At 39.1% G+C, this 57671-nt stretch carries 56 protein-coding genes, 3 pseudogenes and 2 riboswitches (1 of these 61 running past the window's edge); of the genes and pseudogenes, 10 read left to right on the top strand and 49 right to left on the bottom strand.

Annotated features, from left to right (window positions below):
• Positions 1-138: the final stretch of a biotin transporter BioY gene (locus EV203_RS02560; RefSeq protein WP_132039067.1), read on the top strand. 411 nt of this gene lie to the left of the window's left edge; the window shows 138 of its 549 coding nt (coding positions 412-549); its start codon lies off the left edge, out of view; it ends in the stop codon at positions 136-138.
• A 10-nt stretch (positions 139-148) separates the two neighbouring features.
• On the opposite strand, the gene EV203_RS02555 is transcribed toward EV203_RS02560, so the two are convergent.
• Positions 149-670 (bottom strand): DUF2680 domain-containing protein, encoded by a 522-nt coding sequence (locus EV203_RS02555; RefSeq protein WP_132039066.1) that lies wholly within the window; start codon positions 668-670, stop codon positions 149-151.
• Positions 671-833: 163 nt separating this feature from the next.
• Positions 834-1715 (bottom strand): YckD family protein, encoded by an 882-nt coding sequence (locus tag EV203_RS02550; protein WP_043884241.1) that lies wholly within the window; start codon positions 1713-1715, stop codon positions 834-836.
• Positions 1716-1875: 160 nt separating this feature from the next.
• Between EV203_RS02550 and EV203_RS02545 the strand changes: the two genes are divergently transcribed.
• Both EV203_RS02545 and EV203_RS02540 read left to right on the top strand, forming a co-directional pair.
• Positions 1876-2547 (top strand): response regulator transcription factor, encoded by a 672-nt coding sequence (locus EV203_RS02545; protein ID WP_009611103.1) that lies wholly within the window; start codon positions 1876-1878, stop codon positions 2545-2547.
• 1 nt (position 2548) lies between these two features.
• Entirely contained in the window at positions 2549-3895 is a 1347-nt protein-coding gene (locus tag EV203_RS02540) for a sensor histidine kinase (RefSeq protein WP_132039065.1), read from the top strand.
• An 8-nt stretch (positions 3896-3903) separates the two neighbouring features.
• Here EV203_RS02540 and larC2 read toward each other — a convergent pair whose 3' ends face one another.
• The 7 genes from larC2 to EV203_RS02505 all read right to left on the bottom strand — a co-directional run bounded on the left by larC2 (position 3904) and on the right by EV203_RS02505 (position 8844).
• Positions 3904-4341 (bottom strand): nickel pincer cofactor biosynthesis protein LarC2, encoded by a 438-nt coding sequence (gene larC2 / locus EV203_RS14020; RefSeq protein ID WP_043884242.1) that lies wholly within the window; start codon positions 4339-4341, stop codon positions 3904-3906.
• 7 nt (positions 4342-4348) lie between these two features.
• Positions 4349-5077, bottom strand: coding sequence for a nickel pincer cofactor biosynthesis protein LarC (gene larC, locus EV203_RS14015; protein ID WP_132039064.1), 729 nt, complete (start codon positions 5075-5077; stop codon positions 4349-4351).
• Positions 5074-5835, bottom strand: coding sequence for a nickel pincer cofactor biosynthesis protein LarB (gene larB / locus EV203_RS02525; protein ID WP_132039063.1), 762 nt, complete (start codon positions 5833-5835; stop codon positions 5074-5076). The genes larC and larB overlap by 4 nt, the downstream gene beginning before the upstream one ends.
• The gene (larE, locus tag EV203_RS02520) at positions 5828-6652 is read right to left on the bottom strand and encodes an ATP-dependent sacrificial sulfur transferase LarE (protein ID WP_132039062.1); all 825 of its coding nucleotides are present in this window, start codon (positions 6650-6652) and stop codon (positions 5828-5830) included. Before larE ends, larB begins: the two co-directional genes overlap by 8 nt.
• A gap of 299 nt (positions 6653-6951) precedes the next feature.
• Complete coding sequence (pgsA, locus tag EV203_RS02515; RefSeq protein ID WP_132039061.1) at positions 6952-7461, bottom strand: CDP-diacylglycerol--glycerol-3-phosphate 3-phosphatidyltransferase; 510 nt, start codon at positions 7459-7461, stop codon at positions 6952-6954.
• 46 nt (positions 7462-7507) lie between these two features.
• Entirely contained in the window at positions 7508-7999 is a 492-nt protein-coding gene (locus tag EV203_RS02510) for a hypothetical protein (protein WP_132039060.1), read from the bottom strand.
• Positions 8000-8151: 152 nt separating this feature from the next.
• On the bottom strand, positions 8152-8844 hold the full coding sequence (locus EV203_RS02505) for a Yip1 family protein (protein WP_011025153.1): 693 nt from the start codon (positions 8842-8844) through the stop codon (positions 8152-8154).
• Between the two features lie 146 nt (positions 8845-8990).
• Here EV203_RS02505 and EV203_RS02500 point away from each other — a divergent pair, with 146 nt between their 5' ends.
• Entirely contained in the window at positions 8991-9857 is an 867-nt protein-coding gene (locus EV203_RS02500; protein ID WP_132039059.1) for a phosphatase PAP2 family protein, read from the top strand.
• Positions 9858-9886: 29 nt separating this feature from the next.
• Here the strand turns inward: EV203_RS02500 and EV203_RS02495 are convergent, their stop codons facing one another.
• Both EV203_RS02495 and EV203_RS02490 read right to left on the bottom strand, forming a co-directional pair.
• A complete protein-coding gene (locus EV203_RS02495; RefSeq protein ID WP_011025151.1) occupies positions 9887-10372 on the bottom strand; it encodes a ribonuclease H-like YkuK family protein in 486 nt (161 codons plus the stop codon).
• 107 nt (positions 10373-10479) lie between these two features.
• Positions 10480-11289, bottom strand: coding sequence for a lipid II flippase Amj family protein (locus EV203_RS02490; RefSeq protein WP_132039058.1), 810 nt, complete (start codon positions 11287-11289; stop codon positions 10480-10482).
• A 120-nt stretch (positions 11290-11409) separates the two neighbouring features.
• Here EV203_RS02490 and EV203_RS02485 point away from each other — a divergent pair, with 120 nt between their 5' ends.
• Positions 11410-12804 (top strand): MFS transporter, encoded by a 1395-nt coding sequence (locus tag EV203_RS02485; protein WP_132039057.1) that lies wholly within the window; start codon positions 11410-11412, stop codon positions 12802-12804.
• A 5-nt stretch (positions 12805-12809) separates the two neighbouring features.
• Complete coding sequence (ndk, locus tag EV203_RS02480; protein WP_041587114.1) at positions 12810-13220, top strand: nucleoside-diphosphate kinase; 411 nt, start codon at positions 12810-12812, stop codon at positions 13218-13220.
• Between the two features lie 46 nt (positions 13221-13266).
• On the opposite strand, the gene EV203_RS02475 is transcribed toward ndk, so the two are convergent.
• The 7 genes from EV203_RS02475 to loaP form a co-directional block, all read right to left on the bottom strand.
• A complete protein-coding gene (locus EV203_RS02475; RefSeq protein ID WP_132039056.1) occupies positions 13267-15939 on the bottom strand; it encodes a calcium-translocating P-type ATPase, SERCA-type in 2673 nt (890 codons plus the stop codon).
• 69 nt (positions 15940-16008) lie between these two features.
• Positions 16009-16671: a DUF2225 domain-containing protein gene (locus EV203_RS02470; protein ID WP_009611115.1), complete on the bottom strand. Its 663-nt coding sequence runs from the start codon at positions 16669-16671 to the stop codon at positions 16009-16011.
• Between the two features lie 169 nt (positions 16672-16840).
• Positions 16841-17092: a hypothetical protein gene (locus EV203_RS02465; RefSeq protein WP_424945271.1), complete on the bottom strand. Its 252-nt coding sequence runs from the start codon at positions 17090-17092 to the stop codon at positions 16841-16843.
• Positions 17093-17138: 46 nt separating this feature from the next.
• Entirely contained in the window at positions 17139-18092 is a 954-nt protein-coding gene (locus tag EV203_RS02460; RefSeq protein WP_132039055.1) for a YveK family protein, read from the bottom strand.
• Positions 18093-18112: 20 nt separating this feature from the next.
• Positions 18113-19018: a UTP--glucose-1-phosphate uridylyltransferase GalU gene (gene galU, locus EV203_RS02455; RefSeq protein WP_132039054.1), complete on the bottom strand. Its 906-nt coding sequence runs from the start codon at positions 19016-19018 to the stop codon at positions 18113-18115.
• A gap of 29 nt (positions 19019-19047) precedes the next feature.
• The gene (locus EV203_RS02450) at positions 19048-20415 is read right to left on the bottom strand and encodes a phosphomannomutase/phosphoglucomutase (protein ID WP_132039053.1); all 1368 of its coding nucleotides are present in this window, start codon (positions 20413-20415) and stop codon (positions 19048-19050) included.
• Between the two features lie 29 nt (positions 20416-20444).
• Positions 20445-20960: an antiterminator LoaP gene (gene loaP / locus EV203_RS02445; RefSeq protein WP_132039052.1), complete on the bottom strand. Its 516-nt coding sequence runs from the start codon at positions 20958-20960 to the stop codon at positions 20445-20447.
• Positions 20961-21110: 150 nt separating this feature from the next.
• Between loaP and EV203_RS02440 the strand changes: the two genes are divergently transcribed.
• Positions 21111-21986, top strand: a complete 876-nt coding sequence (locus EV203_RS02440) for a PhzF family phenazine biosynthesis protein (protein WP_132039051.1) — start codon at positions 21111-21113, stop codon at positions 21984-21986.
• A gap of 408 nt (positions 21987-22394) precedes the next feature.
• Positions 22395-22589 carry an amino acid permease C-terminal domain-containing protein gene (locus EV203_RS13685; protein WP_243700561.1) on the top strand — a complete coding sequence of 65 codons (195 nt, stop codon included), beginning with the start codon at positions 22395-22397 and terminating at the stop codon, positions 22587-22589.
• A gap of 20 nt (positions 22590-22609) precedes the next feature.
• Here the strand turns inward: EV203_RS13685 and kamE are convergent, their stop codons facing one another.
• The 26 genes and pseudogenes from kamE to EV203_RS02310 form a co-directional block, all read right to left on the bottom strand.
• Positions 22610-23419, bottom strand: coding sequence for a lysine 5,6-aminomutase subunit beta (gene kamE / locus EV203_RS02430; protein ID WP_132039050.1), 810 nt, complete (start codon positions 23417-23419; stop codon positions 22610-22612).
• Complete coding sequence (gene kamD / locus EV203_RS02425) at positions 23416-24978, bottom strand: lysine 5,6-aminomutase subunit alpha (protein WP_132039049.1); 1563 nt, start codon at positions 24976-24978, stop codon at positions 23416-23418. The genes kamE and kamD overlap by 4 nt, the downstream gene beginning before the upstream one ends.
• Complete coding sequence (gene kamC / locus EV203_RS02420; protein WP_243700560.1) at positions 24959-26458, bottom strand: lysine 5,6-aminomutase reactivase ATPase KamC; 1500 nt, start codon at positions 26456-26458, stop codon at positions 24959-24961. Before kamC ends, kamD begins: the two co-directional genes overlap by 20 nt.
• Positions 26451-27476 carry a lysine 5,6-aminomutase reactivase subunit KamB gene (gene kamB / locus EV203_RS02415; RefSeq protein WP_132039047.1) on the bottom strand — a complete coding sequence of 342 codons (1026 nt, stop codon included), beginning with the start codon at positions 27474-27476 and terminating at the stop codon, positions 26451-26453. The genes kamC and kamB overlap by 8 nt, the downstream gene beginning before the upstream one ends.
• Positions 27466-28719 (bottom strand): lysine 2,3-aminomutase, encoded by a 1254-nt coding sequence (kamA, locus tag EV203_RS02410; protein WP_132039046.1) that lies wholly within the window; start codon positions 28717-28719, stop codon positions 27466-27468. The genes kamB and kamA overlap by 11 nt, the downstream gene beginning before the upstream one ends.
• Positions 28720-28757: 38 nt before the next feature.
• Positions 28758-29798, bottom strand: coding sequence for an L-erythro-3,5-diaminohexanoate dehydrogenase (gene kdd, locus EV203_RS02405; RefSeq protein WP_132039045.1), 1041 nt, complete (start codon positions 29796-29798; stop codon positions 28758-28760).
• 27 nt (positions 29799-29825) lie between these two features.
• The gene (locus EV203_RS02400) at positions 29826-30491 is read right to left on the bottom strand and encodes a CoA transferase subunit B (RefSeq protein WP_132039044.1); all 666 of its coding nucleotides are present in this window, start codon (positions 30489-30491) and stop codon (positions 29826-29828) included.
• The gene (locus EV203_RS02395; protein WP_009610465.1) at positions 30481-31146 is read right to left on the bottom strand and encodes a CoA transferase subunit A; all 666 of its coding nucleotides are present in this window, start codon (positions 31144-31146) and stop codon (positions 30481-30483) included. The genes EV203_RS02400 and EV203_RS02395 overlap by 11 nt, the downstream gene beginning before the upstream one ends.
• Positions 31143-31970: a 3-keto-5-aminohexanoate cleavage enzyme gene (gene kce, locus EV203_RS02390; RefSeq protein ID WP_009610473.1), complete on the bottom strand. Its 828-nt coding sequence runs from the start codon at positions 31968-31970 to the stop codon at positions 31143-31145. The genes EV203_RS02395 and kce overlap by 4 nt, the downstream gene beginning before the upstream one ends.
• Before the next feature lie 11 nt (positions 31971-31981).
• Complete coding sequence (gene kal / locus EV203_RS02385) at positions 31982-32374, bottom strand: 3-aminobutyryl-CoA ammonia lyase (protein ID WP_031314244.1); 393 nt, start codon at positions 32372-32374, stop codon at positions 31982-31984.
• A gap of 180 nt (positions 32375-32554) precedes the next feature.
• Positions 32555-33991 carry a sigma-54 interaction domain-containing protein gene (locus EV203_RS02380; RefSeq protein ID WP_132039043.1) on the bottom strand — a complete coding sequence of 479 codons (1437 nt, stop codon included), beginning with the start codon at positions 33989-33991 and terminating at the stop codon, positions 32555-32557.
• A 117-nt stretch (positions 33992-34108) separates the two neighbouring features.
• Positions 34109-34287: riboswitch (Lysine riboswitch) on the bottom strand.
• Between the two features lie 116 nt (positions 34288-34403).
• The gene (locus EV203_RS02375; RefSeq protein WP_132039042.1) at positions 34404-36029 is read right to left on the bottom strand and encodes an MBL fold metallo-hydrolase RNA specificity domain-containing protein; all 1626 of its coding nucleotides are present in this window, start codon (positions 36027-36029) and stop codon (positions 34404-34406) included.
• Between the two features lie 18 nt (positions 36030-36047).
• Complete coding sequence (gene hepT / locus EV203_RS02370; protein ID WP_279432246.1) at positions 36048-36473, bottom strand: type VII toxin-antitoxin system HepT family RNase toxin; 426 nt, start codon at positions 36471-36473, stop codon at positions 36048-36050.
• Positions 36454-36921 carry a type VII toxin-antitoxin system MntA family adenylyltransferase antitoxin gene (gene mntA / locus EV203_RS02365; protein ID WP_132039041.1) on the bottom strand — a complete coding sequence of 156 codons (468 nt, stop codon included), beginning with the start codon at positions 36919-36921 and terminating at the stop codon, positions 36454-36456. Before mntA ends, hepT begins: the two co-directional genes overlap by 20 nt.
• 156 nt (positions 36922-37077) lie before the next feature.
• The gene (locus tag EV203_RS02360; RefSeq protein ID WP_132039111.1) at positions 37078-37452 is read right to left on the bottom strand and encodes a nucleotidyltransferase family protein; all 375 of its coding nucleotides are present in this window, start codon (positions 37450-37452) and stop codon (positions 37078-37080) included.
• A gap of 25 nt (positions 37453-37477) precedes the next feature.
• Positions 37478-38920 carry an RtcB family protein gene (locus EV203_RS02355; RefSeq protein ID WP_243700557.1) on the bottom strand — a complete coding sequence of 481 codons (1443 nt, stop codon included), beginning with the start codon at positions 38918-38920 and terminating at the stop codon, positions 37478-37480.
• Between the two features lie 92 nt (positions 38921-39012).
• The gene (locus tag EV203_RS13515) at positions 39013-39318 is read right to left on the bottom strand and encodes a hypothetical protein (RefSeq protein ID WP_207910859.1); all 306 of its coding nucleotides are present in this window, start codon (positions 39316-39318) and stop codon (positions 39013-39015) included.
• Positions 39303-39638, bottom strand: a pseudogene (locus EV203_RS02350) (hypothetical protein); the annotation flags it as partial. The pseudogene EV203_RS02350 and the gene EV203_RS13515, both read right to left, overlap by 16 nt.
• Before the next feature lie 225 nt (positions 39639-39863).
• Entirely contained in the window at positions 39864-40457 is a 594-nt protein-coding gene (locus tag EV203_RS02345; RefSeq protein WP_022588543.1) for an IS607 family transposase, read from the bottom strand.
• A 329-nt stretch (positions 40458-40786) separates the two neighbouring features.
• Positions 40787-40969, bottom strand: coding sequence for a hypothetical protein (locus tag EV203_RS02340; RefSeq protein ID WP_022588542.1), 183 nt, complete (start codon positions 40967-40969; stop codon positions 40787-40789).
• Between the two features lie 212 nt (positions 40970-41181).
• Complete coding sequence (locus EV203_RS02335) at positions 41182-43176, bottom strand: methyl-accepting chemotaxis protein (protein WP_132039040.1); 1995 nt, start codon at positions 43174-43176, stop codon at positions 41182-41184.
• Between the two features lie 117 nt (positions 43177-43293).
• Positions 43294-44397, bottom strand: a complete 1104-nt coding sequence (locus EV203_RS02330; protein ID WP_022588540.1) for an HD domain-containing protein — start codon at positions 44395-44397, stop codon at positions 43294-43296.
• A 90-nt stretch (positions 44398-44487) separates the two neighbouring features.
• The gene (locus EV203_RS02325) at positions 44488-44958 is read right to left on the bottom strand and encodes a chemotaxis protein CheW (RefSeq protein WP_022588539.1); all 471 of its coding nucleotides are present in this window, start codon (positions 44956-44958) and stop codon (positions 44488-44490) included.
• 101 nt (positions 44959-45059) lie between these two features.
• Positions 45060-45147, bottom strand: a riboswitch (cyclic di-GMP riboswitch).
• Between the two features lie 284 nt (positions 45148-45431).
• A complete protein-coding gene (locus EV203_RS02320; RefSeq protein WP_132039039.1) occupies positions 45432-46610 on the bottom strand; it encodes a PP2C family protein-serine/threonine phosphatase in 1179 nt (392 codons plus the stop codon).
• The gene (locus tag EV203_RS02315) at positions 46607-48334 is read right to left on the bottom strand and encodes a [Fe-Fe] hydrogenase large subunit C-terminal domain-containing protein (RefSeq protein ID WP_132039038.1); all 1728 of its coding nucleotides are present in this window, start codon (positions 48332-48334) and stop codon (positions 46607-46609) included. The genes EV203_RS02320 and EV203_RS02315 overlap by 4 nt, the downstream gene beginning before the upstream one ends.
• Positions 48335-48605: 271 nt before the next feature.
• Positions 48606-49760, bottom strand: coding sequence for an iron-containing alcohol dehydrogenase (locus tag EV203_RS02310; protein ID WP_341765400.1), 1155 nt, complete (start codon positions 49758-49760; stop codon positions 48606-48608).
• Between EV203_RS02310 and gltA the strand changes: the two genes are divergently transcribed.
• Complete coding sequence (gene gltA / locus EV203_RS02305) at positions 49720-51141, top strand: NADPH-dependent glutamate synthase (RefSeq protein WP_132039037.1); 1422 nt, start codon at positions 49720-49722, stop codon at positions 51139-51141. The genes EV203_RS02310 and gltA overlap by 41 nt on opposite strands.
• A 371-nt stretch (positions 51142-51512) precedes the next feature.
• Here gltA and EV203_RS02300 read toward each other — a convergent pair whose 3' ends face one another.
• The 5 genes and pseudogenes from EV203_RS02300 to EV203_RS02285 all read right to left on the bottom strand — a co-directional run bounded on the left by EV203_RS02300 (position 51513) and on the right by EV203_RS02285 (position 57051).
• On the bottom strand, positions 51513-52367 hold the full coding sequence (locus EV203_RS02300) for a dihydrolipoamide acetyltransferase family protein (RefSeq protein ID WP_243700565.1): 855 nt from the start codon (positions 52365-52367) through the stop codon (positions 51513-51515).
• Positions 52368-52496: 129 nt separating this feature from the next.
• Positions 52497-52694: pseudogene (locus EV203_RS13680) on the bottom strand (lipoyl domain-containing protein); the annotation flags it as partial.
• Positions 52695-52746: 52 nt separating this feature from the next.
• On the bottom strand, positions 52747-53766 hold the full coding sequence (locus EV203_RS02295; RefSeq protein ID WP_009610940.1) for an alpha-ketoacid dehydrogenase subunit beta: 1020 nt from the start codon (positions 53764-53766) through the stop codon (positions 52747-52749).
• A gap of 44 nt (positions 53767-53810) precedes the next feature.
• On the bottom strand, positions 53811-54800 hold the full coding sequence (locus EV203_RS02290) for a thiamine pyrophosphate-dependent dehydrogenase E1 component subunit alpha (protein WP_132039035.1): 990 nt from the start codon (positions 54798-54800) through the stop codon (positions 53811-53813).
• A 226-nt stretch (positions 54801-55026) separates the two neighbouring features.
• Positions 55027-57051: a sigma-54-dependent Fis family transcriptional regulator gene (locus EV203_RS02285; protein ID WP_132039034.1), complete on the bottom strand. Its 2025-nt coding sequence runs from the start codon at positions 57049-57051 to the stop codon at positions 55027-55029.
• A gap of 182 nt (positions 57052-57233) precedes the next feature.
• Between EV203_RS02285 and EV203_RS02280 the strand changes: the two are divergent.
• Positions 57234-57671, top strand: a pseudogene (locus EV203_RS02280) (DDE-type integrase/transposase/recombinase); the annotation flags it as partial.

Here is a 57671-nt window from a genome sequence, read left to right as displayed (position 1 = left end):
GGCATATCTTTGAAAAAAGCCATTATGGTAGGAGCTCTTCCTTTCATACCCGGGGATATAATAAAAGCCATTGTGGCATCTTACTTGACTTTAAAACTAAAGCCAGTAATGGAAATATATAATAAAAGGCAGGGGTAATCCCTGCCTTTTATCTACCTCCTCTGTACTGTCCTTTTGCTCCAAAGCCCTGACCAAAACCGCTCATTTTTCCAGCATTATTTTTGCCATAGCCCATTCCAAGCCCTAATCCAGAACCTTTGCCGTATTGACATGTTCCATCCCAAGAGCTTATTCTCTGCTCAATATTTTGCTTCATGGCATCAGCTCTATCCTGTGTTATTTTGCCTTCTTTTACTAGCTGGTCTATATAAGCTTCTTTTTGCTCAATTAACGCTTTCTTCAGGCTGTCAAGTGTTATCCCATTTTCTTCTGCAATTTGGACCATTGTCTTTCCTGCCTTTAACTCATTTAAGATTTCGTCTGCGCTTTTTCCAGTCAATTTAGCTAGAAAATCTGCATTCCTGCTCATGCCATACCTTGGAGCTTCACTTGAATACTGCTTTGTTTGTGGAATATTCACCGTGCTGCCATTTGTTGCAGCATAAGCTGCCACTCCACTTAAAAGCATTCCTCCTGTAAGTACTACTGCTAGAGTCTTTTTAAAATTCATCTTAACACCACTCCTTTTTTTATTTTTTGCTGTTACATTTATATAATACCCCTTTAGTTTGAGCAACCAATAATGAAATTGTGAAAAGGCTGTGAGCATTTTCACATAATAATGTGAAGTTTAAAAGAAATAAATAAAAAGGTGGCAGAAGCCACCCTAAAATTCATATTGAATTTCCATTTCCTTGAGGTATAACTGGAGAACCAGCATTTTCCTTAAACCATTCCTTTTTAAATTCCTTTTTCCATTCAAAATGCCTGAAAAATTTTTGAGGCAATCCATTTTGCTCTATATTCTTTACCATCTCATCAATTCTATTTTTGATTGTATTTCCTTGATCTTGTGTGATTGTTCCAAAGCTTACAAGTTTGTCAACTAGCTGCTTTTGAAGCTGTGCCATTTGTTTGAAATAATTGATAAGCTCATTTTTCTGCTGTTCTGTTAACTTCGATGGGTCAATTCCCCTTAAAATAAACCCAAGCCCGTCTTTTCCACCAAACATAGCGTATAAATTTTTGTCAGCGTTAGCTACTGCATTATCTATAGCATTTATAATTTTATTTGCCTGGTCCTGAGTAAGAACCCCTTCAGATACTAGCTTATTTACCAAATTTTTCTGAAGTTCAGCCATTTGTTTGTATATATCTTCTAAAGCCTTTTTCTGTTCATCTGTGAACTTAGAGGTGTCTATTCTGCCTATTCCAAAAAATCCTCTGTCAAATCCCTTTCCGCCCATGAAAAAAGGAACGTTGTTTTCATCAGCCTTAGAAACTCTTTCATCAATGTTTTTAATTATATTGTCTGCCTGCTGCCTTGTTATAAGCCCTGCATCCACAAGCTTGTTTACAAACTCCTTTTCAAGGTCTGCAATTTTCTTGTTGTAATCAGAAATCATCTGTTTTTGCTGAGGTGTCAATTTAGATGTGTCAATTCCAAAAAAGCTCTTAATTTTTGTTCCAGCCTCAGGATTTGCAGCAAAAACTGTAAGAGGAATTGCCAAAGCAAGTATTACCGCTAATGCGATTAACCACTTGTTTTTCTTCAAGTTAAAGTACCTCCTTTCAATAATTTTATTTTCATTATTTATGATATCCCTAAAGTGTGACACATTTTTTTAAAATCTGTGAGGAAAGTGTGAAAGTTTAATTTAAAATATTGTAAACTTGCCGAAAAAAAAGTAAACTAAATTCAGGAGGTGTTTTTTGATGCACAAAGTTTTGGTAATTGAAGATGAAGAAGGAATGAGAGATATATTAAAAACTTATTTAGAAAATAATGGATATCAAGTATTGACTGCAAAAAATGGAAAAGAAGGCCTTGACCTCTTCAACGAAAACAAAGATATAAAGATAATCCTCTTGGATATAATGCTCCCTGATATAAGCGGATGGAGCCTTTTAAAAACAATAAGGGAAACATCCAAAGTTCCTGTGATGATGATAACGGCAAGAGGAGAAGAATACGACAAACTCTTAGGCTTTGAATTGGGAGCAGATGATTATGTAGTAAAGCCCTTTAGTCCCAGAGAAGTAGTGGCCCGTGTAAAAGCAATTTTATCAAGGACATATGGCTCTCAAGAGGATGGAAAAACAGAATATCAAGGGATTGTCATGGATGTTCATTCGAGGGAAGTCACTGTTGATGGCAAAAAAATTGAGCTCACTCCAAAGGAATTTGACCTTTTAAAGCTTTTACTGGATAACAAGGGAAAAGTTGTATCCCGCGAAAAATGTCTCAATGAAGTCTGGGGCTACGATTTTTACGGAGATTTGAGGACAGTCGACACTCACATAAAACAGCTGAGAGAAAAATTGGGCGAAAAGAGAAACCTCATAAAAACTGTGTGGGGAATAGGTTATAAACTGGAAGGTGACTGATTTGAAGGGAATAAGGAAAAAACTTTTTATATCATACCTTTCCATAGGAATGGTAGTACTTTTGCTTTTCTGGCTGACACAGGTAGTTTTCATAAACAGAATATACGAGTATTACAAGGTAAATCAATTAAAAAGTTACAGCGAGCAGATAGTGCAGGCCATAAACAATAACAATGAAATGCTAATAAGCGAACTCATAGACAAGTCAAATGCAAGAGTAATAGCAATCACAGAAAACGACATAGTAATAGCTGGAAACAATAGAGGGCATGGAATGAGAGGACTTGGAATCCCTGAAATACTCTTAAGGCCTACTAACACTACGAGAGTCGTAAAATACGAACACCCTTTTCTCCACATAGAATACCTCTCAATTGTGAGGCCTTTTTTGTACAACGGCAAACCCGCTATCTTAATTATGAGTTTACCTGAGGCTTCTATAAACGACTCTGTCAATCTCTTTAAAGAGGTCTTCTGGTGGATCTTTGCACTCACCATAGTTTCTACTCTCGTTGTGTCCAGCTATATGTCCAAAAAATTCACTCGCCCAATACAGATCCTAAAAAATGCAGCCCATGAAATCGCCTCAGGAAATTTGAACGTAAAAATAAATTACAAAGAGGAAGATGAACTGGGAGAGCTTGCAAAGTCCATGAACACAATGGTAAAGCAGCTTTCTATAACAGACAAGTTTAGAAAAGATTTAATTGCAAATATAAGCCATGACTTAAAAACACCTTTAGGCCTCATAAGAGGATATTCAGAAATGCTTTTAGATTATTACGGGGAGGACAAAGAAAAAAGAGAAAAATATTTAAACACAGTAATCAAAGAAACAGAGAGGATGTCAAAACTGGTAGACGATGTTCTGCAGCTTTCTAAACTTCAATCAGGAATGGTGGAGGTGAAGGAAGAGACAATTGACCTGGAAAAATTAATATTTGAAATTCTTGATATATTTGAAATTCAAATTTTAGAAAAGAACATTGAAGTAAGACTTGAAAACTTGAAAGTTAAGGTCGTAGCAGATAGAGAGATGATAAAAAGAGCAATAATAAACATAATAAGCAATGCTATAGCAAGCATGGAAAATGGAGGAACGCTTTCTATCACCGCAGAACTTCAGGATAAAGACGTCCTCATTAAAATATCAGATACCGGATGTGGAATACCGGAAAAAGACCTTGAACATATATTTGATAGATTCTACAAAGGAAATAAATCTGGAACAGGACTTGGCCTTGCAATAGTGAAAGAAATACTTACCCTACATCAAAGCGATTTCGGAATAAGGAGCAAAGAAGGAGAAGGGACAACTTTTTACTTTACTTTAAAAGCGGGGAAATAGCCCCGCTTTTAAGATTTAAAAAACTTATCTTCTATTTCCTTCATGATAGCCCTGTAAACGTCATTTATCCCTTCACCTGTCTTCTTTGAAACAGCTTTTACATCCTCATACTCGGGATAGGCTTTAATGAGCTTTCCATTAAAATACCCTTTTTTGACTCTTATATTCCCATAAGGCGTAGTAATCTCTTCAATTTCTCTGTCCAGCTTGTGCCTTAACACTTCATAATACCTTATTCCAAAAGTAGTAGTCTCTTTGAAAATTACCTCTTTTAGCCTTCCAACCTTCTCTTCTTCACATATAACTGTAATAAGCGCACCTGGCCTCTGTTTTTTCATGATTACAGGTGTTAAAAAAACATCCAGAGCTCCATTCTCAAAAAGCTTATCAAACAAATATTGATAAAATTCAGGATTCATATCGTCTATATTTGTCTCCAAAACCATCAATGTTTCAGGTTTTTTTTACTTCCTCTTCTCCTACGTAAGTCCTCAATAAATTGGGTATCTCAAGGTCCCTCATACCTGCACCGTATCCGACAGAATGTATCACCATATCTGGAATACCACCAAACTCGCCCGCCAGAGTCTTTATAATCACAGCTCCTGTCGGAGTTACAAGCTCTCCCTCTATATCTATGCTTTTCACCGGGATTCCTTTTAAAAGCTCAGCCGTGGCAGGGGCAGGAACAGGCATAAGTCCGTGCTGCGTGTGTACAAACCCCGACGTTACAGGAAGAGGAGATGATACAATTTTATCCGGCTTTATCATGTCAATTAATATAGCAGTCCCTATTATGTCTACAATAGAATCCACAGCTCCTACCTCGTGAAAATGAACTTCTTCCACACTTCTGCCGTGAATTTTCGCTTCCGCTTCAGCCAGCCTCTCAAACATTTCAACGCTCAATTTTTTTACTTTCTCAGAAAGCTCACTTCTTTCTACAATCTCTTTTACATCCTTTAAATGCCTGTGATGATGCTTCTCCTCCTGATAGATTACCTTGAAAGTTCTCGCGCTTATAGTATTTTTGCGCGTTGTATTGATCTCAATATCAAAATCTTTCAATGCAATCTTCTTTATTTCTTTTTTAAACTCCTCTTCATCCACATGATTGAGCAAAGAGGCTATGGTCATATCTCCGGAAATCCCTGCAAAGCAGTCAAAATAAAGTACTTTCATTTTCCTTCCTCCCCTATCCTATTTATCAGAGTGGCTGCGTAAGCTGCACCAAAGCCGTTGTCAATGTTAACAACTGTGACTCCGCTAGCACAGGAATTTAACATGGCCAAAAGTGCTGAAAGCCCTCTGAAATTCGCACCGTATCCGACACTTGTCGGCACGGCAATTACAGGAGCACTCACCAACCCACCCAGCACTGTGGGAAGAGCCCCTTCCATCCCTGCCACTGCAATTAATACCCTGCACTTTCTTATTTCATCTAGCTTGTGAAGCAGTCTATGTAGTCCTGCAACTCCCACATCGTAAAATCTCTTTACAGTATTCCCCATAAGTTCAGCTGTGACAGCTGCTTCTTCTGCAACAGGTAAATCAGAAGTGCCAGCTGCAACTACCCCTATAACTCCCTTTGTCTTTTTTAAAGGGGTATTCTTCACAGAAATTATTCTGGCCTCTTCATAATAGATAGCCTTATCTATAACCTCTTTTACTGCTTCAAAATGCTCTCTTGATGCCCTTGTACCAAGGACATCCACCTCTTTTCTATGCATAGCCAAGGCTATTTCTCTAACCTGATAGGGAGTCTTTCCCTCACAAAAAATGACCTCAGGAAAGCCTTTCCTCAGCTCTCTGTGATAATCAATCTTGGCAAATCCAAGGTCTTCGTATGGCAGATTCTGAAGTATATTTAAAGCTTCCTCCTGTGATATTCTGCCTTGTTTGAACTTCTCCAAAACTTCAAGTATCTTTTCCTTATACATCCTCTACTCCTCTCCTCTTAGGGTTAAGACTGCCAGTCCTGTAGCCTTCAAGGTCCAAAGTCACATATTTAAACCCTGCTTCCTTAACACTTTCCACTATTTTCTTCCTAATATCCTCTTCAAAAACTCTTTCCATATCTTCTTTTCTTAACTCTATCCTAGCCACATCCCCGTGATATCTCACTCTAAATCCATCAAAACCTAAACTCTTTAGACTTTCCTCTGCCTTTTCAACCATAGAGAGCTTCTCATAAGTTATTTCTTCTCCATAAGGAATCCTAGAAGCAAGACAGGCATAAGAAGGTTTATTCCATGTCGGAAGGTCCATCTCTTTTGAAAAAAGCCTTATTTCTTCTTTGGTTATCCCGCAGTCCAAAAGAGGGCTCAGTATGCCCAATTCTTTTAATGCTTTTCTCCCAGGCCTAAAATCATTGATATCATCCGCATTAGTCCCTTCGACAATGTAATAAAATCCTCTTTCCTCTGCAATATCCTTAAGCTTTGAAAACAGGTTTTTCTTACAAACATAGCACCTATTCAAAGGATTAGACTTAAATTCCTCTATCTCAAGTACCTCCTCATATCTAACCACCAAATGTGGAAAACCCAAAACCTTCGCTAATTTTTTACTTTCTTCTATCTCCCTTTTAGGATGCAGGGGTGTTGAAATAGTAACGGCCAGCATATCCTCTCCAAGCTCTTCATATGCCACTTTTGCCAAAAAAGTGCTGTCTACTCCTCCAGAAAAAGCTACTAACACCCTCTTTAAATTCTTTACATAGTCTCTTAACTTCTCCAGCTTCTTTATATACTCTATACTAACACCCCCCTATGGTATACCCATATGCTGCGTATAATTATTTTAACACAAGAATGAAAAGAAACAAAATGAAAAATTGCTTGAAGGTAAAAACCTCCAAGCAACTCTCTTGTCCTTTTCTCAAATCCTAAAAACCTTCACAGCTTCTTCTGGTTCTAATGCCACCTCTTCTTAAGTTTTTCGCAGCGCTCTTTAAGTCTTCTACTGCTGAGAGCTGTTCTTCAGTGGAGGCGCTCATCTCCTGCAATTTTAATCTACGTCTTTTATATCGTCCTTTTTTGCGAAAAAGTTTAATTTTAGATAGCTTTTTTAAAAAATTCAAAGGCATAAACGAAAAAAGCTATGACAGCTAAACCAAGAGCTAAAATCATTAAAAAAAGGTTGTAGGGCCATCTAAAAAGAGAAAAAATTATGGCAACGTAAAACAAAAAGGTTGCTGCCTTTCCATAAGCATTAGCCGGTATGGCAATTTTTTGCTTGCGGTAGAGAAAAGCTGCTCCTACTATCATGGCAAGTTCCTTTACTGCTAGAACTCCTATTATGAAAAAAGGAATAAAACCTTTAAGCCATAGACTCGTCAAAACAGTGAGCACCATAAGCTTGTCCGCAAGGGGATCTAACAAAGTCCCAAGCTTAGTCACCTGATTAAAATGCCTGGCAATGTATCCATCCAAAACATCTGTAATGCCGGAGAGTATAAAAATAATTGCTGCATACACATTCCCTTCTGGCATGCAAAAAAAAGCATATACAAAGCCGGGTATTAACAAAAATCTTACTAAAGTTAAAATATTTGGTATATTCATCAAGACACCCCTTGCAAATTAAAACTTTTACAAAAGTAAAAGACCCTTATCGGGCCGCATTGAGACTTAACGTATTATTATCAAGAGCCACCTTAAAGCTATATCCATCTTCGTCTTTCTTAAAATCCTCAACCTTGTTAAAGCATTTTGCAAAGATGATATTCTTTGTGTGAACTTCAATATCTTTTAAATTGTACTTCAAAGCCGTCCTTTTAAGAAGTAGGTCTACTATTTCTTGAGCAGTATCCATTTCTATATTTTCCTTCTTTTCAATGTAAATATACATGCTGCTTCTTTTCTGCTGCCAGTCGATATCGTAAAGAACGCAGAAGCCTAATTTTTCACCTTCTTCTGTCTCCAAAACAAACATCTTGCGGTTTTTTCCAAAAGGTATATTCAAGACATTGTCTTTCTTTCTCGATATTTTAAACAAATCAATTAAAAATTTAACAACATTGACATCCTGCAACCAAAGTGAAAAAGCTTTTTTATCTTTCTTTTCTAAATCTTTTATCAGCACTTTTCCAATTTCTCTCATATCCACACCACCTATCTATATTTTTATATATTCTTTATAAACTTCAAAAATCCTGCTAAAGGATAGAAAATAATTTTCGACAAATAATAAAAACAAAAAAGAGGGCTAGAACCCTCTTATCTGTCAAAAACTAAATAAATTTTTTCCTAGAATTACTGTATTGGCGGCATACTTCTCATCATTTCAGAAAAAACTCCTGCAAATACGCTTCCCAAGAATATGGCCATAAGTATTGCAATCACTATCCCGACTATCACAGGCATAAAAAAGACCAAGGCAGCATTTCCAGTGCTCAACTTATAGTTCTCCTTCATTGCTAAAATGTTCAAAAAGGCAATCCATATGAAAATTCCCAAAGATACAGTTATTCCAAGAAGTACTCCTCCAATTCCCCCCATAAACTTCATCAAAAACGGGGAAATCAGTGCAGAAAAGATGCTCGGAAGCACTGCAAAACATACTGCCGAATAAAGTCCCTTAGCAGTACCTAAAACCACTGCTTCTCCTTCTTCCTTCTCCTCCCTCCAGTACATTTCTCCACCTAAGACCTCAGCCAAAAAATGATATATTGCTGCGTAGATAAAATACAGTATCGGGTTTAGAAAAATGCTACCAAACACTATAAAGCCAAAAAACAAATTATTAAGCCTTGGAGCATGAGAGAATCCAGGCCCTGGTTGAATCGGCTGACCGGATATACCCACCTTAAAAGCCAGCACTGAGGACAAGAGGCTTACAATTATTAAGACTATTATCCCCTCCCACACAGGCTTCTTTCTCACTATATCCGCCATTGTCTCCCTTGGTTGAAAAAATACGCCATAAATTCTTTCAAAAAAATTCACTCTACGTAACCCCCTATCCTAAATTTGTTAAATTTAAACTCCATTATCTACATTTTACCACAAGTTTTATTAAATTTGTGTTAAAATTTTTTTAAACTGAAGGAAATTAGGTTTTTCTGGTGAATTATATATATTGAGGTGATAAGATGCAAGCAGAAATATTAAAAGCCATACAGACTATATCAAATCCCTTTTTAGACTATTTTTTTATAATACTTACAATGCTTGGAAGCTCCGGCTTTTACTTTATCTTTATTCCCATTTTCTACTGGTGCATTGACAAAAGGTTGGGATTAAAACTTGGACTTATTTTAATAGCCTCTATCTACATAAACACTGTCATAAAAGAAGTGACAAAAATTTCCCGCCCCATAGGATATCCCGGGATACGATCAATATTCACTCAATCTGCCGGAGGTTATTCTTTCCCGAGCGGCCACGCACAGGGTTCTGCTACTTTCTGGGGGACTTTAATGGTTCACTATAACAAAAAATGGCTATGGTATTTGGGAAGTCTTGTGGTAATCCTAGTATCTTTTTCGAGAATGTATTTAGGAGTGCACTGGCCTATAGACATAGCTGGAGGTATTTTGATAGCCTTCTTGATAGTAGTATTGGGTGAATTAATTGATAGCATTCTAAGAGAGAACCCTTTGAAATTTCCACTTTATTTGAAAATACTGCTTTCAATTATAGTCCCTGTTATATTTGTATGTATTTTCCCGCATAAGGATATATATGAGCACATGGGACTTATAGCTGGAGTTTTGACAGGTTACTTTGTAGACAAAGAAAAATTTGATTTTACTACTCATGGAACTTTTTCTAAACAGGTAACAAAATTTTTAATAGGAGTTGCCGTATTTTTTGCTTTAAAAGAGGGGTTAAAACTCATAATGCCTTATGAAAATGCGTTTAACTTTTTAAGGTATAGCCTTTGTGGAGTTTGGCTTTCTCTAGGAGCGCCTTATACATTTTTCCTCCTTAAGCTAAACGACAAAAAAATCGCATAAAATTAAAAGCCTCCACCAAAAGTGGAGGCTTAACCAATTTTAGCCATACTCTTTGTGTGTTTGTCTGCAACCTTAGAGGCGCCACAGGAAGCAGGTTTTACCTGTGCCTCAAATCCGCATCCCAACACCATATTTACAACCTCTTTTATTATGTCCCTAGTCTTCCCATTTTCACCTACGTCCAAGTGAATCTGTATATTTATGTTCTTGTCAGCTTCGACAAGCTTCTCAAAGAGGTAATTAGCCACTTCAATGCTGTAGGTTGCTTCCATGAAAATCCTCTGTTTTAAAGTCAAGGATTTTTTATTATAAAATTTCCTGTAATAGTACCGCGCACCTTTACCCACTCTGTATATGATGACAGCCGTCACAAAGCAGATGGAATTGCCCGGCTGTGAATCAGTTCCTACCATCAACCGGTAATCCGCTTGCCGGTCTCCTTCGACAAAATCCATGATGTCTTCAAACATTTGATCTATATGCATTTTTCCTTTGGTTGGGCTAATGAAATACAACTGCCCCATCTCCTTTAATTGCAGATTTGCTATCAAAATTTGCAATATTTAATTTTAATTATACACTATTTTTTTTAAAAGTGTATTAAAATTTTTTTATTTTCACGTTAAACAATCAACTTTGTCACAAAGAGCACTAGTTTCGCTGCTGGCAGGAAAATAAGCTGCGCAATCAATGTACCCAAAATTTTCCCAAAAACAAGCAATACTACCATGCTGTCCACATCTTTCAAAGTCTTTTTACCGTTCATAGCTAAGTCAGTAATCAAAGCTGCTACCGGGTCTACAACTACAGTAAACAAAATTGTTGCAAAACCGTTTATAATGCCAGAGAGCTGACTTGCCGTAATCCTGTACTCTGGAATTATAGCTCCAGCGTAAAGGGAAGAAATTACTCCTGTTGTGTATATAGACGTAATTATCACGTTGTATATCAAAAAACTTTTGGGTATGTCCGCTTTAAAAACACCTTTTAACATAGAAAGCCTTGGAATCACAATTTTTTTCTTAATTTTTTTGAGGTTGCTCCACCTGAAACCCCGCAATATTAACCTTGGAACCGTACCTGCTCCTTCCATTCCGTTTATTGCAACGGTAAATATGGAAACAAAAGTCGGCATTAAAGGAGCTGCTAGCAGAGCCCCTAAAGTTGCAGAAAAAAGCACCACTCTCATGTCATTTTGCAAAAGGTCAACCTTTTCCATCTTTATCGCCATGTCCACAATGCTTCCAAGAAAAGGTGCTTGAATCATGTTCGAAAGCCTTGATATTACAGCCATTATATTAAAAAGCGATAAAGCAACAGCAAGCTTTTTTGTTCTGACACCCGAAGGCCTGATAGAATAAGAAAGGGTGTCAATAAAATGAATTATCATCGTAAAAAAAGCAACTATCAAAAGCCTTTTTATATCTATCATCTATTCCCCATCCATTCTCTCTTTAAATTCCCCTATAATTATAGTTTACAATGCCTTTTTTTTCAACATTTATCTTTTGCCAAACTTTGTGATATAATTTATTTCGATGGAGGGGTACAAATGGCACAAAAACAATACAACAAATGGATTATATTATCGGCAGTAGTCATAGGAAGCATAATGGGCCCAATTGATGGAAGTGTTGTAAATCTTGCAATGCCCGAATTCACAAAGATTTTTCACACAAACATAACTACAGTAAGCTGGGTTTCCATGATATATCTCCTTGTTGTAAGCAGTTTAATGATGACATTTGGAAGGCTTGGAGACATACTAGGTTACAAAAAATTATATGAATATGGCCTTTTGACATTTTCGATTTCCTCCTTAATTTTAAGCTTTTCTGTGAACATACATATGTTGATAATAATGAGAGCTATTCAAGCAGTAGGCGCAGCTATGCTCATGTCAATGTCTTCTGCAATAATCACCTCTGTATTTCCACCAAATGAAAGGGGTAAGGCATTAGGCATTAACGCCATGTCAATTTCAATAGGCCTTGCAATTGGACCTACTCTGGGAGGTTTTCTCTTAAAATATTTGGGTTGGCCTTCTATATTTTACATAAACGTACCTATTGGTGTAATTGGCTACATTTGGGCCCATACAGTTGTACCTGAAAACAAAGGAGTGCCAGAAAAATTTGACCCATATGGTTCCACCTACTTTTTTATGTTTTTAGCAAGCCTTTTGCTTTTTATATCAGAAGGTGGAACATGGGGCTGGTATTCAGTGCCAAGCATTTTTTCTTTCGCAGCTTTTTTAGTATTTCTCATACTCTTCATCCGTACAGAAAACAAGGTTGAATTCCCTATGTTTGATTTCTCACTTTTTAAAATAAGGTCTTTCACCTTTGGAATCACAAGTACCCTTTTAAACTTTATGGCCCAGTACACGATGACCTTTTTAACCCCTTTTCTTCTGAAACATCTGGGCTACTCTACTGAAAAAGCAGGCATAATTATGACCTCCTTCCCTGCAATGATGTTTATTGTAGCTCCTTTAAGCGGAATTCTAGCCGATATGTATGGAGCTCAAATCCTCTCAACTTTCGGCGCATTAATTTCGGCTCTGGCTCTCTTTTTAATGGCTACTCTCACAGAAAAATCGCCCATGTTTGATATCATGTGGCGTCTTGCTATATTTGGAATAGGAAATGCCATTTTCCAAACTCCTAACAACAGCGCGGTAATGGGAAGCGCTCCTAAAAATAGACTGGGTATAGCTTCTGCCTCCCTTGCCACGATGAGAAATGTAGGAATGGTAATTGGAATCGCTGTAGCCGGTGCAATTTTCACCAACAGGTTAAAAGCCTATCAAGCTTTTAACTTACCCTATAACATTTCATTTATGAGGGCAATTAAAGAAGCATACATAGTTGCAGGAATTTTTTCTGTAATCTGCGCCTTTACTTCTCTTGTCAGAGACAATATCAAAATACAAAGAAAGGATTGATTTTTATGGAAGTGACTTTGGCTATTGTAAAGCCGGATGGAGTAAAGAGGGGTCTTATAGGGGAAATACTGAAAAGATATGAAAACAAGGGGTTAAGGCTTAAAGCCGCAAAAGTAGTCACACCTTCAATTGAACTTCTGGAAAAACACTATGAGGAGCACAAAGGAAAGCCTTTTTTTAAGCCTTTGATAGAGTACATGTCTTCAGGCCCTGTTTTTGCTATGGTCCTTGAAGGAGAGAATGCTGTAAAACTGGTGAGAATGATAAACGGAGCGACAAAAGTGGAAGATGCTCTCCCTGGCACTATACGAGGAGACTTTGCTTCCAGCACCACTTACAATGTGGTGCACGGTTCAGACAGTGTGGAATCTGCAAAAAGAGAAATAGCATTATGGTTTCCTGAACTCATCCTTTAAAATTAAAAGCTGTGGCAAATTTTTTCTTCCTGCCACAGCTTTTAATTTACTCTTCTTTTCTCAAATGAGGGATTATGTAGGCTGTGTAAAGATTGTTGAAGACAAATTCTATAGATGAGAAAAATACCACAACCAGCCAATCATAAGCATCAAGAGGCACTGTTTTGAAAATCACACCCAGAGGCTTTATGTAAACCGTGGATAAAAAAATCAAGAAAGAGCTTAACACTGCCAGCACCAGATAGGGATTGGTGAAAAAACCTAGTTCAAAAATCAAATGTCTTTCAGACCTACATTCAAAAGCGTGTATCATCTCAACAGTAACTAGTGTAGCAAAAGCAATAGTCCTGGCTTTTTCAAGGCCAGCGTATCCCAGTGCAAATACATATGCCCCTACAGTGCTTATTCCTATTAAAACCCCAACTATGAATATCCTCAATCCCAATCCCCTTGAAAAAACGCTCTCATTTGCATCTCTTGGCTTCATCCTCATTATGTCCTTTTCAGGCGGGTCAAGACCTAAAGCCAGAGCAGGAAGCCCATCTGTAACAAGATTTACCATCAATATCTGTATGGGTACAAGAGGCAGTTTCAGAGACATAAGGGCTGCAAAAAACATTGTCAAAACTTCTCCGAAATTGCATGAAAGCAAAAAGCGTATAAATTTCCTTATATTGTCATAAATTATTCTTCCTTCTTCAACAGCTGCAACAATAGTGGCAAAATTATCATCCAATAAAATTATAGAAGAAGCTTCCTTTGCAACCTCTGTCCCTCCTTTGCCCATAGCAATTCCAATATCCGCCTCTTTCAGAGCCGGAGCGTCATTGACCCCATCCCCTGTCATAGCAACAGTAAACCCTCTATTTTTAAGAGCCCTTACAATTCTGTACTTATGCTTAGGAGTCACCCTAGCATAAACACTTACATTTGTGCAGGTTTTCTCTAACTCCTTGTCAGTCATCTCATCTAAATCTTTGCCTGTAATAACTCTTTCCCCTTCTCCCAGTATGTTAAGTTCTTTCGCTATAGCAGTCGCTGTAACTTTATGGTCTCCCGTTATCATGACAGGTTTTATCCCTGCCATCTTGCACTTTAAAACCGCATCGTATACCTCTTTTCTTGGAGGGTCTATCATACCTTCTAGCCCTACAAAAACCAGATCCCTTTCTACAAATTCAGCAATAATCGGAGATTTAGGAGGAAGTTTCTTATAGGCAAAAGCTAAAACTCTCAAAGCCTCTTTCCCAAAAGATTCATTAACATCCAGCACCCTCTTTTTGTCAAAAGGCGTCAAAGGAACTTCCTTTTCGTTTACATATTTGAAACTACAAAGTTCCAATATGACATCTGGAGCCCCTTTTGTATAAGCGTATTTCTCCCCATCTATTTCCACAATTACAGTCATTCTCTTTCTCTCCGAATCAAAAGGAATTTCCTCACTTCTCTTTATCTTATTCAAAAAATCCTGTGAAATGCCTGATTTTAACGAAAAAGAAAAAATAGCAGCCTCAGTAGGGTCTCCTATGTACTTATCCTCTTCTAACACTTCTCTTCCTATCTTTATGCTTTCTTTTTTGACCTTTACATTGTTGCACAAAGCTCCTATTTCTAACATCTTTCTTAAAGCACTTCTAGATATATTTTTCTTTTTAATTAACTCCTCATTTTCTTTCCCTCTCACATCAAAAACTTCTTCATCGCAAAACACCTTTGTAACAGTCATTTTATTCTCTGTCAAAGTGCCGGTTTTATCTGTGCAAATCAGATTTGTGCAACCCAGAGTTTCCACCGCTGGCAGTTTTCTTATCAAAGCATTTCTCTCAAGCATCCTCTGCACGCCAATCGCCAGAGAAATTGTAACAACAGCAGGAAGCCCTTCCGGTATTGCCGCTACCGCAAGGCTCACTCCTGACAAAAACATGTAGTAAATAGGTGCCCCTCTTATTATCCCCATCACCGTGACAACGCCGCATATAAAAAGCGCTAAAACTACCAACACTTTTCCTAGCTTGTTAAGCCTTTTTTGTAAAGGAGTTTCTTCCCCTTCAATTTCCTTCATCATCCCAGCGATTTTACCCATCTCTGTCTGCATGCCAGTTGCAGTGACAACTGCTTTCCCCTTGCCTTTTGTCACCACTGTACCCATATATACCATGTTGCGGCTTTCAACTGCTGTCCTATTCAGATTCAAAGGTGCTTCTTTATGGACAGGCACTGATTCCCCTGTCAGAATTGATTCATCAACTTCTAAATTATGAGCTTCTATTAAAAGAGCATCGGCCGGAACCTTATCTCCTGCTCCCAGAAGTATTACATCGTCTATGACAATCTGTGAAGCTTCTACCTCTTTCTCCTCCCCATCTCTTAAAACTTTTGCTGAAGGAGCAGCAAGTTTTTTTAGGGCTTCTAGCGACTTTTCTGTCCTATACTCCTGAACAAAACCCAAAATCGCATTCAAGATGACAATTACAGTTATAGTCAAGGCATCTGCCAGCTCTCCCATAAGGGCCGAAATCAAAGTGGCAGCCAAAAGCACCATCACCATAAAGTCCTGAAACTGGTTTAAAAAAATTTGAATAGGACTTACTCTGCCACCTTCCTCTAAAACATTTGGACCGTACTTTAAAAGCCTTTTCTGCGCTTCTTGAGAAGTCAGTCCTTTAAAATTTATCTTGTCTAAATAATAGATTGTCTGTTGCGAAGTACCTTTTGCCATCCCAATCCCCCTTCTTCAAAACTTCTCACTCCTTAAATAAAATATGAGGGCAAGTTAAAAAACATGCCCTCATTCTTCCTTCAAGCTGTGCCATCCATCCCGCGCAAGCTCCACTATCATGGTATGCCTTGACCTTTCAGGGTGATGTATAACCTTATTATACCATTTCAAGGCTTCTTCCTTGTTCCCTAACATCCTGTTAAGCTCGCCAATCATGTATATTAGAAGTATTTCTTCCTCATATACATCTGAACCGCTGTAGGCTTTTACATAGGAATCCAGTGCGTGTTTCAAATACTTTTCCTCATTAGCCTTATCCCCTAAAATTCTATATATCCAGGCAATTCTAAGACACGTCTTTGCAAATACTATGGGCTTGTCCTCTTTTATTTGAGAACAATACAAGGACAATAGGTAAGCCTCTAAAGCTTTCTGTGGAGTTCTTTCTCCCGAAAATTCTCTTTTCACCCATTTTTCACTGACTAAAGATAAAATTTTTTCTCTCTTGTCATTAGTTATTTTTTCAAACTCCGACTCCAAAGCAGCGTAGCCGCAATTTGGACATACAATTACTTCATAGAAAAAAGGATTGATGTCATCTTTATACTTTGTGTAAAAATCCCTCCCTCTTTCTTCCACTTTTAGCTGAGAAGTTCTCACCCTGGTATATGTAAATTCCTGCTTGCAGACTGGGCACACCGTTTTTTTGTCGTATAAATATTTATTAGCCAATTTCACCCCTCCGCTCTTTTTTCTCTCAACAAATATTTTAGCACAATTGTCTACATTTTTCGACAGTTATTTATCTTACACGTTATGCTCAAAAGCAGTATAATTCCCCCGTACCCAGCGATAGGATAAAGATAGTGAACAAGATTGGCAAAGCCAACTCTACTTGAAATCAGTGCAATTCCCCTGCAATTACAAAAACTACTCTTTTGTAAGAAGAAGCTCTAAAGCAATTCCCCAAAAACAAAATAGCATTGCCATAAAATACAAAAAGGAGAGTAACAATCAAAAGTCCCAATATTCCCTTTTTGCCGTGATACACAAAAAACTGCAGTATCTCCTGTCCCGAAGCAAACCCTGCTCCTACAACTGTCCCTATGTAAGTGGCAGCAATTTTATAAGAAGATATGCTATTTTTTCTCAAAAAAATCCCGCCTTTCCTTTATTAATATATAGGCGGGCAAAAGAAATTATTCTTCACTTTTCGCAAAATGCTTCTCAGTAGGTTCTGTCTTCTCCCAATACTCCATAAAAAATGCAACAAATACTCCAATCATTCCTCCCAATATAAAGGCAATCAATACGTTCAGCATTTTTTTAGGCGCCACAGGTTTTTCAGGAACTAAAGCTTTGCTGGTAATAAGAATGCTCTGCTTACCTAAGTCTGACTCTTTGACTAGTTCAAGCATATTGTACTTTTCAAGCATTATATCCCTTGTATTCTTTAAAAGAGATAGTTCTTTTTGTTTTTGCTCTTTTTCCAGTTTGTCAGAACTACTAGTCAAATTTGCAATTTCATCTTGCACCTTTTTAATTTTCTCGTTTTGCATATCTATGAGCTTGAGAAGAGTCTGCATTAGCTTGTCAGTCTGTTTCGCATTTCTTTCAATGACATAATTTCTAAAATTCTGAGCTATGGCATTAGCAATATCCGCAGCAAGTTTTGGGTCATTTTCTTTAACTGTAATTTGTATTAGATTAGTATTGTTTAAAACAGATGCAGAAATTTGTTTTTTGAAACTGTCTAAAGTGTATTTTTTAGGGTCCAGTTTTAGTTGATTAATAGTATTCATAAGTACTGTCGGATTTGTAATCTCTTCCTTAAAGGCATTTACCGACATATCAGGGTATTTTAAAAGTGAAGAAAGCAGTAAAGAAATATCCTTTTCTATCGTGTCAGTCTGAAAAACAGGCACACCTGTATTTTTGTCGGAAAAAATAACTGTGGTGTTTGAACCAAAAAAACCTGTAGCAGGCGTCACATCAGTAACAGCAATAGTTACACTTGCCTCATAAGTAGGCTTAATCACAAAAAAGCTAAAAAGCCCTACAATAAGGGTTAGAAAAACAGTAATGCCAATGATGATCCACTTTCTCTTCAAAAGTACTTCAATCAATTCCCTCAGTGTGATTTCTTCTTCCATTTTTATCCTCCTTATAATCTTTATCTATTTTCAGTTACAGCAGCTTCTTCTTCCTCAAAAAGGCTTTGAGTTATAGACAACAAATACCTTTTAAAAGGCTCTCTCAAATCTTCCCTTTTCAAAGCATATTCCACAGTCGCCATGAGATAGCCCAGTTTATCCCCTACATCATACCTTTTGCCTATAAAATTATAGGCGTAAATGGCCTCATAATTTAAAAGAGTTTTTAAAGCGTCTGTAAGCTGTATTTCTCCTCCTCTACCGGGAGGAGTATTTTCCAGAATTTCAAATATTCGTGGTGTAATTATATACCTTCCCAAAATAGCTATATTAGAAGGTGCTTCTTCTCTTCTTGGCTTTTCTATCAAATCGTTGACTTTATATAGCCTATCCTCAATAAAAGTACCACTTACAATTCCATATTTATGTACATCCTCTTCAGGCACTTCCTGCACTCCAATTATGGTGCAATTATACCTCTCAAACTGTTCTATCATCTGTTTTAGCACGGGCACTTTTGCATCTACAACATCATCCCCTAAAAGAACAGCAAAAGGCTCATTCCCAACAAAAGATTTAGCACAGTAAATGGCATGCCCCAAGCCTTTAGGTTCTTTTTGCCTTATGTAGTGAATGTTGACCATATTGCTAATATCTTCTACAAGGCTTAGTAAACTTTCTTGGTTCTTTTTCTTTAATTCTAGCTCCAATTCTACAGATTTGTCAAAATGGTCTTCTATGGCTCTTTTATTTCTTCCAGTTATTATAAGAATATCCTCAATTCCAGACTGCACTGCTTCTTCTACTATGTATTGTATAGTAGGCTTGTCTACAATTGGAAGCATTTCTTTAGGCTGAGCCTTGGTAGCAGGTAAAAACCTGGTACCAAGGCCCGCTGCTGGAATTATCGCTTTCTTTATTTTCATCAACTTTCCCCTCTTCCGTTATTCTCTTTTTACTCAAACTTTACATCAAACTTCGCTAAAGCTTCTGAAAGTGCTTTTTTAATCTCCTCAAGTTTTTCTTGAGTCTTCGCTTCACATCTCACAATAAGCTCTGGCCCAGTATTAGAAGCTCTGACCAATCCCCACCCTCCATCAAAGAGCACTCTCGCTCCATCAACATCAATTATGTTATAACCTTTTTCTCTAAAGTGCTCCGTTACCCCTTTTACTACATCAAATTTTCTCTCATCACTGCACTCAAGCCTTATCTCAGGAGTTGATGGATATTTTGGAACATCAGCTAAAAGCTCAGATAATGATTCATCCGTATTAGAAAGTATTCTCAAAAGCCTTGCAGCCGCATATGCTGCATCGTCAAACCCATAGTACTCATCTGCAAAGAACATGTGTCCTGACATCTCTCCTGTGAAAACTGCGTTTATTTCTTTCATCTTAGCTTTTATGAGGGAATGACCTGTTTTGTAAAATAGAGGTTTTCCTCCCAGTTTCTCAATTTCTTCAACCAAAGCCTGAGAACACTTCACTTCCACAATTGCATCAGCGCCTGGGTGTTTCTTCATTATTTCTCTCCAGTAGAGAATCATCAACATGTCTCCCCAGATTATATTGCCCTTTTCATCCACTACTCCAATCCTGTCTCCATCTCCATCAAAAGCTATCCCCAAATCTGCCTTTACTCTCTTTACTTCCTCTATCAAATCCTTCAAATTCTCTTCTTTTACAGGGTCAGGGAAATGATTGGGAAAAGTTGGGTCTGATTCGCAGTAGAGAGGATATACCTCACAGCCCAAATTGTATATGACATCTGGATAGAAAAGCGAAGCAGTGCCATTCCCACAGTCCACAACAACTTTTAATTTTCTATCTCCCAGCTTAACTTTTTCCTTTATCATGTTGATGTAAGAATTGATGGGATAAGCGTATTTTACCTCTCCAGAACCTTTTTCAAATTCCCCTTTTTCTGCTATGTAATAAATTTTCTTAAGCTCTTCACCATAGATGGTAGAAGGTCCCACCATAACTTTAAAGCCGTTAAACTGCGGCGGGTTGTGGCTTGCTGTTATCATCATACCTGCCTGGGAGTTGTATAAAATATTGGAATAATAAAAGGCTGGAGTCGTTAAAACCCCTACATCCAAAACATCACAACCAGTGGAAGTAAGTCCCTTTATTAGAGCATCTCTTATGGGCTTTGAAGAAATCCTGTTGTCTCTGCCAACCAGCACACTATTAATTCCCTTTTGTTTTACATAAGTTCCAAAAGCTTTACCTATGACCTCTGCAGTCTCTTCAATCAGGTCTTCTCCCCATATGCCTCTTATGTCGTACATTCTAAACATGTTCTCATTTAACTTCATTTACCACCCCTCCTTTGTTTATTATTTTCTCAAACCAAAACCATTTTCTCAACAATTTCAAGCCCTAAATCTACCATTTTTACTTCCCCAGCTACTTTAAATATAACTTTAGCTCTTTTCTTCCTCTTGTCAACCTTCTGTATAAAGCCCTCATATCCTAACAGAGGCCCCTCAATTATCTTTACTCTATCGCCTTCTTTTACTCCCCTTGAAACATCTATAAGGTCAGAACCTCCAGTGAGGTTCAAAATAACTCTCATTTCCTCTTCTTTTACAGAAGCAGGCATTTTGTCTTCCTTCAGAAAAACTCCTTGCTTTAATACAGAAGTAATCTCGTGATACTTGGCTTCTGTCATTTCAGTCTTTACAAAAACGTAACCCGGAAACAAAAGTTTGATTTTCTCCTTTTCTTCTCCTTTTATTCTTTCTATTATCTTCCTCCGGGGAATAAGAACCTCTATCTCGTTTTCCCATATTTTCTTAATGATTTTCCCTACTTTTTCCTCACAACCACTTTTAGTAAACAGCACATACCACATTTTCATACTTCTGCCCCTACATATAAATTGTACCTTCTATTCTGACAAATTTCAACATATCTTTAACAACACTGGGGACAAAAATATAGTTTTTGAAAAAACAGCTAATGTGTTATATTAGAAGTAAAAACAAATTCAAAAGGGGGAGAAAAAGGGATGAAAATATTTATTGTGGATGCCTTTACTGAGAAACCCTTTTCAGGCAATCCAGCAGGTGTAGTTGTCCTTGAAAATGGCGAAAAAATAGATGAAACTTTTATGCAAAACTTGGCAGCAGAGCTCAAACATTCAGAGACGGCATTTATAGAAGTAGTAGGTGAAAAAGACTTCAAAGTGCGCTTTTTCACTCCAACTTCTGAGGTAGACCTGTGCGGTCATGCCACAATTGCTTCCTTCACTGTTTTAAAAAGACTGGGCTTTGTAAAAGCCGGTGATGTTGTAACAATGCATTCGCTAGCTGGAAAACTTCCAATTTATATTGAAGAGGATAAAATAATGATGGAGCAGGCTGCTCCGCAGGCGGGAGAAAAATTAAATGAAGATGACCTTTCAAAACTTGCGAAAGCTCTAAACATCTCCGTTGAAGAAATTGGTGGTAAAAATTATGACCTCGTACCTCAACTGGTATCCACAGGATTATGGGACATTCTTGTACCCGTCAAATCAAGAGAAACCCTTTTTAGCATAAACCCGGATTACCAGGCAATATCTCAGATTACAAAAGAAAAAAATGCTGTAAGTCTTCACGTATTCACATTGGAGGAAAAGAAAGCTATCGCTAATTGCAGAGATTTCGCTCCATTATACGGGATAAATGAGGAAGCTGCAACAGGAACGGCAAATGGCGCTTTAACATATTATCTTTACTTAAATAAGGTAATCGATTTAGAAAAAACATATCTAATTCATCAAGGAGAAAGTATGAAAAGACCTTCTAAAATATACGTGAAACTTACAAAAAAAGAAGAAGGAATAAGGGTTTTGGTAGGAGGCCCTGCATGTATTCTAATTAGTGGAAATTGGTCAGACTGAATTATGAATCTTGTATAATTTTTTATAAAAAATTTGTAGGAGCTCCACAAAATCATTCTTGCAAATGTCTTCAAAGGCGTATTATAATTTAGGCATACTAGATAATTGTATACCTTTTCTTTTTTATGGGGAAGAATTTTTAAGTGTATTTTAATTCATTTTCCTTTTAAAAGAAAGAGAAAGGGGATAGACCCGCAATAGACCTGGCGGCTTTAGCAATAGGCTCTGTCGTTGGAACGGGAATTTTTGTGTCAACAGGTGAAGGAGCATTAAGAGTAGGGACCGCGGTAATTATCTCCTATAATTGCTGGCTTCCTGCCTTTAGACATCATAATTGAGCTCTGCAACATAGGAACTCTATCTGTCTTTGTAATTGTCTCAATAGGAATACTTGTCCTAAGGGTTAAAATGCCTAATGTAGAGAGAAAGTTCAAAGTACCTGCAGTGTGGCTTGTAGCACCTCTAACAGCAGCTTTTAGTATTTACCTCATGGCAAGCCTCCCTTGGGTGACATGGCTAAGATTTGGCATATGGATGCTGGTCGGCCTTATCATTTACTTTGCTTACGGAAGGTATCATAGTGTTTTAAATGTGCAAAAATAAAGGGAGCTAATCGGCTCCCTTTATTTTTTATACCCTTTAAGCCCGGGAATTTTTCTTTTTACCATTTCTGTCACTATAAACGTGGCTACATGCTCTGCGAATGTGCCAGGGCCAAATCCCGCATCATATCCCAATTCCTTTGCGAGCTCATGCGTGATCCTCGGTCCACCGCATATCAAAAGCACTTTATCTCTTATTCCCTCTGCTTCCAAAAGTTCTACAAGATGCGTAAGATTTTTTATGTGGGCGTCCTTTTGCGTAACTGTCTGAGAAACAAGCAAAGCATCTGCTCCAACCTCTATTGCCTTCTTAATAAATTCTTCATTTGGCACCTGACTTCCCAAATTGTACGCCTCTATCATCTCATACCTCTCCAAGCCGTAGTGCCCGGCATACCCTTTCATGTTCATTATAGCATCCAAGCCCACTGTATGAGCGTCTGTTCCAGTGGTTGCTCCCACTACTACGACTTTTCTGCCGATATGTTTTTTAATGTACTCATTAGTCTCTTCCATACTCATGGCCTTTATTTCTAGTTCCTGTACCTGTATGGAGGTATAATCCACAGTGTGAATCAAACTTCCATATATTATGAAGAAAGTAAAGTTCTTATCCAAAGGAGCATGGTAGACGACCATTGGATTCTCCAGCCCCATCTTTTTTGCCAGCTGTTTTGCTGCCTCTACAGCCCTTGCTCCATCCGGCACAGGCAGGGTAAAGCTAAGCTGCACCTTACCGTCATTCATCGTATCCCCGTATGGCTTGACTCTGGTCAAATCCAGGGTGGTATCGTACTGCTTTTTCTCTGTAGAGTAAAGGCCGCTGCTCATCCTCTATCACCTCTTAGCATAAGGTCAATGAAAGGATTGAAATAATTGGGGTCTTTCTCCACTACGCCTTCTAATCCCCTTCCTCCGTCTATCGGCCTCTTTATATCCGCAAATTTACCCTGCTCTAATGCTTTAAATAAACCTTCGTGTTCGATTTCTTTCAAAAGCTCATAGGCCTTTTTCAAAACTTCGTTAGCTCTTCTTTGAATTATTCCGCCTTCTTTAAAGTAAATTTCATCAGCTATATCTGCCATATTGTTGAAGATATATTTGGCGCTTTCAATAGACAACGCTCTATCTGACATAAAAGGCGTATGAATAGCTTCTGTCAGCATTCCCAAAAGATGTATCCTTTGCTTTGTCATTATAGTCACAACGTTAAACATAGCATCCTGTACATGTCCTTTGAATATATTTCCTGTCATGTACTTTGTAGGAGGCATGTACTTAAGAGGCGCTTTGGGGAATATCTCCCTTACCATTTGAGCCTGAGCAAGCTCATATAAGAAGCCATTCCTTAAGTCAGGGTTCATTTCAAAAGCATGTCCTAATCCCATCTGTTCCTCAGGAATGCCTGCAATTAGTGCAAACTGTTCATTTATCAATTGAGATGCCAATACAGTATGGGCTTTTTCATAAGCATCTGCTGTCGTAAGATAGTTGTCTTCCCCTGTGTTTATAATAATTCCTGCAAATCCATTTATTACCCTTGAGAAGAACTGGTCTACCATCGTTCTCTTCATGTTTATATCTCTGAATAAAATTCCGTAAAGAGCATCGTTTAGCATCACATCAAGCCTCTCCAGTGCCCCCATAGCAGCAATCTCAGGCATACAAAGCCCAGATGCATAGTTGCAAAGCCTTATATACCTTCCCAGCTCTTCAGATACCTCATCTAAAGCTTTTCTCATTATCCGGAAATTCTCCTGCGTAGCATAAGTACCACCAAACCCCTCGGTAGTAGGTCCATAAGGAACGTAGTCTAAAAGGCTTTGAGCTGTAGCCCTAATCACTGCAATGACATCAGCTCCCTGCCTTGCAGCAGCCTGCGCCTGAACCACATCTTCGTATATGTTTCCTGTCGCAACTATAACATAAAGAAGTGGCCCTTCCTTATCCCCGTATTTCTTTAAAAGCTCCTCTCTTTTTCTCCTGTTCTCTCTTATCTTTTCAACAGTCTTTACTGCTATATCTTGAACAGCCAATTTTATCTCAAAAAGGTCTGCCATAGGAATCGAAGTCAAATCTAGTTCACCTTTTGCTACTCTTTCGGCAATTTCTTGAGGGCTAAGCCCTGTGTAAATCATGGCATTGCCGATATAAATTGCAGCCCCCAAAGAAAGATTTCCCCTGCTTTTTATATGGTCAACCACTACATTAGGAAGTGGAACTCCCAAGTCATTTACGCCATCTATGCCTAAAAGTCTGCACACCGTCCTTTCAACTGACACAGTCGTATGGGCATCTATAAATTTCTGCGTATCTTTAACAATGTTTCTCGCAGCTTCTCTGGCTTTATCCACTAATTCCCAATCAAGATTAAGCTTGCTCTCTCTCATACCCTCTCCTCCTCTTATAATAGGTCTCAGCTAGCTCTATAACTTCTCTTTCAAGTCCAAATATTCTGCATATGTTAAGGGCATCTTTTGGAACCTCACAATTAGGGTTCACTCTTTCTAATCGATAATCCATGTGTTCCTGGAGAATTTTTACTGAGTTTTCTTCGTCTATAACGATTTTTTGCCTTAACTCTTCAAAATTTACATTTTTAAGCCCTACGACCTGATAGTGCACCATGTCATCCTCTATCACCCCTTCATAATGGGTAGCTAATACAGTCATAGAAGAAAAACCGTTCAAATATTTTGAGATAGCCTTCACAATATAAAGTCCCTCTTCAGGATTTGTGCCCCTTGCTATTTCGTCTAATGCCACAAATCCTGTCCCTTTTTTTATATCTTCTATTACTTCCTTTAACTTCATAACTTCTGCACCAAAACTACTCAGACCTCTTGAAATTGATTGCAGATCTTCTGAGACAAAATGAATAAAATCCAGCATAGGAAAAGATACTTTTTTAGCAAAAGGGAAAAATCCCATCATGGCAAGCAAAAGATTTAAGGCAAAAGTTCTTAAAGCTACAGTTTTTCCCCCCATATTGGCTCCTGTGATAACAGTTGTCCCGCTCTTTAATTCAATAGTTAGAGGGGTAAACTCTCTTTCTTGGGTTTTTAAAATATCTGCAACTTGAGGATTTATAACATCTTCAAAAAGTATTTTTATCTCGTCATTTATCGTGGGTTTCACTCCATTGTACTCGATTGCCAGTTTAGCCTTTGCCATCAAAAAATCGAATCTTCCTATAGCCTTTATATTTTTTTCAATAAGGTCTACATATTTGCGCAATTTTTCAGATAGACTCTTTTTTACCTCAAGTTCTTCTTTTTGTTCTAGTGCAACTATATCAAGCCTTTCCTCCCTTAATTTTTCAATTTTTTCTCTATCAGTTTCTGCAAATATCTGCCTCTCAATTTCCCTTTTCTTTTCTCTTATCTCTTTTAACTTACAGGAATATTCGTCGTAGACATAAAAAGTAGCAATTCTCTTTTTCTGAGGGTCTAAAAGATCCAATACAGGAGTTAAAGAAACAAGCTTTATATCTTCAATATCTAAATTCAACCTTCCAATCAAAAGCCTTAACTCTTCGCTCAGTAGAGCGAAAATTTTTATCTCATAAAATTCCACCTCATCTAACACTTTCCCTTCTATGCACCTTTTAAGGCTGTTCCTTATATCTTTTATCTTAAATAGCGGTTTTAAAATCTTAAAAAATATTTCCTTATCCTTCTCTAAACTTTCCTTCAAAAGGTCGACGTACTCATATTCCCTTTCAAGTTTTTCTCTTTCTTCTCTCTTATAAGGCCTTGCATTTTTTAGCTCTTCTCTTCCATATGGAGTTATAACTTGAAGCTTTGAAATAACATAGTTAAATCCTACTTGTTCTCTTTCTTTTTCAGTTAAGAATTTAATATCAATCACCACCCATCACATCAAAGACAGGAAGATCTAATTTTTCCCTCAATCTATTTAAAAATTCTTTTCCATTATATCTGTAACCTGTGGGAGATATAGGATTTACAGCGACACAGATCAAATTTATAGGAAATACTACCCTAAAAATACCGCCCGCCTTTTGAAATTTTACAAAGGTCTCTTCCTCTATGAAAAGCTTCGTAGCATCCTCTGCCAAAAAGACTACTCCTTTATACTTATCAGTGGAAGTCATTACATCATTGATCAACTTATCTGTAATCACTCCTCTTATCACCACATACTTTGCTCCATTTAAATTCTCTACAATCTCTTTTGACGCATCAATAGCAGTTAATACCTCCACAGTTTTGTACTCTCCGCCTTCATAAATAAACCCCAAATTTGAATTTTTAAGGATTTTACTAGCTTTTACAATTATCTCTCTATCGCTTTCTTTCTGCACTGTCAGAAGTTTTACTGTAAACACCGTTTCATCTATTGTCTTTTCCATATCAGGAGATAAAACAGCTCCTGTTGATAAAATAGTAGCCTCAGATACAGCTGGAGAAGCCTGGGTCTTTCTGTTTAAAGCCCCGTCTATAAAAACTTTATCTGCACCTATTGAGATCAAAAACTCGCTTATCCTCTTGAGGTCTTTAGTAATGGAAGGACCGGCAAGGTCCACATAGCCATCACTTAAAGCCCTCGCTACAATTATTTCTCCCATCGGAGTATATATACCTGTAGTTCCCACTATCTCCTTTGTTATATCGCTTCGGAAAAGTGCTTCCCTCGCTGTGGCAATTAAAGTGCTCTCTTCAACGTAAATCCGCGGCTTTGGGAAAAAGGAAACCTGGTCGTATTCCTCTCCATCTCTTCCTATAGAGGTAAGACCAAGGGTATAAATACCCCTGGCCTTACTGATAAGATAATTTAATACAGTTGTTTTTCCTACATTTTTTGCCATTCCTATTATAGAGATAGTCCTGTAATTTTTTATAAGGTCAAGAATATCACTTCTCATCTTTTCTCCTTCTCTTTTTCCTTTCTAAATTCTCTGGCTCTAATACTCCAATGGTATCCTTCTGCATTAATCCTGCAACACCTTCAGATTTTGGAACTTCTTCATCGCATACACAAGGACCTGGAGTGTAATCTTTTGGCTCAACATACGTCACAATGACGCCTTCATAATTTCTCAAAACTATTTTATCATGGGACTGAGAAATTACGTAGTTTGGTCCAACAGGAATCTTTCCTCCTCCTCCCGGGGCATCAACTACAAATGTAGGTACGCAGTAACCAGAAGTGTGTCCTCTTAAACCTTCTATAATTTCAATACCTTTGGAAACGGGAGTTCTAAAATGAGAAAGCCCAAATGACAAATCGCACTGATAGATGTAGTAAGGTCTTACCCTTATTTTTACCAATTCATGCACCAGCCTTTTCATAACATGAACACAGTCATTTACTCCCCTTAGAAGTACTGTCTGGTTTCCTAAAGGTATTCCAGCATCTGCTAGCATTTCACATGCTCTCTTTGAATCTTCTGTTATTTCGTGCGGATGGTTAAAGTGGGTGTTGAGCCATATCGGGTGATATTTTTTAAGCATATTGACAAGCTCCGGAGTTATTCTCATAGGCAGCACTACAGGTACTGATGAACCAATTCTTATTATCTCCACATGAGGAATTTCTCTTAATCTCTTTATAATTTCTTCAAGCCGTGAATCAGATAAAGTGAGAGGATCTCCACCTGAAATCAGCACATCTCTTATCTGTGGGGTATTCCTTATATACTCAATCTGCTTTTCTATTTTATCCATCGGCATGGGAGCATCAGTTTCTCCAGCAAACCTTCTCCTTGTGCAGTGTCTGCAGTACATGGAGCACTGGTCTGTAACAAGCATCAATACCCTATCAGGATACCTGTGGGTAAGTCCAGGTACAGGTGAATCCACATCCTCATAAAGCGGGTCCACTAAGTCCTCCGGTGCCTGATAAAGCTCATGGATTGTCGGCACTGCTCTTTTTCTTATCGGGTCATTAGGGTCATTGGGGTCTATCAAAGAAAGGTAATAGGGCGTAATTGCCATTCTCAACTTCTGCAATGCCTTAGAAATAGCTTCTTCCTCTTCTTCCGACAATGGAAGGTATTTTTTCAACTCTTCCACTGTCTCTATTCTATTTGCAATCTGCCACTTCCAGTTGTACCAGTCGCTGTCTGGTACATGCCCAAAAAGTTCATGTCTTCTGTTAACTCTCATTTTATACATCTCCCCCTCTTAAACTATCACAGCCGTCCTCATTTAGCATACATTTCTTCAAAAACTTTTCTCAATTTTTCATTTTCTCTGAGCTCTTGAAGCGTAATTTCTGCGTGGTCTTTTGTATATCCATTTCCTATGATCATTGTTATATCCCTCCCAACCCCTTCTGCTCCTAAGGCTGCTTTTGTGAAGCTTGTCGCCATGGAGAAGAAGTAGGCAATTCCTTCATCTCTCACAGGTAAAATTGTGGACATTTCTGTGTTAGGCGTATTTACACAGTTTATAGCAATATCTACTTCTTTTCCTCCGTTGGCCTTTAGAACTTTATCCAAAACTTCTAAAGGCTTTTGAGCATCCGCTATAACTACCTCGTGGCATATCTCCAGTTCTTCCACCTTTTTCTTTGCTTCTTCCCTTCTCACCACACCTATAACCTTTCCAGTAGGACCTACTCTCTTCTTAGCTTCATAGCAACATAGCATACCGGATTTCCCATTTGCTCCTAACACCATGACACTCTGACCGGGCTTTACCAATTTAGCAGTCTGAGCAGGAGCTCCAGCAACGTCTAAAGCAGCCAGTGCCAAGGTCTCTTCCATATCCTCAGGAAGCTTCGCATAAATCCCGCTCTCAAAAAGTATTGCCTTTCCCTTTATTTCAACTCTTTCTATATCCATCTTTATATCCAAAATCTCATCTATTCTAAGAGGTGTAAGAGTTAATGAAACGAGCGTTGCAATCTTATCTCCTACTTTGAGGTCCCTTTTCCCGACCAGAGCTTCTCCTATTTTTTCTACTCTGCCTATCAGCATTCCCCCAGAACCTGTGACAGGGTTTTGCATTTTCCCTCTCTCATTTACTATCTCGAGGATCTTCTTCTTTATCTTCTCAGGATCTCCCCCTGCCTCCTCTTTTAACTGGGTAAAGCTTGCAGAATCTATGTTCAAAGCTATAACATCAATCAATATCTCATTATCATAAAGTACACTCATATCATTAGAAATTTTATAAGCGGCTTGAGGTAAAACCCCTTTTGGCTCAATTACTCTATGAGAACCGTATTTGCATCCCATCATAAACATATCCTCCTCCTTCTTCGAATTTTACACATCCATATATTTTACATCATCTGGAATAATTAAATTTGCCTCTGTCAAAGACTTGACCTCTTCAATAGATGTATCCCTGTGAATTTCTTTGAGAAGCAGTCCCTCTTTTGTCACTTCTATCACTGCAAGCTCTGTAACTATAAGACTCACTTTGCCTTTGGCCGTGAGAGGAAGGCGGCATTTTTTCAAAATCTTTGGCTGCCCTTTAGCAGTATGCTGCATAGCCACAATTACTCTTTTGGCTCCTGTAGCAAGGTCCATTGCTCCGCCCATGCCAGGAACTAACTTTCCAGGTATTATCCAGTTAGCTAAATTTCCCTCTTCATCTACTTCTAAAGCTCCTAGCACGGTAACGTCCACATGTCCTCCTCTTATAAGTGCAAAGGAAAATGCACTGTCAAAAAACGCTGCGCCAGGCAGAACTGTCACATACTGCCCGCCGGCATTGATTATGTTCACATCCTCTTTTCCGGGCTCTGGCATAGGTCCCATACCTGTAATTCCATTCTCTGATTGGAATATCACGTGCACTCCTTCGGGAATGTAATTGGCTACTAGAGTGGGAAGACCAATTCCCAAATTCACCAGCTGCCCATCTTTGAGCTCTTTTGCAATTCTTTTTGCTATTATCTGCTTTGCCAGTTCCTGATCAGTTATCATCGCCTTCCCCTCCTTTTACGATATAATCCACTAATACTCCTGGCGTCATGACATCTTCTGGCTTTATTTCTCCTACTTTGACTATTTTTTCTGCCTCCACGATAACTGTTTTAGCTGCAAGAGCCATTATAGGATTGAAATTTCTCGTCGTACCTTTGTAATAGATATTTCCAAACTCATCTACAATACTTCCTCTAATAAGCGCTATATCTGCTCCCAGTGGAAGTTCAAGGAGATACTCTTTTCCATTCACAGTTATTTTTTGTTTCCCTTCTTCTACCATTGTGCCGACTCCTGTAGGAGTCAAGATACCTCCCAACCCTGCTCCATAAGCTCTTATCCTTTCTGCAAGTGTCCCCTGTGGAACGAGCTCTACTTCAATTTTTCCTTCATTCATCAACTTTCCTGTAACAGGGTTAGTACCTATATGAGAAGTTATAACTTTTTTAACAAGCCCGGCCACAACTAAACGCCCTATACCCCTGTCTGGAAAACTGGTATCATTGGCAATTATAGTAAGGTCTTTAACGTTTAACTCTATGAGAAGGTCAATTAACTTCTCAGGTGTGCCATTTGCAAGAAATCCACCGATCATCAATGTCATTCCATCTTTAAATAAAGGCTTCAACTCTTCAAAAGTAACAACCTTCCTCATGGCTTCACCTCTAACCCTAATATTTTTCTGGCCTCATCAGGGGTTGCAATTTCTCTTCCCAGCTCTCTTGCAATTCTCACTACTTTTTCTACAAGTTCACCATTGGACTTTGCCAGAACGCCTTTTTCGAGGTATACGTTATCCTCAAAGCCAACTCTCACATGACCTCCTGCAAGTATAGCCATAGTAGCTACAGGGAATTCATAGCGTCCTATTCCTGTAGCAGTAAATGTGCTTCCTGGAGGAATGCTTTCCATCAAGAACACAAAGTCCCTCATCTCAGCCGAAATTCCGCCATTTACTCCCATCACAAAATTGAAGTGCATTGGAGCCTTTATATATCCTTTTTTGTGAAGCCTTATCGCTGCATCTATCATTCCTTTGTCAAATACTTCAAGTTCCGGCTTCACTCCCAGTTCATTCATCTTGGTGGCAAATTCTATTATCATGTTTTCTGTATTTACAAATATTTCATCTCCGCCAAAATTCATTGTGCCACAGTCTAGTGATGCCATCTCTGGCTTTAAGTAAACCGGCTGTAACCTTTCTTCAGGAGTCATGCCAACAGCTCCACCAGTTGAAGGCTGAATTATGACATCAGGGCATTTTGCTTTAATCGCTTCAATCACTTCTCTGAACCTTTCTTTGTCCTGTGTAGGGGTACCATCATCATACCTTACGTGCAAGTGAATTATGCTAGCTCCTGCATTATATGCAGATAAAGCCTCTCTCACCATCTCCTCAACAGTATAAGGCACATTAGGATTATGCTTCTTTGTGACCTCAGCTCCGCATATAGCCGCAGTAATTATCAATTTCTCCACCCTTCACTCACCTACCCTTCTTTTTTGTACCTCTGCTTTTCTTTTGGCACAACACAAGTGCCACTTGCCCTGCACACTACAATAGGTTCTTCCAGCACTTCTGCCGCAGAATCACTGATATCAGGCCTTGCTGCTATCACCTTTTTCGCCTCAAAGACCATCTTTCTCGAAGTATTTCCTACTTCTACTATCTCACCTGTAGCTTCTATGAAATCTCCCGCATAAACAGGCGCCAAAAATTCTACACTGTCATAAGCTCTAAAAAGCCCCTCATCTCCATCGTGCCTTATCAAAAGCTCTGTCGCCACATCCCCAAAAAGCTGTAAAATTCTCGCTCCATCTACTAAATTTCCTCCATAGTGAGCATCATGAAGACTCATCCTGACTCTTATTGTGGCTTTCAACCTGTATCCCCTCCCTTCTCAAATTCCTTGAAAACCTCTTCTCAAACTTTTATGCAAAATCCATACCAAGCATTGAGTAAAAAGAAAAAAGGCCATTTTTCGGCCTTTTCCTATAAAAGATTCACAGCTCGTTCTGATAAAAACCCATCTTATGCTGAAAATTAAGCATTAGACGCAAAATTAAATATTTATTTTTAACATTTTTATTTTGTACTGTAAAGTCTGTCTCGGAATACCCAAAATTTCTGCTGCTCTACTTATATTCCCATTTGTCTTTTTTAAAGTTTTAGTAATAAGCTCATATTCAACTTTTGCTAGAAAGCTTCTGAGATCCCCTTCTATCCCGATAGTATCTACTGCTATCTCTTTTTCTCCCTCTATAAAGGCATTTCTTAAAATGTGGTCAGGAAGGTCATGCAACTGAATTATTTCACCTTCGCAAAAATTAGCCGCATACTCTATAACTCCCTTTAATTCCCGCACATTTCCCGGCCAGGACAAACTCATCAAGGCTCTTTCCACCTCTTCGCTTATCCCTTTTATATCCTTCCCCAATTGCCAATTAAATTCCTTGATAAAGTACTTAACTAAAAGAGGAATATCACTTTTTCTCTCCCTAAGAGGTGGCACATACAAGACAATGGTACTTAATCGATAAAAAAGGTCAGGTCTTAAAATTTTCTTCTCTAAAGCTTCATAAGGAGAAATGTTAGAAGCAGCAATAACTCTCACATCTACTTTCCGAACCTTACTATCTCCTATTCTCCTTATATACCCTTCCTGCAAAAAGCGTAAAAGCTTTGCCTGAAGGTCAAGACTTAAAGAAGTAATCTCATCCAAAAATAATGTCCCTCCGTCAGCCAGCTCTACCAAACCAGGGCGATTTTCTGCACCAGTAAAGCTTCCCTTTACTGTTCCAAAAAGTATTGACTCCATCAAATTTTCAGGAAGGGCTGCGCAATTTTGAGCAATAAAAGGTCCATTCTTCCTTGTACTAGCATTATGAATTGCCTGTACTAAAAGCTCTTTGCCCGTACCTGTCTCACCATACACAAACACTGGCGAATTGCTTTTCGCAATTTTTTGAGCCTTGCACTTTAGTTCTGTAATTACTTTGGATTCTCCAATAATATCATCAAAAGTATAATAAGCTTCCTCGTTTTCTTTTACAGCACTTTTCTTTCTGTTATTTCGCACTTCTTCTCGCAAATCAATCACTTTTGTCATAAGATTTTTTATTTCGGAGAGGTTTTTAGAAATATCAATAGCCCCGCATATTTCTCCATCGATTACAATGGGGAGAGTAATAGTAAAAAGGCTGACTTTTTGTCCATAGCAATTTGTAATTTCCTGCTCATGTCCGACAACAGGTTCCCCTGTCCTTAAAACTTTTAAAATTGTACTTTCTCTATTAGAAAGGGATGGAAACATAGCTAAAACGTGCTTTCCAATCGCTTCATCTATAGGAATCCCATCAATTTGCGAAGAAGCTTTATTGTAATAAATTGTATAACCATCTTTATCAGTGATTTGTACACCCCAATCAATGTTTTCTAATAATATCTCCAGCGCTTTTTGGTAAAATTCCTGAGGTAATCCTTTTAACCTCAAATCCATCTTACTCCCCCTTTGAGAGTAAAATTAAAAGCAAAAACACCGAAAATATTTTCAACATGTAAGTATTTCTTCATTTCTAACAAAAAAGCGCTATTTATGCAATGAAAATATTTTCACTGCATAAATAGCGCTTCATGGGAGGTCCCATGACAGTGGTAAACTTTGTGTTTACCACCAAGGATGAGCTCAAGAACAAGCTCACCCTTTCGGCAGCCAAACCTTCTTCAGCGAGTATTGGAGGTTCTTCTCCTTAACACCTCGCCAAATACATGCTTGGCCGCTCCTCTATTTATGCGCTATTAAAATATCTATTTTTGATGTAAAGCTTATCAAAGTGCAATTATATTATATCACATTTTGAAAGCGGGAGCAATAAGCCCTTAAATATAAAAAAGAATGCCCGGAGGCATTCTCAATCCAAAAGTTCCCTATAAAGCTTCATAAGGCTTTCATTTATATTGTCTATCTCAAGCATTATGCCGGTTAAATCTTTTCCATCTTTCCTGTCTAATATCTCCTGTAGCTTATTAAATGCCTTTTCACTTCTTAACTTCATCTCTTCTAATTTATTGTTAAGCTCCAATTTAAACTTTTCTTTATCCTCAACCTCTCCTTTTATAAGCTCTTCCTTATCAAAATCGTAAACATCGTACCTTGAAGGAATCAAAGTCTCTATGCCAAATTGTGCTTCTATCTTATCAGCCAGTTCTTCCTGTGCCTCATCCTCGCCGTGCACTATGAATATTTTCTTGGGCTTTTTCTTAAAATTAGAAATCCATTCCAGTATACCTCTTTGGTCGGCATGACCTGAAAAACTCTCAATATATTCAATTTCAGCCTTAACGTGTATATCCTCTCCAAGTATCTTCACATCTTTTTCTCCATCTAAAAGTTTCCTCCCTAAAGTGCCTTTTGCCTGATACCCAACAAAAAGGACTGTGCACTCCGGCCTCCATAAATTGTGCTTTAGGTGGTGCTTTATCCTACCTGCCTCACACATGCCGCTAGCTGAGATAATTATCATGGGCGTCTTAATCTCATTCAAAGCCTTAGACTCTTCCGCACTGTGGGTAAAGTGCAAATTGGGAAAATCTAAAGGCATTTCTCCTTTTTTGATGTATTCCCTCGTTTCATCATCCAAGCACTCTGGATGCTTTGCAAACACATCTGTTATTGAGGTGGCAAGAGGACTGTCTACATACACAGGGATGTTGTTCAAAAATTCTATCTCATCTTTATACAAATCCCTCTCTTTGTGAAGCTCATATAATATCTCCTGTGTCCTTCCAACAGCAAAAGATGGAATAATAACATTTCCCCCTCTTTTAATAGTGCGGGTTATAATTTCCATCAACCTCTTTGCCCTATCCCCGACCTCCTCATGAATCCTATTGCCGTATGTAGACTCACAGAGAACATAATCAGCCTCATTTATAGGAGTTACATCTCTCAAAAGAGGCACCTTTTTATTCCCTAGATCTCCTGAAAACACTATTTTAGTCTCTTTTCCCTTTTCATTTACCCACACTTCAATTATAGACGAGCCAAGCATATGCCCAGCATCATTAAACCTCACTTTTATATGAGGTGCAGGCTCTATCACTTCCCCGTAGTCAACACCATAAAATATGCTTATAGATTCTTCTGCCTCTTCAGCCGTATAAAGTGGATCCCTCAAAGGCTTTCCAGCCCTTTTCCTCTTTCTGTTCTTCCACTCGCTTTCCATTTCCTGGATGTGCCCGCTATCCGGCAGCATGTACCTGCACAGGTCAACTGTAGCGTGAGTTGCGTAAATCCTCTTTCTGTACCCTCTTTTGTAAAGCACAGGAATTCTGCCACTGTGATCTATATGAGCATGGGTTAAAAGTACGAAATCGATATCTTTTATATCAAAAATAAATTCTTGATAGTTTAGCTCGTCTTCTACTTCTCCACCCTGAAACATGCCACAGTCAACTAAAAACCTAGCATTTTCCGTCTCCACAAGATAACATGAACCTGTAACTTCCTTAGCAGCTCCCAAAAAAGTTATTTTCACAGTAAATCCCCTTTCATTTTAGAAATTATAGTTATTTTCAAGCCATTTGTTCACATAAGACATATACATTACAAAATCCTCTAGTCGATTTTTTAGTATATCTACAATCACTTTTTCATCAATCCTAGTGTAGTCATGGACCAATATATTTCTGAAAGAAATCATATTAGCAATATTTTTTGCAAAGTTTTCTGGCAAAACACCTGCCTTATTTAACAGCAAAATTGTTTCTCTATAGGTATCAGGCTTTTCCAATCCCAGAGAAGAAATTATTATATTAGCGATATCAATTACATTCTCTATACATATCTGAATTCCTCTCTCTATCCCCCAATATTTCAACATATCTTCCTTTATGTTTTTCTCATTCACTTCCTGAGCTATTTTTTTCAACAATATTAAGTTTTTTTGTAACTCATTTATTTTAGAATTTATCAATTCCATTATATTTTTGGTCATCCTTCTCCCTCACATTTTCTTTAATCCACTCTTTAACAAATTCCATTTGCACTTTTCTAAAATATTCCATATCCATATATTCTCTTAAAGTCTGCACTTCAAAATTAACTCTCACCTCTTCACTTTCTTCAAAAATAATCTTCCCATATTTTATAACCTGGTGCCTTAACACAGGATTTGCTTCATTTAACACCACCAAGTCCACATCGTCTCTTTTAAATATTTCTATTAGGTCACCAATGAGTTCCAATTTTTTAAACGGTGCATAATCTCCACCTAAAAGCACTGCAATATCAAGGTCACTGTTCTTTTTATTAGTTCCTTTAGCATAAGAACCAAAAATATATATCAATTTTATGTCATACTTTTCTTTTAAATACTGCAAATTTCTCTTAAATATTTCTTCTACTTCCTTCAAATCCTTTTGAACCACCACATACACCTCTTCACTAAAGCTATACTCATCTATGTCATTCTTCTCCTATAATAGATTCCATTTCATTTACAAATTTTTCAATATCCTTTTTTAAATTCTCCAAAGCTTTCGGAAAAACCTCTAACAATCTTTCTATTCTCTCAGGCATAAGATTTAAATCTCCCTCCCTTCCCTTTCTATTTCCTTCAGCAAAGCCTCTGTAGCATCCCTTTGAGTAACTATACTTATTCTATAAGGTCTTGCAATATTTTCTACTTCAACGAACATTGTCCAGTAGTTAAACCTATCATCATCCCAGCCATCTATAAAAATATCAATATCTGAAAACTCCCAAAAATCAAATCCCCTTGCCAGTGATCCATATAACACGACTTTATTCACATTATACTTTTCTTTCAAAAACCTAGCAACCTTATAAGCTTTATCTAATGCATCCTTTTTTCGTATTTCTAACATTTCTTTCTCTTTTTCACTCTTTATCCGCCAATTTTCACGTATTTTTCTTTTTTCTTCATCAGAAATACTCACCCTTATCACCACACAAAAATTAGTCTTAATCTGCGCCTTTTACAACTGCAAGAGGAATAAGCTTTGCAACAGGTATAGTAATGCCTCTCTCTTCAAGGACAGAAACTACTGCTTCTACATCTTTATACGCAAGAGGAGATTCATCTACAATGTCTTTATAAGAGCGGACATTGTACACCACATCTCCCATAGACCTTTCAAATTCCTCTTTGCTTATCTTCTTAGCCTGATTTCTAGAAAGCCTTCGTCCTGCTCCGTGATTTACAGAATAAAATGTCTCTGCTGCCTTTTCTGTTCCGACCACCACATAGGAACCTGTACCCATACTGCCAGGAATTAGAGCAGGATGTCCTGTATCTCTATAGGAAGGCGGGTTTTGCGGATGTCCTGCCGGCAAAGCCCTTGTAGCTCCTTTCCTGTGAACAAGCATCCTTTTTCCCCCATGTACTTCCCACTTAGCGATATTGTGAGCAACGTCATACACAAGTTTAAACCCCATCTCTTCTTCCGATTTTTTTAAAACATCCTCAAAAGCCCTTATCACATCAAACATGATTATCTGCCTGTTTGAAAAAGCAAAATTCACCGCAGCCGCCATCGCCTTATAGTAATTCTGCCCTTCCTTTGACTTTATAGGGGCTGCTGCAAGCCCTTTTTCCGGTACCTCAATCCCATACCTCTTAGCTGCTTCCCACAGAATCTTTGTATAATCCGTAGCAATCTGATGGCCAAACCCTCTGCTTCCCGTGTGAATCATCACAGCAAGCTGTCCTTTAAAAAGTCCAAATTTCTCTGCCAGATTCTCCTCTAAAATCTCCTCAACTTTCTGAATTTCTATAAAGTGATTGCCTCCTCCTAAAGTCCCCAGCTGTTCTTCTCCTCTTTCCTGAGCTTCTTCTGATACCGCCGAAATATCGGCTCCTTCAAGCTTCCCACCTTCTTCAATGTATTCCAAATCAGACTTTTTGCCAAAACCTGCTTTAATCACCGCTTCAACTCCATTGTGCACAACATCGTCAAAAATTACCCGGGTAATACCCTTATGCTTTCCTTTTTTGCCTATCCCGGTCGGAACGTAATGCTCAATTCTCTCAATCAATTTATAGAGGATGTCTTTTGTAAAATAGTCTGCTTCAAGGTCAGACCTTACAAGCCTCACACCGCAATTTATATCGTACCCTACTGCACCAGCTGAAATCACCCCTTTTTCTTCTATAGCCATGACTCCCCCTATTGGAAGCCCAAAACCTTCGTGAATATCCGGCATGCCAATCACCGGTTCTACTACGCCAGGGAGGCTTGCAGCATTAACAAGCTGCCTTAAGGATTGGTCATCTCTCAAAAGGTCCTTTAAACTATCATTTACATAGACGACAGCGTCAACCCTCATCTTCCCAAACTTGGGAATTCTCCATTTATTTATCCCATCCTTCACTAATGTATAGCCCTGGATAATGTCCACAGACATCTTCCCACCACCCTTATTTTCTGTGATTTCATTATACCACAATCTAGAATAGAAAGCATGAAAAAGGGCCCATTAGGGGCCCATTAAATTTTTTACAAGCTTCTTTTCAAAAGGTCTAAATGCTCTAAGCTTACAGGCACTTCGCTTATTAACTTCAAATTCACCTTTCCCTGTTCATCTACTTCTACATTGTGGAACAAAAATACTCCTCTGTCCAAGTCAAAAGTGAATGTGCTAAGCTTTTTTCCTTTTAGATAGGAAGCAATCTTTTCATTTTCCTGATTATCTAAACTGGGAAAAACTCTCCAGTTTAGACGGTTGGGGTATTTGTATAGTCCGCCTTTCAGGCTGTCCCAGCCCCAACTGGCGGTATTTGGGAAACCTAGCCCCTGCCCCAAGAAGCAGGAACTAACGCCTCTACAGGTCTCCCCCACTTGCCCTGAATTAATAATTCTTTCAGGACAGAGAAGTCACGTGGCACCTTCTCAGGGGAGAGTGGTGTTACCACCGCTACCTTGAGAACTTGCCAGAAATCATAGGCACTAAAACTTGTTCCATACAGAGGTTTTAGCACCCTTTCTGACTCACTCTCAAGGCTTTGTATAAATTCTATTGCTTTCTTTATCTCTTTTAATTCTTCTAATTTCTCTACAGTCAATGTGTTGAGAAGTTTTATATAATTGTCTGGTACTCTTTTTTCTAATCCAAGTCCTTTTTTCCATCCCGCCTGTACTTTTGCATATACGTACTTTCTTTCACCTACATTTATCCTTAAGAAAATACCATTTTTCATTTATCTCTATTCTTGTGTTGAGATTTCCTTTCCTTTTTTCTTGCCATTTAATTTTCATATGCTTTTCCGTTTATATGGCGTTTCCTAAGTTTCTCAAATAACTTTAAATCTAATACGATTTGTTTGTCTTCCTCTTTATCAAAAACAAGTTTAGCTTGGATTGTTAACATGTTTTTTGCCACCTCTTTGTCCGTAAATTCTTGCCGCAAATGAGGTGACTATTGCTATTAAATCTTCTGCCAATTCTTTGTCTATCTCTTCTTTATTCTCTTCTCCATTTAAAACTATAAGTTCTACCCCAAAACTTTCCATAAAAAACTTAAGATATTCAAATCCAAATCTTGCTAGTCTATCAGGGTATTCTACTACAACTTTCTCAACTTCTCCTCTTTTAATCTTGTTCAAAAGTTTCAATAGTTCTCTCCTGTTTTCATTTACTCCGCTTGCTATTTCAGATATCACTTCATACTGCCATCCTTGAGAATTAGCGTATTCTTCAAGTCTTCTAATTTGATTCTTAAGATATTCTTCTTGCTTTTTTGTGGACACTCTCGCATATAAAACTACTTTTGGTTTCGGCTTTTCTTCTATCATACCTAATAACTTCTCTATGTCTTCTTTTTTGTATCTTCTTCTTCCTTTTGGTGTTCTAACTGGAGTTATTAACCCTTCCTTTTCCCAATTTATTAATGTTCTTCTACTGATATCATATATCTCTTTAACTTTTTGCATACTCAGCAGCATCTATTATCACCTAGTTAAAATTATATCTTTTTGCATTATTATTTTTAACTGTTTTTGTCTCCAATCACCGCAAATTCTTCCGGGCCATCAACTGCTTCTTCTAATTCTTCCCAGTATTCTTCCATCTCTTTTTGTATCTCAGGACGCTTGAAATATACTGCCGCAAGGTGCTTTCCACCATATTTCTCATTTAGACATGCTGCTATTATTAAATCTCCTCCAGTTCACAACAAGGTGCAAAACCTTTCCACGTTCCTTTTTGGGGTATATATACCACATTAAATTAGCAAGGCCATTTGTTGCCTCTTCTTCGTCTGCTGTTGTTTCTCCTACGTCAATAATTGCCTTACAGGCTTCCAGTTCCCTGATGAACGTTGTTCAACAACTAATGTGAGGGCAATTTCATTGTCGTTTAGGTAAGGGAAAACAAGGTTAAAAGTACGCTGCTTCCTGCTTTTGGGACGGCAGTAGTTAATTATGATTTTATCTTCCTTGTCTTTTATTTCAGCCATTTTTATTCTCCCTTCTATTTAAACCAAGTTTCTTCTATCTGTTCCTTTATTAATTTCCTTTAAATCTTTGTTTTTTTATTTTTATTGGAAAAGTTGGTCATTCATTAACTTTCAATTCATTGTTTTCTTTTTTTAGCATTAATAATATATAAAGGCTACCCTCTAGCCAACGGGTATAGCTTATGGGCAGCCCCTTTAATAAATACCGCTTTCTAAACCTTAAATTGCTCTACTTGTTTCTCAATACGTTTAGCAACTTCTAAAACTTGCTGTGCGTTTGCAGCTATCTCTTGCGTAGATGCAGCAAGTTCCTCGGCAGATGCCGATATCTCTTCAGCAGACGCTGATGTCTCTTCTGAAACTGCGCTTATGTTCTCAACACGCTCTAACACTATGTCCTTTGCTTTTACGGTATTATCTACTTCTGTATATGTTGCTTTAATCATCGGTGCTATGGCTGCTACTGATTCTAATATGTTATCAAAAGCCTTTATGGTATTCTCTACATTTTCTAATTGGTTATTCACTTGAGCAGTCACTTCTTCAGAAGTCTTTACAACCTCATCAGTTCCTGAGGTTATCTCGTTTAATAAAGCACTTATCTTATCAGAAGATACGCGAGTTTGTTCTGCAAGTTTTCTTATTTCGTCTGCTACAACTGCAAAACCTCGTCCTGCGTCTCCAGCTCTTGCTGCTTCAATAGCTGCATTTAATGCTAATAAATTCGTTTGCTCTGCTATTCCCTTTATAATCTCTAAAATCTCTCCTACCTGTCCTACTGAACCTTTAAGAATTCCAAGTTTTTTAACTACTACCTCAAATGCTTCACGCACTCCACTAATTGAAGAAATAAGATCGTCTAACTCTTTCTTGCCGGTATTTGCCAATCGAGAGGTTTCTTCACTATTTTCCTTTACGTGACCAAGTTCATTGTATACTTTTTCTAAGCTTGTCGTTATATTACCTATAAGAGATACTATTTCTTGCAAATCTTGGGCTTGGTTAGATGCCCCAGAAGCCACCTCTTGAATGGCTTTTGCAACGTCATTGGAAGAAGCAGCTATTTCTTGTGAGACAGCACTCAAGGCTTCTGAGTTTTTAGTTAATGTCTCCACACTGGTTTTCAGTTCTGAAAGCAGCGGTCTAATATTGGCCTGCAGTTTATTGATAGCCTCTGCAAGCCTGCCTATTTCGTCATGGCGCCTAAGAAATTGCTCAGCAACATTTCCTGTAAAGTCACCATTCGCTACAGTTTCTAAATAACTGACGCCAAGTAAGATTGGATTAGCAATATTTCCTGCCAAGAATAAACCAATAATCACGGCTAAAACAGAAATTATTGCTAATATTACTAGCACATAGACAATACTCTTGTTAAGTTTTGTTGCATACTCAGATTGCGGCATCGTCGCTATAGCTATCCACCCTGTTAGTTTTGATTGCTCAAAACCCGAAATTTTATCTTCACCACCAAATCTATATTTTAAGCTGCCGCTTTTGTTGTTAACAATTGTCTTACCAAAGTCGTATTTTTCTGCTATATTTGTAAGTATCATTTCTTTCGTGGGGTGAACAATTATTGTTCCATTTTCCGTAAGTAAGGCTGCATAACCTTTTTCCCCTACTTTTGTCCTCATAATATTGCTTTGAATTTGGTCTAAGCTTACATCTGCAGCAGCAACAGCTGTTTTGCCATCTGCAAGCTTAAAAGCCTTTGCAACTGTGATAATCATTTTACCAGTACCTGCATCTTGATATGGTTCAGTAATGACTATATTTCCAAATGATTCTTCAGCTTTTTTATACCATGGCCTCGTTGTTGGATCAAACCCTTGTGAAAGTTCTGTCTTAGGGTATTCAAGATATTCTTTGTCAGCATTGCCTATATAAACAAATAAAGCATTTGAATCTGATTCCTTAACATTTCGTAATACTACCATAGTTTTTGCGGTATCTCTACTAATAACATCCGGGTTTTTACTAATTGAATCAACTTCTGCTGACACTTTTTCAATGAAAGAGTCAATATAAGCTACTTTTTCTTTTGCAATTTGCCTTGCTAGACTACTAACTTGATATTCAACTAAACTTTTGCTTTGGTATAATGAAAGGCCTGCAGTCAAAATTGCAGGTAAAATTGATAATAGTATAAAAATCACAATTAGTTTTTGCTTTAACATCATGTTTGTGGAAAATTTGGTTTTCATAATTAAAGTTCCCCTTTTTTACGTTATTTTTTGTTTTCTTCAACAAAGTTGTTGAATAAACAGCATATAAAAATAACATTCTTGGTTAAATTATTGCTGTCCTTGATATTGCTTTCATTAGCACGTTTCCTCTCTGCCTTCACCACTTACCTTCTCCCTGCAGAGGTCTATTTCTATGCACCGGTTATAATCCGGGTGGATGCTTTCCTCTTTCACCTGGACAATAGTCCCTTTAACTGTCAAATTAACCTTAGAGCCTCGTCGTGTAATTCCTGCTGAAAGCCCGTCTATCAGCCGGAAAAGCCGGTGCATGGGCAGAAGACCATCAGGAAAATCGGGTGGCAGTTCTTCCTCAGTATGGTGATGATATTTGATAAGTTGGACAACGTTTTTATCAAGATGATATACATTTTTTGCTATTAAAGCACTTCTAAAAGCATGATACTTACCAGGTTCAAAGGCTTCCTTAGGATCCACAACTTCTCCAATTTTCAGAGGAGGTTGCACTTTGCCAAGGTCATGAAAAATGGTTGCATTGACCAGCGTCTCTTTGTTTATAACTCCTAGTTCTAATAGTCCTTGCTCCCACAATTCGGCCAGCAACCGCAGCATGTTTACTACGTGTAGGTAAGTTCCTTCCTTTATCACTCCGGTAATCTTTATTTTCCCAGTAGACAGATCATATTCATCCTGGTATTCAACTATGGATTTAAGCTTCACTATCACGTTGGGATCGATGAAAAGATTTGCCAAAGCCTTCTCAAGTTCTTCATGAATATAGTTGATCCTCTCAAAGTGTAATTGTGCTTCTTCCCTCAACTCCCTCTCTTTATCTCTCTCCTCCAAAGCCTCCTGTAAAAGCCCAGATACTGACAGTATACCTGCATTACCTTCGGTTGTGGTAAAATAGGGAAGGCGGTGTCCTCTTTTCTCGGCCCAACGACTTATATCAGATAGTTCCCCAAACACATTCAGGTAATCTTCTTCATTAATGGGACATATGAGTTTCTCTATACTTTTTTCCTTAATCTTTACCACAGCGGAGTCTTCTATAATAGTCTTCAATATATCTAAGCAGTTAAGCCAACCTACCGGCTCCCCTTTGTCATTTATTACTTGAAGGACAAAACTTTGTTGGCTGGCCATAATTTTCACGGCTTCTTCAATGCTTAACCCTACTTTTATGCTTGGCACTTTGTTATATCTTGGAACCGGCATCATCTTTTTGCCTCCTTAGTTCATCACATCGAAACCTTAATAAATACTGCTATCACTTCTTTTTATTAAAGCGAACATCCTCTTTAGCGATTTTCAACTTCTTTCCTTCGTATCTTCAGAACTCGCATTTAGAAACATTTCTTTTTCGTTGACTTTAAAGAGAAAATGTAGTTTAATTATAATTATCATCTTATCGTCTGTTTTAGCAATTCCTTCTACGAAAGCAGTGTCTATTGTAGTGACAGGTGGTGGAGGTTCAATCGAGTTTTCGTCAATGGTTATTACTTCATGTACTGCATCGACTATTAAACCCGCCTTCTGACCCAATATTTCCACTATGATTATTCTGCTGTCTTTGCTTTTTTCCTTTTTCCCAATTCCAAAACGCTTTTTAAGGTCTATTACTGGTATGATTTTTCCTCTTAAATTTATTATTCCTTCTATAAATTCGGGCGTTTCAGGTATTTTTGTGATAGACACATCTTTGACAACTTCATGTACATCGAAGATATCTAGTCCATAAAGTTCTTCTGCCAGGCTAAAAACTACTATTTTTTTAGGCATTACTTTCCTCCTTTTCTCATGGTGGTTTTGAAAAAAACATAAAAAGCGACAGCCCATACCCAAGGCTGCCGCAGAAAATCAATTTTTATTTTTACACATCCTTCGGCAGCCCGGCTACCATGTCCCAATCAGGGATTTAGGCCCGTGGCTTTGCGCCCCCGCCTTTCGACGGGTTTGCCCTTATCGAAGGTTAATATTTTGCTAAAGTATGCTAAAACTCAATTATATTCTACAATTTTCGCTATTTTTCGTCAAGAATTTTATAGATATTGGTCCTTGAATAGGTATAGACATATTTACCACTTGGAGAATAATTGCAAAAACATTGAAGAAGAAAACACCATAAAAAGAATAGAGGCTGCCTCCCTTCTGTTTGGTATAATTAAAATGTGTGAAATCCTTTTTAAATGTCTCAAAAAACAGCAGAAATATAAAAAAGCAGCTTGAGAGCAGGGCCAATGCCTCTTTTTCCTCTAATAAAGCTCTATATACACCCTCTTGCCGCATTTTTTCAGGATTTGGGCCAGTTCCTCTACTATCTTGAGCTTGTCGCTTGCGCCTTCCGGCAGGTATGCATTCCGGTGGGCAGGATTAACCGCCCGCCCCACCAGAAAGCGGATGTGAGTGGAGCGGTTGACAAGCAGGTCTGCCAGCATTGAAGCTCCGTCCTTCTTTTTCCTTATATCGTCTAAGAAGTGGGGAGAAAAGGAATACGTGTTTACAAAATTTCTCAGTATCTCGACACACCTGCTTAAAGTTATCAAACCTTCGGTTACGAGGTCTATTCCCTCTATACTACCGACGGGAGGTATCGCCGGGTCGGCATAGTCCATATTTGTAACTACTTTCCTTCCAGTTTCCCTAGAAACAATATTTGCAGTAGTACCTCCGCAGACCACTTTTTTGCCTTCGCTGTCGATAAGTTTTTTCACGACTTCTGCATCCTTTGACCTATCTTCAGGAGGGCCAACTAGTACCGTGATCAGCTCCGACTTTCTTAAACCTACTCCCACGACCGTGGTATCGTCCCCCGGATTACCGGAATAAAGGTGGCTACACGTTTTGATCAGCTGGTCCACCATTTCCGACACGAAATATCCCCTTCTGTCAAGCCTCTGCAGGTATTCGGCCACATTAGGCCACTGCCATCCCAGGTTCAGGACACCCCCCACCCCTGCGTGAATGACTCCGTCGCTTACCAGGAATATTTTATCCCCCGGAAAGGCTTCAAACCGGTACTCCAGAATCTTCCTCTCTTCCACCCTCAGTTCCCTGTAAGGTAGCTTAAGAACCTTTCCGTCCCGGATGTAGATCACAGGTGGATTATCAAATTCAAAAAGCCTTCCCTCTCCGTCATCGTTAATCTCGAGAATGGAAAAAGTGGAATAAGCAAGCTGCCGAACGCGGCACACTGGGAGAGTATTAATCAGGGTCTTGACCACTTCTTCTATGGAAGCCCTGTTTTTTATCATGGTAGAAGCAATCCTTACGGTAAGAGTGGAAAGTATACTGGCCTTTACCCCGCTCCCCAGGCCATCGGCCATTACGGCAATTATGCCGTCTTCGGATTGCACAACCTCAACGCTGTCCCCGCACAGCTCTTCTCCTTTTTTGGTAAGGCTTTTGGTGAACACTTCAGCAAAGATCTTCACTTTTCTTCTTCCCTGCCTTTAACCAGTTCTATAAGCTTAAGGAGCAGCATCTTGCTCTCCGCCGTCGTCTCTCCCAGCAGTCCCGCTATTTCTTGGGCGACGCGCATCTGCCTGTTTATTACTTCCTGGGCCTTCTCCAGGGTCTCCTCCCTAACCCTTTCCAGTTCCATCCTCTGCTTTTCCTGTTCGGTAATATCCTGAATAATCGCCAGTACCATGTCCTCTTCCTCGATATAGCACATAGTCTGGAGGGTAGTTAAAGAATTCCGGGGATAGTTCACCTTTTTATCCTGGAGGTTAGTTTTATTGGCCAGTACCCAGGCAAAATCCCTGTCGTCGATGACAGTGAAAAGGGGCTTCCCCTGGACCTGTTCCTTTTCAACACCGAACATTTTTTCCGCCGCTCTGTTTATTTCCTTTATATTCAAATTACTGTCTACCAAAATGATGCCGTTCGGGGTGTGGTCTATGATCAGGTTGGCCAAAGATTCGGCCCTGGACCTCATGTAGGGGATGCACATGTCCGGCTCCGCCATTCCATGGTAGACAGCCTCGGCTTTTTTGCGGCAGGAAGGATATCCGCATGCCCCGCAGTTCAGTTCCTTTTCTGGAGTCGTTTTGCCTATTGAAGCCAGTATTTCTCTTATCTCTGATTCGGTTGGCCTAGGCGCTTTAAAAGCCTTCGGCTCGAAAGACCTCCTGAGGTCAATACCCGCCGCAGAAGCCTTTATATTCTCATATCCCTGCTGCTGTTGATTATTTTCTATAAATGAAAGCAACCTTTCCCTTCTTTCATAAAGGGAACTGTCACACGGCATCGAGGGCCCATTGATACAGCCACCCCTACAGGCCATCATCTCAAATATGCGACCACTTACGTTTCCCATCTCCAGGGCATCTAAAAGCTCCATACAGTTTTCTATACCGTCCACGACTACGACCTCTCGAGACAAAAGGTCACCCTCCATTGAAGAAGTCTTTAAAAGCCCCCCTGGCAAGGGATAACTCCTGGCAATAAAAGGTTCTAATACATTTTCTCGCTCTCCAAAGTCTACTCCAGCTACCGCGGAGGCTTTCTCATCTATCCAATCGGCCAATTCTTGAAAAGTTAGTACTGCATCTACATCCCCTAAAACGCTTCTATCTAGGGCTTCAGCTTTTTTGGCAATGCAGGGACCTATAAAAACAACTTTAATGTCCAACCCATATCTTTGCTTCAATGACCTTGCATGAGCAACCATCGGGGAAACCACCGGAGCTAGATTCCTTATAAGTCCTGGATAATATTTCTCTACCAGATTTTTTACAACCGGGCAAGCCGTGGTTATGAGGGGACCCTTATGCCCCTTTTTGATCAAATGCTGGTACTCCATAGATACCATTTCAGCTCCCACCGCTGTTTCCTCAGCTCCATAAAACCCTAGGGCCTTCAGTATGGAAAACATCTCCTGAGGAGAAGTTACGTCAAAGACAGCAGGGTAAGAAGGAGCTATGGAGGCTACAACCTTTTCACCGGCATTTATGAATTCTTTTACTGCATGTAGGTCGTTCCGTATTTTCTTGGCATTCTGGGGGCATTCGATGACACACCTTCCACAGTATATACATAAGCTATCCACAACTTCCGCCTGACCGCCGACTACTTTTATAGCTTTGACAGGACAATGCCTAACGCACCGGTAGCAATTTTTGCAGTTTGCCTTAGATACACTGATTACATCCAAAATCAATCCTCCTCCCATTTACTATTTTTTATAGCTTCTAAATCCTCGCCACCTCCGGCGCGTCACAGAAGTGAAATATTTATCGGCAACCTTAATCATTACTCCTTTGACACACCCTCATATCCAATTATAAAATCTTTACTTTTGTGTTTTTTGCAATAATTAAATACATAAAGATGAAAACCCCACTTTTTGTATTGGCTAAAAGTGGGGTTTTTTTAAATTGTTGAACCTTTTGGCACTTTGTATCAGAATAGCCTTTGGCTATGGGTTAAGAGATTGGGTTAAGAGATTCTTCATAAATCTTGGCAATAACAGTTTCAGTGGCTTCCACTGGTGCAATAGAAAGTAATCCATCGAGAGAAGGTGTCGTTTTAGCAAGCTTTACTAGGGTTGGAACATCATCTTTTGTAAATCCAAAGTCTGAAAGTTTTTGAGTACATCCTACATTGAAGAGCCATTCTTCGACTTTTTTAGCTACATATTCTGCTTCAGCAGGCAGTCCTTTTAGTCCAGGCACGATAGGGCTGTATATGTCAGCTAACACCTCTGCAACAGCAGGATAAATAGTCTTTACCACTGCAGGCAGTATAGCACCAAGCCCAAGACCGTGGGCAATCTCAGGTTTTACTGCACTTAGTGGGTGCTCCAGTGCATGAGTAAGGTGCAAGAGACCATTGTCAAAAGAAATACCAGCTATAGCAGAAGCATAAAGCAAATAATATCTAGCCACAAGGTTTTCAGGGTCATTTACAGCAACAGGGAGGTAACGAACTATCAACCTCACTGCCTCTTTCGCCAATAGAATACTGTAAGGTGATGTCACAAGAGTAGTGGCAGCTTCGGTAACGTGATTTAAAGCATCTATAGTAACAGCTATTGTCTGTTTTTTATCAAGCTTTATCATGAGAGCAGGATCATCTATAGCATACATAGGATAGAGGCACTCATAAGCTATTGCAGGCTTATAATTTTTTTCTGGAATTGTAGCTACTGCAAATCGGTCTACTTCCGTACCAGTACCATGAGTAAGATTTATAGCTATAATAGGAGCAGCTTTTTCGGGCGTGAATTTCAGTTCATAAAGTTCTCTTGCATTTTTATCAGTATATTCTAACAGTACAGCCACACTTTTTGCAGTATCTATAGGGCTTCCACCACCAATGCCAATAACAGCCTTCGCCCCAGTTTCCCGGCCGAATTTGGCCGCTTCATCGACCATATCAACAGTAGGATTAGGTCCGACCTTGTCATAAAGTGAATATTTAAAGCCGAGTGTATTTAGAGCCGGTTCTATCACATCCCAAGCTCCACTAACTTTGTATGAATTCTTTCCGGTTACAAAAATGACATTATCGATACCCTTATGTTTTAGAACTTCTAGAATGTCTTCTATCTTCTTTATACTACCTATAAATAGAAGCAAAAAGAAAACACCCATGCCTACCCAAAAGCCTGAAGTCCGCAGGCGTAATTTTAACGAAGTAGCTTTGGGCTATTCGGAAGAAGAGGCAGTTAGTGAAGCCCAGAGGTGCCTTCAGTGTAAAAAACCAGGATGTGTTGAAGGGTGCCCCGTTCAGGTACAAATTCCCCAGTTTATAAAACGTATTGCAGAAAGAGATTTTGAAGGAGCTATAAAGATTATAAAAGAAACCAACAGCTTGCCCGCCATATGTGGCAGAGTCTGTCCACAAGAAACGCAATGCGAGAAAAACTGTGTTTTGGGCAAAGTAGGTGAACCTGTGGCCATAGGTCGCCTAGAACGGTTTGCAGCAGACTGGGAAAGAGCCAAAGGCATCCGTCCCCCGGTAATTCCTAAAAAGCTTGGTAAAAAAGTGGCCATCATCGGTTCCGGGCCCGCCGGTCTCACCTGTGCAGGAGATTTGGCTAAACTCGGCTACGATGTAACGATCTTTGAAGCTCTTCACAAACCCGGTGGCGTACTGGTATACGGTATTCCTGAATTCAGGCTACCGAAAATTATAGTGGAACAAGAAGTAAAGTTTATACAACAGCTGGGCGTAGAAATTAAAACCAACATGGTTATGGGCAAAGTTCTGACGATAGACGACCTTTTTGAAATGGGGTATGAGGCTGTCTTTATCAGCACCGGAGCTGGCCTCCCGAAATTTATGGGCATACCTGGTGAAAACTACCTTGGCGTGTATTCAGCCAACGAGTTTCTAACCAGAATAAACCTGATGAAAGCCTATTCTTTTCCCAACACTGACACCCCCATAAAGGTAGGCAAAAAAGTAGCAGTAATAGGGGGTGGCAATGTAGCTATGGATGCAGCCAGGTCTGCTCTAAGAATGGGAGCTGACGAAGTTCATATTGTGTATCGCCGTTCTGAAGAAGAAATGCCCGCAAGAAAAGAAGAATTCGAGAACGCTAAAGAGGAAGGTATTATATTTGATTTCCTCACAAATCCAGTGAGAATAATAGGTAACGAAAATGGTTGGGTCAAAGGTATTGAGTGTATCCGCATGGAACTTGGAGAACCTGACGCTTCGGGTCGTCGCCGTCCAGTTCCTATAACGGGTTCTGAATTTATCATGGATGTTAATACGGTAGTAATCGCCATAGGTACTGGCCCTAATCCCCTCCTCACAAAGACCACTGAAGGCTTAGAACTTACAAAACACGGTTATATCGCTGTCGATGAGGAGGGAAGGACTTCCAGAGAAGGGGTATGGGCTGGAGGCGATATTGTAACAGGTTCAGCTACTGTAATTTTGGCCATGGGTGCCGGAAAAAAAGCAGCTCGCTCCATCCATGAATACCTACAAAACAAAAAATGGCGGTAAACATTTTTCGGTAAACTAAAGAGGCGATAGCAGTCGGTGCTGTGGAAGGATATACATCCAGCTATCGTCTCTTTTATTTATGAATTTATCTTTTGCCTGCTCATTTATTTCCTGTTCAGCAAACGCTTTTAAAATTTTGTTGCTTCCATCTACTAAATAAAAGCTTTATACTGTTCCACCCTTTTTTCTAATAAGTTTTAAAAGCAGACAAACAACCAATTTAATCGTTTCGGCGCTATCTTTATCCTCCCGATGGCAACAAAAGAATTTCTCTACTGGATAATATTACCTTTACATGCTCACCTTCTTCTACAACTTGTCTTTTTTTATGTACTCTAAAAGGGCAGCGCACATGCACTGCCCTTTTGCTATTACAACTCCAAGAGCACTTCCGGTTGAGAAAGAAGTTCTGCCAGTCGATTTAAGAATCTAGCAGCAGGGGCACCGTTTATTACCTGATGATCTACAGTAAGGCTAAGAGTCATAAATTGCGCGGAGCGGATGTTTCCATTCTCAAGGACTGGTCGTTCCACTATTCTTCCAATACCGAGAATTGCAGATTGTTTTGGATATAGCACAGGGGTAAAGAAGTCAACACCATAAGTACCCAGATTTGTAACTGTAAAGGTACCCCCTTGTAGCTCTTCTGGCTTTATAATACCTTGTAGAACTGCATCAGTAAGTCGGCGTCTTTCAACAGCCATTTCATTAAGGTTAAGTCTATGAGCATTTTTGATTACAGGTACTAGAAGTTCATCACCACGGGCAACAGCAAATCCCAAGTGGACTTCTGCAGGCACTACCATATCATCTCCATCAATAACGGCCTGCATTACAGGATTTTCTAAAATCGCCTGAACCACTGCTTTATGTATAAGATCCGTTATGTTAGCAGGTGAACCTTTTTGTCTAAGCTCCATGCGGATTTTGATTAACGCGCTTACATCTACTTCCCGCCCTAATGTATACTGTGCAGTTTCTCGAAGACTCTGTAACATCCTTGATCCGACTAAACGCTGGGTAGGAGTGAGTGGTATTCTTCTTGCTGTTAAATTTGTCTTCTCAGAACGCTGAGCAAAATTCTTAACATCTTCCTCAGTAATTCGACCACCCGGACCAGTACCCGGCACTGCCTCTAGAGGAATTCCCAATTCGCGGGCGAGTTTACGGGCTGCAGGAGTGGCTCTTACATCGCCCGTGTTGCTACTATGGACTTGGGAATCCACTGGAGTACTCTGGGTTGTTCGCTCCGTTTCGCCGTGGAAGTGGGGCGTTTCCTCTGGCGCATGGACCGGAGGTACCGCAGATCCACTACCTCCAGCCACTTCTGTGGATTTTTCTTCGATCAAACAGAGCGGTTGCCCAACCTTGACTACATGACCTTGGGGACATAGGATTTTTGTCAGTATGCCGCTTACTGGAGCCTGGAGTTCAATAGCCGCTTTTTCAAATTGTACTTCCAACAGCAATTCACCTGCTTGTACTGGCTGTCCTTCATCCTTGAACCAATTCACCACAAACCCTTCTATTCCATTTGATACTACGTTAGGCATGCGAAATTCGTATGGCATAAGATATCAGTCCTCCTGCTTTGAAATCTCATTATTATGACCTGAGCAATTCCTTAACTGCATTCACAATTTTAGAACTTGAAGGTAATACAAACTGTTCCAAAGGACGAGAATATGGGATAGGCACGTCTGGAACCGCCAATCTTTTTACAGGCGCTTCCAAGTAGTCAAAAGCATGCTCAACTACAGTTGCAGCAACTTCTCCGCTCATACCATAGCTCAGGTAGTCTTCATCCACCACCAATACTCTGTGGGTCTTCTTTACAGTATTTATTATGGCTTCGCGGTCTAACGGCACCAATGTCCTGAGGTCCAGAACCTCAACACTTATACCTTCTTTTTCCAGTTCTTTGGCCGCCTCTAATGCTTGATAGACACCCATAGCCACGCTGATTATTGAAACATCTTTTCCTTCCCGTTTTACCTCTGCTTTACCAAACGGGATTGTATAAGGCTCCTCAGGGACAGGGCCAGTGCTGTCCTTAATAAGGGTCATCCATCCCAGACCAAGTAACCCCTTGTGGAACATGTATATAACAGGATTGTCATCCCGTATGGCTGAAATCATCAAACCTTTGGCGTCATAAGGAGTAGAAGGTACAACTACTTTAAGACCAGGCAGATGAGCAAAAGTCCCCCAAAGACACTGTGAATGCTGTCCCGCATCATTGTAACCACCGCCAACCGCCGTCATGAGTACCAAAGGTACTCGAATATTTCCTCCTGAAAAGTAAGTGTTTTTAGCAATGTGATTATAAATTTGATCCATAGCCACGCCAAAGAAATCTACAAACATTAATTCTACTATGGGACGCATACCTTCCATAGCAGCTCCTAAAGCAGCACCTATAAAACCTGCTTCGGAAATAGGTGTATCGATAACTCTTTCTGGTCCAAATTTTTCATACAACCCAGCTGTGGCACCAAATATGCCTCCATATACGCCTACGTCCTCACCCATGACAAAAACTCTCGGATCTCTTTCCATTTCCAAACTAATAGCTTCAGCAATTGCTTTTGCCATAGTAAGCTTTCGCGAAGTTATCGCAGACATAATTTTCTCCTCCTTTAAATATTATTCAACTAGACCGTAATTCACTATTCTACAAACACGTGAAGTAGGGCTTCTTCCGGCGCTGGATAGGGTGACTCCCGAGCAAACAAGAAAGCCTCCTCAACACGTTTTCGTGCCTCATCGTCTAATTGTTTAAGTTCATTTTCTGTGGCTATGTCATTTTCAATAAGGTATTTCCTGAACCGCTTAATTGGATCATTTTGCTTTAGGCGCTGAACTTCGTCCTTAGGTCTATATACTTCCGGATCACCCTGGAAATGTCCAAAGAAACGATCTGTTTTAACTTCAATAATAGTTGGTCCTCCTCCCTGACGTGCTCTCTCTATTGCTTCGCCAGCAGCTTCGTAAACAGCTAAGACATCGTTCTCTCCCACGTATACTCCAGGTATACCATACGCAACTGCACGGTCAGCATTTTGACTGATAGCTGTAGACTTTTCTTTTGGTACAGAAATTGCCCAACTATTGTCCTCACATACAAACACCACCGGTAGCTTCCAGATTGCAGCTAAGTTAAGTCCCTCATGAAAAGTACCCTGATTTGCAGCACCGTCACCAAAAAAGGCCACAGCTACTCGCTTTTCTTTGCGCATTTTGAAAGCTAGGGCTGCTCCTACTGCTTGTGGAATGCTAGCACCAACGATGCCGCTGCAGCTGAAGTGTACATCAGGGTCAAAGAGGTGCATGTGACCACCTTTGCCGCGGCCTAAACCGGTAACTTTACCAAATATTTCTGCTGTCATGCGTTTGAGATCTACTCCTTTTGCAATAGCAAAGTGGTGAGGCCGGTGAGTACCTACTACAGCATCCTCCTTTTTAAGGTGCATGCATACCCCTACAGCTACAGGCTCCTGTCCTGCAGCTAAATGCATCTCGCCAGGGACTGGGCCTGATGCAATGTTGAATACTGGGTATTTCCCCTCCTGATAGGCTTCAGCCATAGTTTCCTCATATAATCGAATTGTAACCATCTCAAGATACATACGCATAAGAGTTTCTTTAGGAATGTTCATACCTCTTCACTCCTATCTATTTATAATTTTTTCAATTTTTTGCAATATATTACCTTGCTTTATAATGTCAAAGAAGGTGAATATGTTTTAATTTTTTGTTTTTGTTACATCCCCCCTTTTAGATTTTGCATTTTGCATTAAATATATTCTTGCAAAAAATATGCCAGCACCCATTATTGAGTGCTGGCATATTTAACTCTTGATTTTTACGAGAAATTATGAAATCTTAATTTGCTTCTTTGTAACTTATGTCTCTTTTTGTAACGTTAGATTTTGGAACACTATAACGAGTCTTTAGTCCATATTTATAAAGCTTCCTATACAAGGTGTTCCGTGCTATGCCTAAGGCTTTAGCAACTTTAGTTATATTACCTCCATAATGTTCGAGAAGTCGACTAATCTCCTGCTTTTCCAGTTCAACAAGAGAGGTAGAAGAAAAGCTATTACTGTCCTCGCGGATAGTTTGAGAACCAGATAAGTAAGACGGCAAATGACTAGCAGAAATTGTATTATCCTCTGCTATATTCACTGCCCATTCTGCCACATTTCGTAATTCCCTAATGTTTCCTGGCCAGTCGTAATTATTTAATAAAGACCAAACTGATGGATCAATATTGGTAATAGTTTTACCCAATTTTTGTGAAAATTTATTAACAAAATGTTGAAAAAGAAGAGGTATATCACTTTTGCGTTCTCGTAACGGGCATAAATGAATAGTGAGAACTCTCAGGCGAAAATACAAATCCTCTCGGAATTTTTTCTCTTTTACTAACTTCGTTAAATCCGAATTGGTCGCAGCAATAATTCGAACATCTAACGGTATCTCCTTATGTCCGCCTATTCGAACTACCTTTTTTTCTTCCAACACTCGTAAAAGGTAAACCTGTATATCCATAGGCATATCGCCTATTTCGTCTAAAAATAAAGTACCTCCTTGTGCTTGTTCAAATTTACCTGGCTTGCCCTCTGGCCGTGCACCGGTAAAAGCTCCACCTACATAGCCGAAAAGCTCACTTCCAATTAATTCTCGCGGCAAAGCACCGCAATTTATCGCCACAAAAGGTCCTTTTCTACCACTAGCCTCATGAATGGCTCTTGCAAAAAGGTCTTTCCCTGTCCCTGTCTCTCCTAAAATGAGGACTGGTGCATCGCTCTTTGCTGCAATTTGGGCTAATCGTATGCTTTCACGCAAACAGGGATGATTCCCTAATATTACTTCGAATCCTTTTAAGGCTGGAGGAGAGCTTATATAAAATTGACTACCTTCATGCATTTTTAGAGCTATTAGAGCCGCTACATTTTCATTGTAATAACCACTTATAGGTGAAACATCTGCGCTACACCGCAAGATACCTTTTCTACTTTGCACTAATATTTCCTTGTTTTTTACACTCTGCCGCGCTTTTATGAGGAATAGGATTTCCTGCGAATTGTCAAATATTTCATCAGCTTTTCGTCCTATTAAATCTTCTTTTTTCCATCCCAAAACTTTCTCAGATGCATAATTAACCTTGACTAATCTTCCTGTATTATCCATCACTAATAAGGGATCAGGGTTGCTTTCTAAAAAGTATTCTGAGAGTTGTCTGTAAGTTAAAGTTTCTTTAAAGGCTTTACTCTGCTTCAAATTGTTTTCAATCGCAATTGCAGAAGATACTATAGTAGCTAATGCCAGTTTATTTTCTCGGTACCAGGGTCCCGAAAGGTCAATAACTCCAATAAGTTTTCCTTCCGGACTAAAAATTGGAGAACTAGCACATGTCCAAGAGTGAAGTCCACGGCAGAAGTGCTCAGCCCCAGTTACATCAAGGGCTTGTCCTATAACCATTGCGGTTCCTATCCCGTTAGTGCCCACTTTATCTTCTCGCCAGCATGCGCCAGGAATGAAATTGGTTTTTCGAGCTAGGTCTATAGTTTCCTTGTTATTCCCTAATGTTTCTAATATATAACCGTCCTCTCCTACTAAAACTGCGAGGAAACCATAGTCACTAGACAGCGATAAAAGCTTTTCCATAACCGGCCTAGCAGCTTGAATTAGTTCTTCTTGTCTTTCTCTGGCTTCTTTTAAAGCAGAACCCTCGATAATTTCTTGTCCTTGTTCCTGGTACGGATCGACGCCTGCAATTTTGCACCTTTCCCAAGATTTAAGTATTTCCGATCTAACGATTTGTTTTGAGATAGTCATGGTGTTTTGAAAATCGTTCCATTGATGCCACACTTCTTCATAAACTCCATAAAAATTTTCTTTCATTCACCTCTCCCCCCGTACCATGTAACGTCAAATTAAAGCCTTAAATTCGCGTATCTATAGTCTCCAAAACATTGGAATAAAAATTTTTTTCGAGAAAAAGGAGGATTCCCTCCCCTTGGTGTCGTAGGTAGTAGTTGTAGCAAAAACAAACACCATCAACCCAAAGGAGGGAATCCTAATTTATGTTTCGACAACTACTACCCGTTTTCCTTCTTACTCATTTATTAAATTTTTTGCTTAAAATTTCTCTATTCGCTCTCAAACACTTTAAAGTAGATATTCAGCCGCCTGTTGACCTCCAACCTTCAGGCTACAAAGTTTTGTCACCTTTAGAGGATCCTTTGCCACTTGTTGAAAAAGTTGTTGAGAAAAAAGATTACAAGAAAATCCTTGCCGAAGCTGAAGCTCAAGGTAAGCCTATCTCTCATGTTAGACGTATTAAACCCCTTTGTGTTGATGTTGATAAGTGCCCTGTTTGCAGTGCCCCTCCTGATTATTTGTACAGTTTTGGTAAAGACCCTGACGGCTTTCAAAAACTACAGTGTAAAGTGTGTAAACATCAATGGGCTCCTGGTAAACCTGCTCCTAAAAAGTCTCGCCTTACTTACCGCTACCCTTTC

The organism is Caldanaerobacter subterraneus (assembly GCF_004345675.1).
GTDB classification, from domain to species: Bacteria; Bacillota; Thermoanaerobacteria; order Thermoanaerobacterales; family Thermoanaerobacteraceae; genus Thermoanaerobacter; species Thermoanaerobacter subterraneus.
This window is presented reverse-complemented; position numbering and strand designations above follow the sequence as displayed.

Excerpts from the sequence above, each read along its gene's own strand:
- EV203_RS02555 (WP_132039066.1), bottom strand. The coding sequence starts at position 670 with ATGAATTTTAAAAAGACTCTAGCAGTAGTACTTACAGGAGGAATGCTT.
- EV203_RS02545 (WP_009611103.1), top strand. The coding sequence starts at position 1,876 with ATGCACAAAGTTTTGGTAATTGAAGATGAAGAAGGAATGAGAGATATA.
- larC2 (WP_043884242.1), bottom strand. The coding sequence starts at position 4,341 with ATGGTTTTGGAGACAAATATAGACGATATGAATCCTGAATTTTATCAA.
- larC (WP_132039064.1), bottom strand. The coding sequence starts at position 5,077 with ATGAAAGTACTTTATTTTGACTGCTTTGCAGGGATTTCCGGAGATATG.
- larB (WP_132039063.1), bottom strand. The coding sequence starts at position 5,835 with ATGTATAAGGAAAAGATACTTGAAGTTTTGGAGAAGTTCAAACAAGGC.
- pgsA (WP_132039061.1), bottom strand. The coding sequence starts at position 7,461 with ATGAATATACCAAATATTTTAACTTTAGTAAGATTTTTGTTAATACCC.
- EV203_RS02510 (WP_132039060.1), bottom strand. The coding sequence starts at position 7,999 with ATGAGAGAAATTGGAAAAGTGCTGATAAAAGATTTAGAAAAGAAAGAT.
- EV203_RS02500 (WP_132039059.1), top strand. The coding sequence starts at position 8,991 with ATGCAAGCAGAAATATTAAAAGCCATACAGACTATATCAAATCCCTTT.
- EV203_RS02490 (WP_132039058.1), bottom strand. The coding sequence starts at position 11,289 with ATGATAGATATAAAAAGGCTTTTGATAGTTGCTTTTTTTACGATGATA.
- EV203_RS02485 (WP_132039057.1), top strand. The coding sequence starts at position 11,410 with ATGGCACAAAAACAATACAACAAATGGATTATATTATCGGCAGTAGTC.
- ndk (WP_041587114.1), top strand. The coding sequence starts at position 12,810 with ATGGAAGTGACTTTGGCTATTGTAAAGCCGGATGGAGTAAAGAGGGGT.
- EV203_RS02475 (WP_132039056.1), bottom strand. The coding sequence starts at position 15,939 with ATGGCAAAAGGTACTTCGCAACAGACAATCTATTATTTAGACAAGATA.
- EV203_RS02460 (WP_132039055.1), bottom strand. The coding sequence starts at position 18,092 with ATGGAAGAAGAAATCACACTGAGGGAATTGATTGAAGTACTTTTGAAG.
- galU (WP_132039054.1), bottom strand. The coding sequence starts at position 19,018 with ATGAAAATAAAGAAAGCGATAATTCCAGCAGCGGGCCTTGGTACCAGG.
- EV203_RS02450 (WP_132039053.1), bottom strand. The coding sequence starts at position 20,415 with ATGAAGTTAAATGAGAACATGTTTAGAATGTACGACATAAGAGGCATA.
- loaP (WP_132039052.1), bottom strand. The coding sequence starts at position 20,960 with ATGAAAATGTGGTATGTGCTGTTTACTAAAAGTGGTTGTGAGGAAAAA.
- EV203_RS02440 (WP_132039051.1), top strand. The coding sequence starts at position 21,111 with ATGAAAATATTTATTGTGGATGCCTTTACTGAGAAACCCTTTTCAGGC.
- EV203_RS13685 (WP_243700561.1), top strand. The coding sequence starts at position 22,395 with ATGCCTAATGTAGAGAGAAAGTTCAAAGTACCTGCAGTGTGGCTTGTA.
- kamE (WP_132039050.1), bottom strand. The coding sequence starts at position 23,419 with ATGAGCAGCGGCCTTTACTCTACAGAGAAAAAGCAGTACGATACCACC.
- kamD (WP_132039049.1), bottom strand. The coding sequence starts at position 24,978 with ATGAGAGAGAGCAAGCTTAATCTTGATTGGGAATTAGTGGATAAAGCC.
- kamB (WP_132039047.1), bottom strand. The coding sequence starts at position 27,476 with ATGAGAAGTGATATTCTTGACCTTATAAAAAATTACAGGACTATCTCT.
- kamA (WP_132039046.1), bottom strand. The coding sequence starts at position 28,719 with ATGAGAGTTAACAGAAGACATGAACTTTTTGGGCATGTACCAGACAGC.
- kdd (WP_132039045.1), bottom strand. The coding sequence starts at position 29,798 with ATGATGGGATGCAAATACGGTTCTCATAGAGTAATTGAGCCAAAAGGG.
- EV203_RS02400 (WP_132039044.1), bottom strand. The coding sequence starts at position 30,491 with ATGATAACTGATCAGGAACTGGCAAAGCAGATAATAGCAAAAAGAATT.
- EV203_RS02395 (WP_009610465.1), bottom strand. The coding sequence starts at position 31,146 with ATGAGGAAGGTTGTTACTTTTGAAGAGTTGAAGCCTTTATTTAAAGAT.
- EV203_RS02380 (WP_132039043.1), bottom strand. The coding sequence starts at position 33,991 with ATGGATTTGAGGTTAAAAGGATTACCTCAGGAATTTTACCAAAAAGCG.
- hepT (WP_279432246.1), bottom strand. The coding sequence starts at position 36,473 with ATGGAATTGATAAATTCTAAAATAAATGAGTTACAAAAAAACTTAATA.
- EV203_RS02355 (WP_243700557.1), bottom strand. The coding sequence starts at position 38,920 with ATGTCTGTGGACATTATCCAGGGCTATACATTAGTGAAGGATGGGATA.
- EV203_RS02345 (WP_022588543.1), bottom strand. The coding sequence starts at position 40,457 with ATGCTGCTGAGTATGCAAAAAGTTAAAGAGATATATGATATCAGTAGA.
- EV203_RS02340 (WP_022588542.1), bottom strand. The coding sequence starts at position 40,969 with ATGGCTGAAATAAAAGACAAGGAAGATAAAATCATAATTAACTACTGC.
- EV203_RS02335 (WP_132039040.1), bottom strand. The coding sequence starts at position 43,176 with ATGAAAACCAAATTTTCCACAAACATGATGTTAAAGCAAAAACTAATT.
- EV203_RS02330 (WP_022588540.1), bottom strand. The coding sequence starts at position 44,397 with ATGATGCCGGTTCCAAGATATAACAAAGTGCCAAGCATAAAAGTAGGG.
- EV203_RS02325 (WP_022588539.1), bottom strand. The coding sequence starts at position 44,958 with ATGCCTAAAAAAATAGTAGTTTTTAGCCTGGCAGAAGAACTTTATGGA.
- gltA (WP_132039037.1), top strand. The coding sequence starts at position 49,720 with ATGTCTTCTATCTTCTTTATACTACCTATAAATAGAAGCAAAAAGAAA.
- EV203_RS02295 (WP_009610940.1), bottom strand. The coding sequence starts at position 53,766 with ATGTCTGCGATAACTTCGCGAAAGCTTACTATGGCAAAAGCAATTGCT.
- EV203_RS02290 (WP_132039035.1), bottom strand. The coding sequence starts at position 54,800 with ATGAACATTCCTAAAGAAACTCTTATGCGTATGTATCTTGAGATGGTT.
- EV203_RS02285 (WP_132039034.1), bottom strand. The coding sequence starts at position 57,051 with ATGAAAGAAAATTTTTATGGAGTTTATGAAGAAGTGTGGCATCAATGG.